Raw genomic sequence first — 57,671 nt, forward strand, 5'->3', positions numbered from 1 at the left:
CGGGGGGCTACAATGGCTAAGGACAGGCTAACTGCGTTTGAGATCGATGACACTCAAACAGTCGATCAAAATATTTCTGCATTCACGAGCGAACTCAAGACAGTCGATGATGCTCTCGCAAGAGTTTTGTCTGCGTCGCTCTCCAAGATCAGCCTAGAAATCCCATTCGATCAAGGCGAACTGCTTGACGCATTGTATGCGGCGACCGCGCCCGTCGAGCCCGAACAACCTTTCTCCAGCGAAGGCGCCGCACAATGAGCGGTTGGTATCTTCAAAGGGTCTCCGTCGAAGGGTTTCGCGGCATCAACAACGAGGGCGCACCGCTCGTACTCAAACTCAAACCGGATTGCGTCAACTCGATTTCCGCGCCCAACGGGGTCGGAAAGACATCAATCTTCGACGCCATCGTTTATGCGATTACCGGTCGAATTCCGAAGTTGGAGGATCTACCGGCAGCCGAAAAGGGACCATCCTACTATCTTAACCGCTTCCATACTGGTGGCGTCGGGACCGTCGCTCTGACCTTGGAGCCGGCCGCCGGTGGCGCGGAGGTCACCATAACCGTCCAGCGCGATGCCGCAGGCGCCCGGACTGTCTCGGCGAGCAACGGCGCAGATGGAGACGCCATTCTCGCTGATATCAATCGCGAGTTCGTCCTCCTTGACGGAAAGACCTTTCAGGACTTCATCGACTTTTCACCGCAGAAGCGCGGTCGATCGTTTGCCGGACTGCTCGGTCTGAAGCGTTACTCCGCCTTGCGACAGGGCCTTGCGTCGCTTGCGAACACGAAGGCATTCAACAACCACTTCGGCGTGGCCGCCAAGGAGGCCACTCAAAACAGCGCGACCGTTACCGCACAGCGCGCCCGGGCCAACATCAAGGAGGCCTACACGGCGCTGGTCGCAGACGAGTATGATCCGGCGGAAGCCGAAACGACGATGCTCGCGAAGGCTCATTCCGCCCTTCATGGCGTTGAGCTGCTTAGGCCGATTTGCGAGGGTCGCACGTTCGAGGAGATCGACCCGTCGGCTTGCGTCGATGCCGCAAAGACCGCCGAGGGTGGTGAGGCAAGGGAACAGCTCGCGAAAATCCTCCGCGATCAAACGAGTTGGATTGACGCGGCGAAAACCGCGCCAAGCGAAGAGGATGCCGGGCGTCTGATCGAGCTAGCAGACGCCCGCGACACTGCGCTGCAGGTCACCCAAGGGGTTCTATTCCATCAGCTCTACGGCCTCAGCGAAACCATCCTTGCCGATGACTCCTGGGCGGATAAGTGCGTCTGCCCGGCATGCGATCGATTGGACACCAATTCGGTTCTCAATCATGTTCGTCGTAAAATCGCCGACTTCGAGGCGGTTGAGGCGGCTTCGGCTAATCTGGTTCAAGAGTGGACCGAAAGGGGCTGGAATCAACTCGAAGACCTGGAGCGGTTGGGTCGCCGACCTGAAGAGGTGGCCCACCTTGCCGAGGCAAAGGACATCGGCGTCAAGGGAACCCTCGACGGCACGCGTGCACGTGCCGTTACTGAATGGCTGAAGACGCTGACCGATCGCGCCGACGCGAAGGTCGCAGAGCTCACGGATAGCAAGACGGCTCTGGAGAAGAGCTTGCCCAACAAACTCACGGCGGTTGTCGAAAAGGCTGAAGCCGCACGTCGTCTTCAGACGAATCTGTCGGACTTGCGCGCCGCCATGAAGGGGCATTCCGACGTCGGCGCGGAACTTGCGCGTATCGCCCGGGTAAAGACCTTTCTCGACGCCGCGAGCTCATCGTTCGCCAGCTCTGAATCCGCTACAAGCGCGCGTCGGCTCATCGCCATAGAACCGGTCACGCGGACCATCTTCGCGGCGATCATGTTCACCGATGTTGTGCCAGCACTGAAGAAGCGTGTCGGTAGCGAGGATCTCTCTATCTCCCTCGCACAATTCTGGACCCTGCCAGACATTTCAGCTCAAGCCGTTCTCTCCGAGAGCTATCGCAACGCCTTTGCGATCAGCGTCTACTTGGCGGCGGCGTCGCTCTACGGGGCGGGGGCCAAGTTTCTCATTCTCGATGATGTAACATCGAGCCTCGATTCCGGGCACCAGTTTCATTTGATGAACGTGATCAAAGGACAATTTGCCCGCCCCGGCGTCCCCAGCGGTCCACAGGTGGTTCTGCTGAGCCATGACACCGTTCTCGAAAAGCTGTTCAACACTAACGCGAATGAGGGAGAGTGGTGGCATCAATGCATCCAGGGCACCGCGCGGACGGCCGTCCTGCCGCAGTCGGGTGCGATCCACAAAGTCCGCGATGCAACCCACGCCTTTCTCGACACCGGTAATACGGACGATGCTGCTCCGCGGATCAGGCAGTATCTGGAGTTCAAACTCGAGGAAGTCATCTCAAAGGTCGGCGTACCCGTACCGATTGCCATTGCTTTTAACGACGACAAACATATGGCAAAGAACCTGATCGACGCCATCAAGGCAGCTGTCGATCTCCACGATGCTGCTCGCCGCCTGGTGTTGGAGCCTGCCCAGATCACCGGTCTCGGCACCGCTGTAGCGACCATCGTGAGCAACTATCTGTCCCACTGGTCCACTGGTCAGACCCACGCCTTCACTGCCCCTTCCTTGAAAGGGGTGATGCAGGCGATTGAGAGTTTCGCAAGCTGCTTTCAGTTCGAGCACCCAGCCGGCTCGGGTCAGTACCGCTACTATCGCTCGCTTAGCCAAAAGTTTTGAACATCGGTGGTGAGGTCCTCTTGCCGGCACCGATGAGCCCGGCCTGATTAGCGGTCAACGTCATCGAAAATAGATCGCCTCGCAGGAGCCGCAGGTGCAACCGGCTTCGGTTCTTGTTCTCGCGGAACTGGAGACATGTAGTTCCACTCAGCCTAATGGTCAGGTTTGTCCTCGGCCTCCTTGCGGAGTTTCACTATCCCGAGCGGCCTGCGAACCTGCCAGCGCTGAAGCCACTCGCGAACTGGCCGAAATCCAATCCGCGAGATTTGCGGTAGCTAGAAGGTCATTGGAATGCGTCGAACCTCTGTCGCATTGATTATCGCCATTCTGTCGAGCGTAGCGTTGGCCGACGATTTTGTCGGCCAGGCCAGTGTTATCGACGGCGACACATTGGAAATACATGGAGTGCGCATCCGGCTCTGGGGCATCGATGCACCGGAGAGCAGCCAGCTGTGCCGTGGCGACGACAGCTTACAATATCGGTGTGGTGCTCAGGCATCCGTCACGTCTCAACCGCGACTTGTCGGGCAGCTTTGGTACCAAGAAGTATGCCTTTGAGGAGTTGGTCGCGGAAATTGCCTCTGCGTTCGGTTGCGCGTCGCTCGGTATCGTACCGACGGTGCGGCACGCCGATTATATCGGCTCGTGGCTCGATGTGTTGCGCGAGGACAATCGTGCAATTGTCCGGGCCGCTTCACAGGCCAGCAAGGTCGCGGACTATCTCCTTGGATTCTTGCCAGCACCCGCTGCCGACATGAAGGCGGAAAAAGCGAACCAGGAAGCGGCGTGAGGCTCCGCCCGGTCACCGCGGGCACGAGAGTGAGAGGGCGGGTCGTTTTCCGCGACGGGTTGGAGGTCGAGAGAGAGGCTCTCGGCCGCCCGTCGTGGAGAATCGGCATGACGAAGGCTGTCCAAAAGATCACCTTGTCGCCCTCGCGTGATATTCCGTTCAACAAGCTGGTGCTGAGCCAGTCCAACGTCCGGCATCTGACGGCGGGCATTTCCATCGAGCAACTCGCCGAAAGTATCGCGCAGCGTACGCTCCTGCAAAGTCTCAACGTGCGGGCGGTCGTGGACACTGAAGGCAATGAGACCGGCATGTTCGAGGTGCCGGCAAGTGGCCGGCGCTATCGCGCGCTGGAACTTCTCGTAAGGCAGAAGCGCATGGCGAAGACGCAGGCGGTTCCCTGTGTCGTGCGCGAGGGCGGCATTGCTGAAGACGACTCGCTTGCAGAAAATGACGAGCGGGTAGGGCTTCATCCGCTCGATCGGTTCCGAGCCTTCCAGACCTTGAGTGCCGCCGGCATGTCCGAGGAGGATATCGCGGCTCGGCACTTCGTGACGCCGGCTGTCGTTAAGCAACGACTCCGGCTGGCGTCCGTGTCGGCAAAGCTCCACGACGTCTATGCCGAAGACGGTATGACTCTCGAGCAACTCATGGCCTTCTCTGTTACAGCCGAGCACGCCAGGCAGGAGCAGGTCTGGGAGAACGTCAGCCGATCCGGATATGATGAGCCCTATCAGATCCGGCGGATGCTCACGGAAAATACCGCGCGCGCGACCGATCGCCGCGTTCAGTTCATTGGGCTGGATGCTTACGAGCAGGCTGGTGGCGGCGTTTTGCGGGATCTGTTCGAGCGCGATGATGGCGGCTGGCTCCAGGACACTGCCTTGCTCGACCGTCTCGTGACAGAAAAACTCAAAGCCGAAGCCGAGTCGATTGCAGCCGAAGGCTGGAAGTGGATTTCGCTCGCGGTCGAATTCCACTACGGCCACACGGATGGCCTGCGAGAGCTGGAGGGCAAACCTGTCGATCTCTCCCCGGAGGAGCAGGCCACCATCGACGCCCTCAACGCGGAGCGGGCCAAGCTTGAATCCGATTATCAGGATGCCGACGAGTTGCCCGATGGGGTCGATGAGCGTCTCGGCGAAATCGAGGCGGCACTGGTCGCGTTCGAAGACCGGCCAATGATTTACGATCCGGCCGAGATCGTCCGCGCTGGCGTCTTCGTCTGCATCGATTCCGAAGGCCGCCTCTCGGTGGATCGGGGTTACGTCCGGCCGGAGGACGACATGTCGGCAGACGATCCTGATATCGGGCAGGGCGCCGACACACAGTCAAACGAGGGGAAGGCGGCTGGTACTTCCGTCCAGCACACGGCCATCGCCATCGCGGGTGGCGCTCCTGAGGTGGAAGAAGATGATGAGGACGCCACGAAACCTCTGCCGGATCGGCTGATCACCGAGCTGACGGCGCATCGCACGTTGGCGTTGCGGGATGCGCTGGCAGAAAATCCTGCGATCGCGTTTCAGGCGGTGCTGCACAACTTCGTGCTGACGGCCTTTTACCGCTTCGCATCGTCCGGCGGCTGCCTTGAGATCGGCCTTCGCACGCCGACCTTTCCGGCTCAAGCGCCTGGCTTGAGGGAAAGCGCGTCCGCGAAGGCCGTTGAGGCGCGGCATGAGTCCTGGAAAGCACGATTGCCGAACAGCGAGAACGATCTTTGGGATGCGCTCGCAGCTCTCGATTGCGGCGCACAGGCGTCCCTGTTCGCTCACTGTGCGTCATTTGCGGTCAACGCTCCCTACGAGCCGGCCAGCCGCTACAATCAGGGCCGCGTCTCCGCCCGCGGCGTCCGCACCCGGCTCGACCAGGCGGATGTGCTCGCGCGCGCCGTCCGCCTCGACATGGTCCGAGCGGGCTGGAAGCCCTCCGTCGACAACTATCTCGGCCGGGTCACCAAACCTCGCATCCTGGAGGCGGTGCGCGAAGCAAGAGGCGAATCGTCCGCGCAATTGATCGACCCCCTGAAGAAGGCCGACATGGCCAAGGAGGCTGAGCGCCTTCTCGATGGTTCGGGCTGGTTGCCGGAGCCGCTGCGTGTCGTCGAGTCCGGCGTATCGTCACTGGAGCAGGAGAGTGAAGCGGGCCCGCTGCCTGAATTCCTCGGAGAGGACGAGGATCGGGAGAACGCGAACGAGGATGAGGATCCGCAACAACTCGACGCCGCTGAGTGAGATCATGGAGTTGGACGGCTCTGGCCGTCCGTAGGTGCTTGGGGACCGGTGTGCAGCGCCGGTCCCCATTTTTCTGGGCGAGCGCTGAGAGGGAGAGCCGGGCCGGGAAGGGTTTTGAGCCGTCGGGGTCAAAGGAGAGCGCCTGATGGTTCGATCCTTTCCTGCTCTCCGAAAGAAACCCTCTCATGACCGAATCTCTCGCCGGCGGCGCTGCCGCCGCGCCGCTCTCGGTGCGCGCCGCTGCAAGTCTCACCTCCGCCGCCGTCAGGGCCGCGCGACAGCTCGTGATTGATCTCGAGCGCGGCCGTCGCATCGATGCCGCTGTCCTGCGTAGCGCCATGGAAGCTGCCTTCGGCGCTTCCGACGCCACTGGCGTCTGGAACTGGAAAACCGCCTATGATGTCTGCGAGGCGGCAACTGTTCTGTTCCTTCGCAAGTTTGGTCCCGCAATTCGTGTCGAGGCCGGCTCGACGGCCGCGATGTTGCTGATGCTCGCGAGAATCGCGCGCCGTCTGCCGACCCACACGCGGCGCTCCGAGGACAGTCAGGCCCTTCAACAATTCTCGACGCCGATCCCGCTTGGGCTCGCCGCATGCACCGCGGCCGGCATCACGCCGTCCGATCGGGTTTTGGAGCCCTCCGCGGGGACCGGCTTGCTCGCCATTTTTGCCGAGCTCGCCGGCGGCGCCTTGGCATTGAACGAGCTGGCCGAGGCCCGCGCCGCATTGCTCGAGCAACTGTTCGCCAAGGTTAAGGTCACGCGATTCGACGCCACCCAGATCGATGATCACCTCGATGCGGGTGTCGTACCGAGCGTCGTCCTGATGAACCCGCCGTTCTCGGCATTGGCGAACGTCGATCGACGGATGGCGGACGCGGCTTTCCGGCACATCGCCTCAGCCCTCGCGCGTCTTTGCGACGGCGGTCGTCTGGTCGCCATTACCGGCGCGAGCCTTACGCCCGATAATCCGGCATGGCGAGATGCCTTCGTTCGACTCCAGGAGCGCGGGCGAGTGGTGTTTTCTGCGGCCATCGATGGCGCGGTCTATGCGAAACACGGAACGCAGACCGACACAAGGCTGCTTGTGATCGACAAGCAGCCTGCCGCAGATCCGAAGGTCTTTCCGGAGTCGCTGGGCATGGCGGGCGATGTCGCCACATTGCTCGGCTGGGTGAGCCAGCATGTGCCTCCAAGGCTGCCGGTCGCCACCCCCGTCGTGGTCAACGTCATCAAGCGCCCCGCGACGCCGCGGCCGGTCGGCGCCTTTGCACCGCGACCATGGTCGACTTCGGGAAATGTAGCGACCGAGGGCGTCGAGCTCACTTACGAGACTGTCGAGTGGACGCCTCCGGAAGGCGCTCGACTGACCGACGCGCTTTATGAGGAATACGCGCTGCATGCGATCCGTATTCCGGACGCGCATGCGCATCCGACCAAGCTCGTGCAGTCCGCCGCGATGGCCTCGGTCGCGCCGCCGAAGCCGTCTTACCGCGGCCAATGTCGTGGCGGATGGCTTCCTCTCCGACGCCCAGCTTGAGAGCGTCATCTATGCCGGAGAAGCGCATTCCGAATTTCTTGCGGGCTCCTGGACGATAGATCCAACCTTTGATGTTGTGGCGGCCGCACGCGACGATGCAGAAAATGCCGTCCGCTTTCGCCGCGGCTGGTTCTTGGGCGACGGCACCGGGGCGGGCAAGGGACGGCAGGTCGCCGGTATCCTGCTCGACAACTGGCTCAAGGGTCGCCGCCGCGCGGTCTGGATCAGTAAATCCGACAAGCTGATCGAAGACGCGCAGCGCGACTGGTCCGCGCTCGGCATGGAGCGGTTGCTCGTGACGCCACTGTCAAGGTTTCGCCAGGGCGCACCGATCCGGCTCGCGGAAGGCGTCCTTTTCACCACCTACGCTACGCTGCGCACCGATGAGCGCGGCGAGAAGCTTTCGCGCGTGCGGCAGATCGTTGAATGGTTGGGCTCCGACTTCGACGGAGTGATCGTCTTCGACGAGAGCCACGCGATGCAGAACGCGGCAGGCCAGAAGGGCGAGCGCGGCGACCAGGCGGCATCCCAGCAGGGGCGTGCCGGGCTCAGGCTCCAGCACGCGTTGCCGAATGCCCGCGTCGTCTATGTTTCGGCGACCGGTGCCACCACGGTCCACAATCTCGCCTACGCCCAGCGGCTGGGCTTATGGGGCGGCGACGATTTCCCGTTCGCCACCCGGGCGGAGTTCGTCGAGGCGATCGACGAGGGCGGCGTCGCGGCCATGGAAGTGCTCGCGCGCGACCTTAAGGCGCTCGGTCTCTACGCGGCCCGCTCGCTCTCTTACGAGGGCGTCGAGTACGAGCTCGTCCAGCACCAGCTCACGCCCGAGCAGGTACGCGTCTACGACGTCTACGCCGGCGCGTTCAGCGTCATCCATAACAATCTCGATGCAGCAATGCGGGCCGCGAATATCACTGGCGAGACCGGCACGTTGAACGGCCAGGCTAAATCGGCCGCGCGATCCGCTTTCGAGAGCGCCAAGCAGCGCTTCTTCGGCCACCTATTGACTTCGATGAAGACGCCGTCGCTGATCCACTCGATCGAACGCGATCTTGACGCCGGCCACGCCGCTGTCATCCAGATCGTCTCGACCGGCGAGGCGCTAATGGAGCGCCGGCTCGCCGAGATGCCGACTGAGGAGTGGGGCGACGTCCAGGTCGACATAACCCCGCGCGAGTATGTCCTCGACTATCTCGCCCACTCCTTTCCGGTGCAGCTCTACGAGCCTTTCACCGACCAGGAGGGCAATCTCTGCTCCCGGCCCGTCTATCGCGACGGCCAACCGGTCGAGAGCCGGGAGGCCGTCGCTCGCCGCGACCGCCTCATCGAGAAGCTCGCGTCGCTGCCTCCGGTCCCGGGCGCGTTGGACCAGGTGATCCAGCGCTTCAGCACCGACATGGTCGCGGAGGTCACAGGCCGCTCACGCCGCATCGTTCGCAAGGGCGACCGGCTTGTGGTCGAAAACCGGGCCGGTTCGGCCAACCTCGCCGAGACCTCGGCCTTCATGGACGACGTCAAGCAGATTCTCGTTTTCTCCGACGCGGGCGGCACGGGAAGGAGCTACCATGCCGAGCTGTCGGCGCGGAATCGCCGCCTGCGGGTCCACTATTTGCTCGAGCCCGGCTGGAAGGCGGACGCCGCGATCCAGGGGCTCGGCCGCACCAACCGGACCAACCAGGCGCAGCCGCCACTGTTTCGTCCCATCGCGACCGATGTGAAGGCCGAAAAGCGTTTTCTCAGCACCATCGCGCGCCGGCTCGATACGTTGGGCGCCATCACGCGTGGCCAACGCCAGACCGGAGGGCAGGGCCTGTTCCGACCCGAGGACAATCTCGAAAGCCATTACGGCCGCGACGCGTTGCGCCAGCTCTATACGCTGCTGGCGCGGGGCAAGGTCGACGGCTGCTCGCTCGAGCGGTTTGAGGATGCGACCGGCCTGAATCTCACGGATGCCAATGGGCTCAAGGATGACCTGCCGCCGATCACGACCTTCCTGAACAGGTTGCTGGCGCTCACGATCGATCTTCAGAACGTTCTGTTCACCGTCTTCGAGCAGCTCTTGACCGCCCGGATCGAGGGCGCGGTCGCCTCGGGCAGCTATGACGTCGGACTGGAAACGCTCAGCGCCGAGAGCTTTGCCGTCACCGACCGGCGGACGATCTATGTCCATCCGGGCACTGGCGCCGAGACCCGGCTTCTCACCATCGCCCAGCGCCAGCGCAATCATCCTGTGAGCCTGGATGGTGCTCTTGCTCATCTTTCTGATCCTCGAGCCATCCTGTTAATCAATGAGCGCTCGGGACGAGCAGCGGTGCAGGTCGCGGCTCCGAGCTTCATGCTTGATGACGGCGAGATCGAGCGGCGCGTCCGCCTGATCCGGCCCGTGGAACAGCAAAGCGTCCCCTTAAGAATGATGGCGGAAAGCCATTGGGTCGAAGTGGACCGCGGACGCTTCGCCGCGGCCTGGCTGGCGGAGCTTACCGAGATCCCAGCGTTCACGGAAAGCACGATCCACATCGTGACCGGCTTGCTGCTGCCGATCTGGAAGCGGCTGCCGAACGAGTCGACCAGGGTTTATCGGCTTCAGACCGACGCAGGCGAGCGGATCGTCGGCCGCAAGGTCTCGGTTACCTGGGTCGCGAATGTCCTTGCGGCTGACGCGCCGGCGCTCGCGCCAGACGCCGCTTTCGCCGCGCTGATGGAGGGGCGGACCGTCCTCGAACTTGCGGAGGGACTCCAGCTTCGCCGTGTCCGGGTGATGGGCGCACACCGCATCGAACTGGCGGGCTTCAACGACACCATGCGCGATCGCTTGCGGGCTTACGGCCTCTTTGGAGAAATCATCTCCTGGAAGCTGCGCATGTTCTTGCCCACGGACGGGAGCGGTGTCGAGATTCTGTCCAAGGTACTCGACCGTTATCCGGTCGAGCGTGCCAGTGAGCGGGAGGCCGCCTGATGCGTCGCGAGCCTTGCGAACTGGCACGCCGCCTCGCGCGCGAGGCCGAGGCGGTGTGCCGACACTATCTCTCCAACGGCAAGCGGCAGGGCCGGTACTGGCTGGTCGGGGATGTCAACAACACCCTGGCCGCTCGTTGTTTGTGCGGCTCAAGGATTTGCCGAAAGGCCCTGCCGGAAAATGGACCGACGCCGCAACCGGCGAGCATGGCGATCTTCTCGACGTCATTCGTGAAACATGCGGCTTGCGCGATTTCCGGGAGGTCGCAGAGGAGGCGAGGCGCTTTCTGAGGCTGGCTCGTAGTGAACCGGAGGTCGCCCCGAAACCCGTTCGTCCATTAGCACCGGCTGGATCGCAAGAGGCGGCGAGACGACTCTTCATGATATCCCAACCGATCGAGGGGACGCTGGTGGAGACATATTTGCAGCGTCGCGGGATCGCCCACCTGCACCATGGTGGCAGCCTGCGCTTCCATCCGCGCTGCTATTATCGGCCCAACGAACACCTGCCAGCCGAGACCTGGCCGGCGATGATCGCCTGCGTCACGGATCTCGAATGCAGGATCACTGGCGTGCATCGCACCTGGCTCGACCCGGACGGCTTTGATCGCATTCGGCTGGGCAAAGCTCCGATCGACACCCCCCGACGCGCGATGGGCGATCTCCTCGGCAACGCGGTTCGCTTCGGCGTGGTGGACGACGTCCTCGCTGCCGGCGAGGGAATCGAAACCATGCTTTCGCTACGTTACGTGCTGCCGAGCATGCCCATGGCGGCTGCGCTCTCGGCCAATCACCTCTCAGCCATGGTGCTTCCCACTGGGCTGCGCCGGCTCTACATCGCCCGCGATCTCGATGCTGCCGGCGATGTGGTGCAGGCGACTCTCAGCCGCCGCGCAGCGGACGCCGGCATTGAAGCAATCGCGCTGTCGCCCCGGCTGGGTGACTTCAACGAAGATCTCCATGTCTTCGGCCTCGATGCCGTCCGAGCAGCGTTGCGGTTCCAGCTCGTGCCAGAGGACGTCCTTCGCTTCCTGCATTCCTCGACGGTGCCCGCGGAATAGCTCTCGGTCTTCGATCGACGTTGATGGGCCAGTCACAGGCGAGGCCAATACCGGAAGAGGACGCGACCTCGGCCTTCTAGAGGGCGATCGGACGGCAAGCGGCCCGGGCCGGCAATGGCTGCGTCCGGCTATTTTCCGCCGCGCGCCGGCGATGTGAAGACACATCATTGGGTTGGCCGCGCCGCGAAGCAAAATAGCCGGCCTCCGCCATCCTCCGCTGCCGCTTCGGCCCTTTCGGGTTCTGGCACGCTTCGCCCGCCGTCAGAGGATCGCCACGAAGCCCGCGATGGTCGCGGCCGATCCGGCAAAGGACCTCTTCCCATGACCGACCATGACGACATCGAACCGCTGCACAACTCTTCTCCGACCGACCAAGTCATCACCGAACTACAGCTCTTCGGCCATCGTCCATTCGACGACCAGCCCGATCCAAGACCGCTCCCCGAGGGCAAGATGATTGGCGGCGCCGTCGCGGATATATTCGACGCCCTGGTCGCGACCCTGAGCGACACGCGGCTTGAGCCGGATCTTGACGATCTGCTCTGGTCGACAGTCAACCTGTTCCATCGTGCCGTCGACCGCATCGAGCGGCAGCTCGATAATAACGAACAGGCGCAGCAGAAGAGCCAACGCGAGCAGAACGGCTCCGAAGTGCGATCGGTCGAGCTTGAGCGCCTAACAGCCGAAGGCATCACGCTGATCGAGCGCCGCAACTGCCTGGAGCTCTTTCGCGACCAGGCCATCGAACGATTTGAGGTCAACACCGGCGCATCCTGGCGGCCGCGATCGGGATCATTGGTCAACCACCGCACGCTCACCGCGGCAATGATCGACTCCCGCGACTTCATTGCCGCCAAACGACGCGCCGAGACTGAGGTCTTGTTGCCACCAGGACCGAAAATCGCACTCACCGGCGGGCTCGACTTCAATGACCACAACCTCATCTGGGATCGCCTCGACAAGGTTCATGCCAAGCACCCCGACATGGTCCTCTTGCATGGCGGCTCTCCGAAGGGTGCCGAACTGATCGCCTCCAAATGGGCAACCAGCCGCAAAGTGCCACAGATCGCCTTCAAGCCCGACTGGACCAGGCACGCCAAGGCGGCGCCGTTCAAGCGCAACGATGCGATGCTCGAACTCCTGCCGATCGGCGTCATGCATTTCCCGGGCACGGGAATTCAGGACAATCTCGCTGACAAGGCGAAGCGGCTCGGTATTCCCGTTTGGAAGTTCGGCGGCGCATGAGCGCCGTCTACTCGCCTCCAAGCCGACCAAGATGGCGTTGCGCGCCGCAACTCCGCCTCGTTTCGATTTTACGTGCAAAGCCGCGCCGTGGTGGTGGTGGAGGCGCGACCAATACGTCTGTGCATTGGAGCCACCGCCATGCTCGCCCTTGGGCTTGCCCTCAACACGCTTGGCATCGGTTTGTTCTGCTGGCTGATCTTTGCGCTCGCGGTCTATGCCTTGCCGTTTGTCGTCGCGGTTACCGTCGGAATGTCCGCATTTCGTGATGGCGCGGGCGTCTTCGGCGCACTGCTTATCGGAATTGTTTCTGGCGCGCTGACGCTTGCCGCTGGTCAGCTCACTCTCGCCGTTAGTCAGTCCTTGACCTTGCGCGTCGCGATCGCAACCGTCTTCGCGGTCCCCGCGGCAATCGCCGGCTATCATGTGGTGTTTGCCCTGTCGCAGATCGAGGTCGCCTCGCTGGTTTGGCGCGAGGCCTTCGCTTGCGTAGGTGCGCTTTGCATCGGCGGCACGGCATGGGCGCGTTTGACCTTTTTCGCGAGGACCCGCCCATCGAACTCGGCCGGGGTGGTGGAGAATACACCTCGACCAGTTCTTACCGCCGCCAAGCACGAGCAATGAGGCGTCGTTGCCATCAGGTCCAGCAAGCTCGCACAGAGACCAGGTTGAACGAGAGGGGGGCGAGATTGAGCGAAAGGTAACCGCGTTTCTCCTCGAACCCTTTAAGCAAGCCCCACCAATCTCTGTCTGGCCCGCATAGCTGCGGTGGGGCGCGCCGCGCTCGATCATTTCTGGGGGGACGATACCGCCCTTTGCGGCAGATTGTTTCTCCTTCTGCGCCGACCCGTACCGACCTATTGCTCAGCACAACCGAGATTCGCCAAATCTTCTCCTTAAGATTGCGGTTCAGCACGCGGACGCACGTGGCCTCTTTGATGGCTCGATCTGGCCCAAAGAGCGGCTGCGCCTCGATCGTCTGAGCCGCAACGCCGTTGGAGCGACTTTCTTCCCCTGGGCTTGCGCCCATTCCTCGCGAGACAAGAAAGTCGCTCCAACGGCGTCCTCCGCTGCGCTCCGGCCCGCCAGCGGGTGCGTCGCCGATCGTCTTCGGCCTTTAGATCGCCATCGAGGCCGCGGTGGTCGCGGGCTCGAAACACAACAGGAGAAGTGACATGGCTAACATCGGTTCTTTCAAGAAAGTCGGTAACGATTTCCAGGGCGAGATCGTCACCCTGAGTTTGCAGGCCAAGGGCGTCCGCATCGTCGCCGAGACCAACCGCTCCAACGATAACGCTCCCAGCCACCGCATCTATGTGGGTCGGGCGGAGATCGGGGCGGCTTGGTCTAAGCGCTCCGAGGAGGGCCGCGATTACCTCTCGCTCAAGCTTGACGATCCCTCGTTCAACGCGCCGATCTACGCGAACCTGTTCGACGACGAAGGCGGCGAGGGCTACACGCTCTTGTGGTCGCGGCCGCGCAAGACCGGGGAGTGAGGCTCGGTCCAAAGCCCCGCCCGAGTTGATCGGGCGGGGTTCCCTTCCTCAGCCCAAAGGAAAAGCATCAACCGTACTGGTCAGACCAACATGCTCGCTACGGCTTCCGACGCCGGGGAGAACGGCGAAAAACATTGTTCGGCCACTTACTTCAATAAGCTATTGATTAGTCATCGTTTTTGTGGCCGCGCCCGACCCTAGCGCCTGCCCCTGCGCCGACAAGCGCTAACTGCCTGTCCAGGAAAAAAACCCTCAACACAGACGTTAATGCCGGTAAACTCTGAAACCATCATTTGCGGATTCGCAGCATGCCCCTTCACGCAACTAGCGGCTCAACGCCCGCCGGCTCTTCCCGGCGAAGGAGAAGTGAATACACGCCTCCTCCCGAACGGCATGCCTATCCATTTCCGGACCTTCTGAAACGCATTGGTCGACCGGCGCTTGACGACCGGCAGATGGATTTTTCCTGCGCGACGCTGCAACGGAGAGAGAGGCAACCGTATTCTATGCTGGCAACCTCGATCTACTCGACGCTCCCACTGTCTCGATTGTAGGCACCCGTGAGGTTTCGGACGCTGGGTGGAAACGTGCGTCTCAGTTGGCACGTGAGCTCGCCAAGCGTGGTGTAACAATCGTGAGCGGCCTAGCCAAAGGCGTTGATACCGCCGCGCTGGGCTCTGCTATCGAACATGGCGGCCATGTTGCTGCCGTCATTGGGACGCCGTTGGACAAGGCATATCCAGCCGAGAACGCCAGCCTTCAACAGCAAATTTACGCTCATCACCTGCTGATGTCGCCCTTCAAAGATGGCGATCGCGTGTTCCGATCCAACTTTCCGGTACGGAATCGAGTTATGGCTGCCGTCAGCGACGCGACCGTGATCATCGAAGCCTCCGATACCTCCGGGACCTTGCATCAAGCTGCCGAGTGCGGACGGCTCGGCCGCTGGTTGTTCATCGCGAAGTCCGTAGTCGACGACCCCGTCCTATCATGGCCAAAGAACTTCATTGGCAAGCCGAAGGTCGGAGTTCTGTCATCGATCGACGACGTGCTCCACGCCATTGCCTGACCTCAAGCATCTGAGCCTCTGTGCATATCTCACCGACACTGATGTAGAGTGGCGGGACGAAGATTATGTAGCCACTAAGATGGTGAAGGCGCTCAAGGGGGATTCCATTGAGGGATATTTTGACTTCAAGATCGGCGAGAAGGTGCGCCGGTTCGATCAGTCCAATGTGTCGGAGTTCGTAGAGCGAATCCCTCGAGCACTCGCCCGGATGATTGCGCGTCATTATCCCGGTGAAGCCTCTCTAGTGCCTATCCCGAATTCGCACGTCATCGCCTCCACGACGCCCGGATTCAAGACACTCGAATTGGCAGAGAAGATCGCTGCAAATGGCAACGGCAAACTGAAGGTTGTGCCGACCCTGGTCTTTGGTGAGGTCCAGCAGAAGTCGCGCGAGGGCGGCCCTCGAGATCCGAAGCATTTCGAGAGCGCGTACCGCATCGTGCGGACGCTGTCAGGTCCTGTGATATTGGTCGATGATGTTTGTACGAGCGGCGGTCACCTCGTCGCAGCGTATTGGCGTCTCAACAAGCAGGCCAGTCCAGTCGTGCTCGCCTGCACGTTTGGCAAGACGACCAAGGCTCAGCTTAAGAATCCCATCGGAATGCGCGCGGAATGCGCGAAGATCAGATCGACGTGACTCGTCGATAGAAGCGCTTGGCACCACGGGCAGTGGGCCCAACTCGGCGGCATCCAAAACCTTGTCGATCCGGCCGCGAAGGCGGAACGCGGTTTCCGGCTTGCCCTGCCAGATCAGCAGATCAGCTTCGGCGCTTCGAGTACGTGTCCACGGTCACCTCCGAGACGCGGGCGGCGGAGGGGACGTGATAGTATCGCAGCGTGATCTCCATTGCGCAGGGTGCTTTATCGTTGCCCCAAGACGGCCGCATGACTCGATCAGCCGATCGGCGGCGAAATGCGACAAGGTATCCACCTCTAGTCTGGCCGCGGATATTTCTTCTTCGTAGGACGTGTCAGCAGGTCCGTGACCTCAACGCCAAGAGCGCGCGCAAGACGCTCGACGACATCTATACCGGCCGCATAAACACTCCGCTCGAGCGAGCTGATGTAGGTCCGGTCAATCTCAGCACGATGTGCCAGCTCCTCCTGTGACAGGCCACGGGCTTGTCTATACTTCCTCAAATTGATCGCCAATATCTCGCGTATATCCATGCGCGACAGGCCATGCTCTTGTAGAGTATTTCACCACGGAGTATTCTCGACAAACCATCAAGCGCGGCATTTTTCGGCTGCTTTCTATGTTGTCGGTTCCAGAATGCGGCTACAGCTGCTGCGTTCAAGAAGCGGGGGTGGAAGTACACAGATGCCGCTCTACTTCTTGGCAGGAACTCCATGAAAACTCCGCCGCTTGACCCAGATGTCGCGACCTCTGCACCCGCAGATCCCGCGATCACGCCCTATGACGAGGAGCATCTGATGACGTATTGGCGGCTTCTCGACGCGGTGGCCGATGGCGCTGATTGGAAGGAAGTGGCTCGCATCGTGCTGCATATCGATCCGGAGGGAGAGGGCCAATCCGTGCGGGCTCGAACCGCGTTCGATAGCCATCTGGCGCGCGCAAGATGGTTGGCAGATCACGGCTACCGTCATATGTTGCGCGGCGGCGCAGGTAGATAGCAGGATTTACCACCTGGCCATCCCAGTTAAGAACTCAATTCTCTCCGTCCATGATGGATCGTCTGTGCATCACGGGAGACGCAAATTGACGCCCTCCACAACAACCCAAGTCTGCACAGCCTTGCGCCTGACTGGCCCGCGGTGGACCCAATCGCCCTTTGCGAGATTCCGATCTCAAGTAGGGGCGACCGAGTAGAATTATGGACGAATCTTGGCGGTCTTCTCCTCAAGCAATTGGGCGGGTCGAACTTCGAGAGCCTGCGAGACTTGCCAGATCGTAAGCAGGGTTACGTTTTGCAACCCTCTTTCCATACTACTGATGAACGCACGATCGACACCCATGCGCTCTGCCACGGCTTCTTGGCTCAGGCGAAGGTCTAAACGAAATCGACGCGTGTTTGCTCCAAAAAGCTTGCGAATGTCCATCCGCAGGATAGGAAGCAATCGCGTATTGTAGCGCTACGTGTTATAATACGCGGCGAGGTCTCGCTCAGCTACGGCTCCACCAGGTTCTGAAGGCGGGCGCTGTTCGCGCAGACGGACGTGGAGAAATGGATCCGGCGTCTTGTGGCTTTATGGCACGGTTGTGGCATGCCATGCAGAAATTGAGTAGGATCGAGCAAGGAAGTTGATGGTACGGCCATGCAGACACCGCCACTCGAGCCCGACCTGGCCGATTCAGCTCCGAACGATCCAGTCCTTACCTCCTATGACGAGAAGCATCTGGTGACCTATTGGCGGCTGCTTGATGCAGCAGCCGCGGGTGCTGATTGGAGGGAGGTCTCGCGAATCGTCCTGCACATCGATCCCGATCGTGAGCCGACACGCGCCCGCACGGCTTTCGATACTCATCTGGCCAGAGCAAATTGGATGGCGGACCGCGGCTATCGCGAGCTGCTTCGCGGCGGCACCGGCAAGTAGCAGAAATCAACTGTCGCAAGTTTCTTCTCGAGAATGGCCCTCTACGGCAATTCTGGTGATGCTCTGCAGGCATCGCGCGATGCCCAATTAATGACTTGTCGAACAACTGAAGGTTACGTAGATCGTTTCCCGCTACGTTCTGGCTTTGGGGTCTCTTAATGTCGACATTCGACTGGCGCTCACCGGAGAGTTATCAGCGCGCAATTACATCAGGTGAAATGGAGGATTTTGCGTGGGAGCTCCTCCGCCGCAATCCTGAATATCAAAGGGACTACCGGGAGGCACGCGCCAAAGGCGGGCACGTAAGCCCCGAGTTCAGAAGGAGATGGGGCGTCTGCTTTCGCCCATGACCCGCAAGGGTCTTTCTACGAGCAGACCATCTTCTGGGCTCCCGAGGCGATGCCAACTGTGGTGCCGATCGTTCGGAGCGCGTCCGGCTCTCAAGGTTCGGACGTAGTACTTCCGCTTGCTGATCTTACGTCGGCCACCATGAGGCAAGCAGCGGACGGCTGGCATGCCCTCTTGCTGGTCCAAGGCACGCAGCATCGGTTATGGCTCAGAGAGGCCCCGCGACTCGGCACCGGATATGTCACCGAAATGCCGCTCGACGAGAATTTCGTCGCGCGCGCCCACGCCGCACATCGCTTATGGCGAGCGTTGAACGGCCGCCCGCCGGGACCTGCCCTTCATCGGCTTTCGGCCCAGCAGCGCAAAAGGCTCGGCCTGGCCCTGCGAGCGCGGGATGGGCATGAGGATGGCGCATCCTATCGAACGATCGCGGAGGTGATCTTCGGCCAGAAGCGGCTCAGCGAGCGCGGCTGGAAGACCCACGACCTGCGCAGCCGTACCATTCGCCTGGTCAAAGCCGGCCGCTTCATCGTGCGTGCCGGCTACCGTGCAATGTTTCGATCGAGATCCCGCAAGAAATAGATCTCATAGCGCAAAACTGATGGAGCCAGGTCAGGTTTGGCGCTTCTAGCCCCTCCCGCTGACTTCACCGGCCGGGCGGCCCGCGGTTGGATCTTACGCGCCATGCATGCCGATCGCCTGCGGCGCATCGGAACGGTTCGAGCTCCGCCGCACCACGCCTTAACAACTGAGACGTCCCGAGCTGCGCAGCAGAATCGTCGGCCGATTGCTGACTACCAAAGCCTGCAGTCCTCTTTTCGCGATCGCAGCGCGAAGCCAAAAGGAGGGGTGCCGAAATCGTCCTAACAATGTTCGGCATCCCCTCAAGTGCCTTCGCTCCTCCATGGTGTCCGTCGACGCGCGATCAAACTCCGTCGCGCTCCATGACATCACGGGAGCGATCCGATGCCCGACCCGAACGCCGGCACGCCGCAGCGCTATCTTCGCACACCAGAAGCGGCACGCTTTCTTGGCCTCTCCGGCCGCACCCTCGAAAAGCATCGCACCTATGGCACAGGTCCGACCTACCGCAAGCTCGGCGGCCGCGTCGTCTACGCGCTCGAAGACCTGAAAGCATGGGTGGACCGCGGCGCCAAAACGTCGACCAGCGATCCCGGGGTTGGCACGGTCTTGCCCGCCAAGCGGCACCCGCCCATCCCTTACGCTGGCAAGGAGCGGCGCTGACCCATGCCGGACAGCAACTCCTTTGCGCGCTCGCGGCGCAACTCAGAACGGGATCAGCTCGATCTGTTTCGCGCTCTTCCCGGTGATCTCGCGCCGCGCGACGCGCAAGACTTAATGGCTTATCCGTTCTTTTCGCTGGCGAAGTCGAAACGGACCGTTCCCATCGATTTTGGGGTCGGGACAATCAAGATCCGTGTCGAAGCTGTGCCGGAACATGGCATGGCGACCATCTGGGATGCGGACGTGCTGATCTGGGCCGCCTCGCAAATTATCCAGGCGCGTGACGCAGGTTTGAAGACGTCGCGGTTGATGGCTGCCACCCCTTACGAGATCCTGACTTTCGTGGGACGCGGCACAAGCGTGCGCGACTACGATCGCCTCAAGGCTGCGCTCGACCGCCTGCAATCGACCACTGTGATGACATCCATTCGCCAGCCGACCGAGCGCCGGCAGCATCGGTTCTCATGGATCAACGAATGGAAAGAGACGGCGGATATGCACGGCCGCGCCCGCGGGCTCGAGCTGATCCTGCCAGACTGGTTCTACACGGGTGTTCTGAACGAAGCGCTCGTGCTGACGATCGACCGCGCATATTTCGATCTGACTGGCGGACTGGAGCGCTGGCTTTATCGCCTCGTACGCAAGCACGGCGGTCGCCAAAAGGGCGGCTGGAGCTTTGATCTTGTGCACCTCCACGCCAAATCGGGCTGCCTATCGCCACTCAAGCACTTCGCATACGACCTGCGCCAGATCGTTCGACAGCAGAGATTGCCAGGATATGAACTGGTCATCTCGCACGACCCAAATGGGACGGAACGGCTGAACTTCGCTCCCACTCCGGTCGACCCGCTTACCCACCGGCTGCGCAAGCGCGGGCTTATCTCCGGCTGGGGGGAAAACCTGTGAATCCCGCCGTGCTATCAGGGACCAGCGCCACCGTGCCATCGGGGACCGAAAACGCGTGCGATCAGGGACCGTTATCGCGGAAAAGCCCTTGCCACAGAGGAGCTTCCGCTTCCTCTAACTTTCCTAACCAGGAATCCTTCGGATTCCTTCTAACGGATCCCCAATCCACGTCCCTGCAGAGTTCGTGGCTGTCCAGCGAGCCTACCGCCTGCGCCAATCTCCGCACGACAGCGGCTGAGCTGCGTCTTGGTTCGTGCAAATGGATCTTCGCAGTCCTGGACCTGCAGGATCGTTGTCTCCTCTTCAGGCGCGCTTCGCGTTCTGACGCGACCGTGCGCGCGCACCAGTCGTGCTTCGCCCCGCTTGTCGTCTGCCTATCACGCCTCCTCGTCCTGGATTCCAGGTCGCCATGTCTCAGCACCGTGCGTGCCATCCTGCGATATGGAATTTCAATATGAATGATCTCACGACGGTTGAGCTCCTCTGGCTCGAGAAACGCATCGAAAACCGCATTCGGTTCGGCCGGCCAACATCGGAAACGATCATCGACCATCACCGGCGTGTTCTTTCATTTGCGCCTGGCAGCATTTTTGCGTTCGTACGCTGGAGCTCCAATGACTTCGGAACTGTACTGTCACGCATCGATATTCTGCGCGCGTCCGCGCCAGGGCAACGCTACTCGACCGTGCCTTGGATCAGTCCGGGCGGCGAGAGCCTGCTGAGATTGTCCGGTTGGCCGAAGGTCGAACGTGTCCTGCAGCTGATCGAGGCGGTGGAAGCACTGGGCATCGATCCTGCCGACGCGGCGCCCGACTACTGGCACCATGCGCACAACCGCCTTTCGGTGAATGAGACTCCGCGAAGCTACACCCGTGCGCGTCACCAGGCGTGGCTCCGGCGCCAAAGGGTGACACTCTGATGGGCCGGCTCATAACAATTCTTGCAATGTGCTTGGGCACGGCTATTGCGCTCTCCGCCGACCGGGGCACAGCGCCATGGTATATTTGGAACGCTTCGCACAGCGTGCCGATCGGTCTTTACCGCTTGCACCCGGTAGAGCGTCTCCGTGTCACCTCGCTCGTAGCCGTTCGCCCGCCTGACCCGCTTGCGTCCTTCCTTGATTTGAACGGCTATCTGCCGCTCGGCATTCCCATGCTCAAGCGGGTCTTGGCGCTCCCTGGGCACACCGTCTGCAGACGAGAACTCACTATCCTCGTCGACGGCATCGAGATGGGCAAGGCCCGCGAGCGTGATGGCCGTGGACGGCCTTTGCCCGCATGGCAAGGATGCCACGTCCTGACGGCCGACCAGATCTTTCTGATGAACTGGCAATCGGCCGATTCTTTTGACGGCCGCTATTTCGGGCCGATCGCGGCCTCCGCCGTCATCGGCCAGGCTTTGCCAGTGTGGACAAAGGACGAATGACCATGCTTGCCTCGCTTCATCGACTTGCAGCTTCATCATGCTTCCGCGGACCACAATCCCTTTGCTCATTCCCGGCCAAGCTCGTCGGCAGATGCGGGCGCGCCGATGATGATCAGCTGCAAAGGCGGCACCTTGACTTCTCTCAGGCTGCGCTCGAGGCGATGCGGGCATGCCGTCCATCCCTGCGTGTCGTCGTGACATTCCTGGCAGCTTTTGCAGCTGTCGAATTGCCGTCGAGCTGTCGAGCCCAATCCGAATTGCAGGCGCCTGCTCCGCCCTCAACATGCCTTGGCAAATTCGTCCCATATGCGGCCTTCATTGCCGAGGCGTCCCGCCGGTTTGCGGTTCCCGTGCAATTGGTTTGTGCCGTGATCCAGGTCGAAAGCAGTGGCAAAGCGCACGCCGTGTCATCTGGAGGTGCCCTGGGCTTGATGCAAATCATGCCAGGGACGTGGGTCGACCTGAGCGCCCGCTACAATCTAGGCATCGACCCCTTTGACCCCCATGACAACATTTTCGCCGGGGCCGCCTACCTGCGAGAGATGCTGGACCGGTTCGGCTCGGACGGATTTCTCGCCGCCTACAACGCAGGCCCCAAGCGCTACGAGGAGCATCTGACGACGGGGCGCGCGCTGCCTGAAGAAACCCTGGCCTACCTGAACAAACTCGAGCCATTGACTGGCATCATACAGCGCGCGCGCGATACTTCGGTCCCCGGTCACGGCACAAATTGGAAGCAAGCCAGGCTGTTCGTTCCGCGATTGTATCGCGCGTTGACTGACCGGGGCTCGTTATCTGCTCTGCATGAAATGCCTTCGTCGAAAGACACGCTGACCCCCAACACAATTGGACTTGTGCCCCATGCGATTGGTCTGTTCGTGCCGCGATCGGACGAGGCGAAGTCTCAATGACGATAATCGCATCTGCTCGCATGCCATCGCAAGGTCTCGCATTTTGGAAAGTGATGAGCACACGGGCGGAAGGAGCGGACCGGGGATGGCAGGATAAAAGCCGCAAGGTGCGGCCGGTCGGTTGTGAGAAATCTTGCTTTAGTTTCAATCAGCCAATGCAACTTGCGAATCTTGAGCACACATTTTCAGTTTTGCCAAATTGCAGCCGCGGCTCAGCTTTTTGCACTCTGCCGGCAAACGATGGCCGGTAACGACGACTTCCGAATCCGCCCTGGCCGCATTCGCTCTACCCGAGCGCCGCGGGCAAAGCCGTTTCTGGCGCAGGCCCTCAGAGCCGCGCAGAAGGCCGGCGGTCTGTCACGCGGGTACCGCCGTGGAACAAACTTCGGACGTGGACGCGCCGCGAGTCTTGCGGCATCCAGACTGCTCAACAACCGGTCTCGCGGCGCCATGGTCAAGGCGCGGGTGGTTCGCCGAATGCGCACGCCCGGGGCGCTGCGGGCCCATCTTGGTTATCTGCAGCGTGACGGGGTCACCCGGGACGGGGCGCCAGGCAAGCTCTTTGACGCTCTCTGAGATGAAGCAGACGGCCGCGCCTTCGCCGAACGCTGCGAGGGTGACCGACATCATTTCCGCTTCATCGTTTCGCCCGATGATGCAGGCGAGCTCACCAGCCTGCGCAGCTTCACCCGTGAGCTCATGGATCAGGCCTCACGCGACCTTGGAACGCGCCTCGAATGGGTCGCGGTCGATCACTGGAATACGGAACACCCGCACATTCATATTCTCGTGCGCGGCCGCGCCGATGATGGAAAAGACCTCGTCATCAGTCGCGACTACATCGCAAGCGGCTTGCGGGCCCGGGCCGGCGATCTGGTCACCCGCGAACTGGGTCCCCGATCCGAGCTCCAGATCCGCGAAGGGCTGGAAGCCGAGGTGACCGCCGAACGATGGACCAGGCTCGACCGGGTGCTCTCGCGGCAAGCGGGATTGGCCGATGGGGTCATCGATTTAAGGCCGGAACGGGATGGTGCCCGGGACCCGTTACGAGACATTCGGATCGGGCGGATGCGGATGCTGGAGCGCCTGGGTGTGGCAGAGCCGGCGGGGCCCGCTCGCTGGGTCTTGGCCGAAGACGCCGAGCCACGCCTGAGGGTGCTTGGCGAGCGCGGCGACATCATCAAGCGGCTGCACAAGGCGATTGCCAAGGATGGTCTCGCACGTTCACCGTCCTCCTTTGCGCTCGAAGGCGAGCATCACGGTGAACCGATCATTGGCCGTCTCGTCGCCCGCGGACACGACGACGAGCTGAGGGGCGATGCCTTTGCCATTGTCGACGGCATAGACGGGCGGGTCCATCACCTCAAACTCCCCGATATCGATGCGGCTGGCGACGGGCCGATTGGCGGCGTCGTGGAACTCCGCCGCTTTGAGGATGCGAGGGGACGGACACGCATCGCACTTGCGGTAAGATCGGAACTCGTCCTCGAAAAGCAGGTCACCGCGGAAGGCGCCACATGGCTCGACCGGCAGCTTGTGGCGCGCGAGCCTGCTGAGTTCTCGCGCGCCGGTTTCGGCGCAGAGGTCCGGGCAGCCCTGGAACAGCGAATTGATGTGCTGGCAGAGTACGGACTTGCCCAGCGGCACGGCGACAAAGTGCGGCTTGGCCGCAATCTGATCGAGACCTTGCGAAGTCGCGAGGTCGATAGCGCCGGTCGGCGCCTTGCTGAGGAGACGGGGCTTACTCATCTACCTGCTCGATCAGGTGAACAGGTTTCGGGGACGTACCGACAGCGGCTTTCTCTCGCCTCGGGGCGATTTGCCATGATTGATAATGGGCTCGGCTTTCAGCTCGTGCCATGGGCTTCTTCACTAGAGCGGGAACTGGGCAAACAGGTGAGCGGGATCGCAGGTCCAGGCAATGTCGATTGGTCCGGGGGCCGCAAACGGGGCCTGTCACTTTGACTGGCAGTCTCTTCGCTGGGCTGCGATGCTCCACTGCGGCTGCGCTCGCCCATGTACAAGCCGAGCGCGCTATCCTTTTGTCGCGAGAAGAAGTTTGCTGTAGTCGCGCTCACGCCAACCACGTCCCGGCGGGTCTTGGGGGCGGGACATTTGCTGGTTCGACCATTCTGCGTGTCGGTTCCGAGCAACTGTCTCCTCCTGGAGATCTTGATGCTGGTGCGAGTTTTGGCTAGATCGCATGTGTTCATTTTGGAGAAGTGACGGTGACGATCGGTACTGTAAAGTGGTTTAACACGACCAAGGGCTACGGTTTCATCAAGCCGGACGACGGCGGCCACGACGTCTTTGTGCACATCAGCGCCGTTGAAAAGGCCGGATACACCGGCTTGGCGGAAGGCGCTCGGATAAGCTTCGAGGCCACGGCTGGTCGTTCCGGCAAAGTATCAGCCGAGAATCTCCGGATCGGATAAGGCCGACATCACCGACGGGGCGCAACGGTTGGATCGGGATCCCTCCTGAAACGGATCCCGATCTCGCCAAGAAGATAGCCTCGGTAGTGGGCGATACGGCCGTGCCATGGCATCGATCTAGACCCGGGCGCACCGTGAGAACCAGTTGGTTAGATTAACCCAATCTACCCGCTGTCATTGCCGCGAACTGCTGCGGCTTGCCGCTAACGGGTGACTTCAGCGTTGCTCTGGATGGGGCCAGCCGGCACCAGATGCACGATCCGATAGCCATTCTCGTGCAGATAGCGCAAGAACGCCGGCATCATGGCGGCCGTTCGGGCCTGGGCATCATGCAGCAGAATGATGCCCTTGCTCGCGACCTCCAATCGCTCGGTAACGGTCCTTAGTTCTTGTTCTGGGGTTAGGTTCTCCCAGTCGCCCGCCGAGAGATCAGCTCCAAACACCACAATCCCGCGCGAATGCAAGAATTCGAGCGTCGCTGGGGTCGAGTCAAAATACGGAAACCGGAAAAAGCGCGATGGCGGGCTTTGGGTGTAGACGCCCTTGACCGCCGTCTCATCAGCGGCAATTCCACGATCAATATCCTTCTTGGCCTGTTCGAAGGTCATCTTCGACATCATCGTATGCGACCAGCTGTGGTGTGCGATGGTGTGGCCCTCGGCAGCAATTCGGCGAACGAGCTCTGGAGACATTGCGGAGGACTTGCCGACCAGAAAGAACGTGGCCCGTACGCATTGATCGGCGAGCGCCGCCAGTACCTTTCGCGTGCTCGGCGGCCGCGGCCCGTCGTCAAAGGTGAGGACGACCTCATGGTCGGCCAAAGGGAGCGTTTCCCGAAAGCTGTTCAATCCGACGCGCGGGTAAGCCTTTGCATCGACCTCGAGGACGCGCGAGGTGCCGAGCACATCCTGCCGCGGGCAGTCGGCCGCATCTGTCGCGACTATCCCGGCAAGCAGCACGGTCACAGCACCAGCAAGCGGCGTGGTCAATCTGCGCAGAAGCATCTTTGAACGCGCCACACCTCCACCCTTACCTGAGCCAGCAGCATTGTCGAAAGACGATAGCCTCATGCGATTCTGGTGGCTCTTAGGGAACGGCGGCTTCGCCGCGGGTTGAGCTCTCTATTGCGCGATGGACAGAACTCCCGGGCCGCATTCAGCGACGCTTCACGAGTGTCGAAGGTGGTCCATCGATCCAGGCTTTGGAACGCTCGAGGAGGGACAATCTTCGGAAACGCTTCACACTAGTTGAGCGCAGTCAGCGTTTTTCTGCCTATCCATGAGCTCTCACGCACATAATCGGCGTTCCGGCGCCGTCTCATGATGCAAACCTCGATCGATCAGTCCCGCTTAGCTTGGATGGGCGTTGGTTACGTATCTCGGCTTTGTCCCCGCCGATCTCTGCGCTGCCACGCGCGCCACTGCGACGCGAGCACCATTGTGGTTGTGTGCGCACGTCGATATGCCGAGATGTCCCGATCATGTCGGCGACAAAAATCATTTGGCACCAGGTCATCCTGGTCTGCCTCATCGTGCTCGCGTTCCTATGGGCGGCGACCGAATGGACAGCTTGGCGGCTTGCATTCCAGCAACAGCTTGGGACTCCCTGGTTCAAGCTCGGGCATTGGCCAATTTATCAGCCGGCAGCTTTCTTTGGCTGGTGGTTCAAGTTCGATGCTTATGCCCCAATGATCTTTCTCGAGGGCGGCGCTATTGCTGCAAGCGGCGGCATCGCGGCCATAGCACTCGCGATGTTGCTCTCGGTCCTGCGGGCCGATGAGGCGAGGGACGTCACCACCTACGGCTCGGCCCGCTGGGCCGATCTACGCGAAGTCAGACGGGCCGGGCTGTTAGGCCCTGACGGCATCGTGCTCGGCCGGTTCGGACGTCATTATCTGCGCCACGACGGGCCCGAGCATGTGCTTTGCTTTGCGCCAACGCGCTCCGGGAAGGGTGTTGGCCTCGTCATTCCGACCCTTCTGACCTGGCCGGCCTCCACCATCGTCCATGACATCAAGGGTGAGAACTTCCAGTTGACCTCCGGCTGGCGCGCGCAATTTGGGCCCGTGCTGTTGTTCGATCCGACCAATCCGGCCAGCGCCGCCTACAATCCACTCCTCGAGATCCGCCGCGGCGATTGCGAGGTGCGAGATGCCCAAAATATCGCCGATATTCTCGTCGATCCCGAGGGTGCGCTCGAGCGCCGCAATCATTGGGAAAAGACCAGCCACTCGCTGCTCGTCGGCGCAATCCTGCATGTCCTCTACGCCGAAGCCGACAAGACCCTCGCCGGGGTCGCAAACTTCCTTTCGGATCCGTCTCGCCCGATCGAGGCTACGCTGAACGCAATGCTGGCAACTCCGCATCTTGGGACAGGCATCCATCCAGTCGTCGCGTCAGCGGCACGTGAGCTTTTGAACAAAAGCGAGAACGAGCGCTCGGGTGTGCTCTCGACGGCGATGAGCTTCCTCGGGCTCTATCGCGATCCGGTAGTTGCCAAGATCACCGCGCGAAGCGATTGGCGCATCCGTGATCTCGTCGACCGCGCTGAATCCGTCTCACTGTACCTCGTGGTGCCGCCATCGGACATCGTCCGCACCAAACCCTTGATGCGGCTCATCCTGAACCAGATCGGACGGCGTTTGACCGAGAGCCTCGATCCCGACCGGCGCCGGCAGAAGCTGCTTCTGATGCTTGACGAGTTTGCAGCCCTCGGCCGGCTCGACTTTTTCGAGAGCCAACTCGCCTTTATGGCAGGTTACGGCATCCGCAGCTTTCTCATCACACAAAGCCTTAACCAGCTCGAACGCGCCTACGGCCCGAACCATGCGATTCTTGACAATTGCCACGTCCGGATCGCTTTTTCGACCAATGACGAGCGCACCGCCAAGCGCGTCTCCGACGCGCTTGGAACTGCGACCGAATTGCGAGCCATGAAGAACTATGCGGGTCACCGCTTGAGCCCCTGGCTTGGGCACTTGATGGTCAGCCGCCAGGAGACCTCCCGTCCGCTGCTGACCCCAGGCGAAATCATGCAACTGTCTCCGAAAGAAGCAGTCGTGATGATTTCCGGTGTGCACCCGGTCCGTGCCAACAAGGTCCGCTACTATGAGGATCCTCAATTTCAGCGACGTGTCTTAAAGCCGCCCCGCTTGGACGCGAACAAGTGGTCCACCGGACCAGATGACTGGTCAGCCCGCGCGCCCATATCGCCGTCGTTCCAGCTGCTGACCAGGCGCAGGGGAAGGGGCGACGAGGCGAACGGCGGCTTGCGCCGCGAGCCGGAATTGCCGCAGCATGAGGAGATCGAGATCAAGACGCCCGCCGGCGAGCACGAGTTCGACCCCGACCTCGACGAGGGTGACGCGGATGCCGTCCAGGCGCAACTGATGAGCCGGTCGATGCAGGGAGTTGCGCGGACCGTGACCCTCGATCCAGACGATGGAATGGATCTGTGAGCGAGGCAGCGTGAAAAAGGTCCAGCTCAGCATCTATCTCGATCCCGAAACGTTCAAAACGCTCGAGGCCTTCGCAAGCCGCGGCGGCCAGTCCAAGTCGCTGGTGGTCGAGGCCGCAATAGGTTCCTTTCTTTCTCCTGACGATTCCGATCGGCGCGAGGCTGTGATCGCAAAACGGCTGGATCGGATTGTGCGGGTGCTCGAGCGTCTTGAACGCAACGATGGCATCACGCTCGAGACCGTCGCGCTCTTCATCCGGTTCTGGCTGACCTCGACTCCGGCATTGCCGGAGCATTCGAGCCCTGCCGCTCGCGCTAAGGGCGGTGAGCGGTACGACCGCTTTGTCGAAGTGCTGGGACGACGACTTGCAAGCGGATCCAGCGTCCTGAAAGAGGTGAGCATCGACATGCAAGCCTCCGAGAAGCCCGAATAGGCAGTTATGCGCGCAGAGTGCCTGTGACGCCCCTTGGCGATCGTCGCAGCGCCGGGCCCAGATGAGCCGAGCCTCAGGCAGACCGACACAGAGTCGTGAAGCGCGGGGGGCCTTCTTAAGGTCCCAGAAAGCCCGTCGCGAGTGGCCGCTAGCTGACGCGCGGGAGGCTGAGAGATCCCGCTCATCTGGAGCCCGCCTTGTCTTTCTTTGGCTACGCCAGACTACGACGGCGATGTCGGCGCGATTGATGTCATGGTCGGATTGACCCTTCTGTCGGCGCATCATCGCTGGGGCGATTCATCTGTTTCGATCGGAAATCCACGTTGCGCGGGAATAGCGTCAGCGGTTTCGTGCGGTCAAAAATTGAGGAGCTAAAGAAACAATGCCCATCGATGGTGAGGCTGACGGTCAGGGCAGCTCGATTGGGAGTCGTTCCGATGGCGAGGTGCAGCCGAACTCGAACGAACGTCCGCGAACAAAGAAAGTTACCATTCAGCTCTCCGAAAGTATGTTCCAGCGCCTTGAAACAGCGACCGAATGCCCGGGACTCGGCAACAGCATGGTCGTCGACAAGGCGCTTCTGCGCTTCCTGAATCCTCCGCAAGGGGCCGAAGGGTGTCATTCGGCCTGCAATAAAATTGGACGCCGATGAGGGGCGCATTGCCTCACGCAGAATGGTTACTGGACAACTTCTCGCCGATGACTGCAGCAGCGCCACCAAATTGTTTCGGTGGCCTCTATGGCGGGAAAGATCAGCATGGGTGCGCGGCGCGAGGTGTTGTCGGCGGTGATGGAGCGTTACCGGTCGGCCAAACGGGCGGAGAAGGGGCGCATCCTCGACGAGCTGTGCGCGATGACGGGCTGGCATCGCAAGCATGCGGTGCGCGCGCTCCGACGACGCGCACCGGTTGGGCCCGGCGCCGTCGAGGCAGCTCGAGAGCGCAAGCGTAGATATGGTGCGCCGATCAAGGACGCGGTGACGGCGCTGTGGGAGGCGTCCGATCGGGTGTGCGGCAAGCGGCTCAAGGTGATGATCCCGACCTTGCTGCCGGCGCTCGAGCAACATGGCCGATTGCGGCTTGGCCAAGCGGACCGTGAGCGTGTTCTGGTCATCAGCGCCGCGACCATCGATCGCCTGCTCGTCGAAGTGAAGATCGCGGCGAGCGGCGGCAGGCGGCGCCGTGCCGGATTCTATTCGGCAATCCGGCGCGAGGTCGCGATCCGCACGTTCAATGACTGGAACAGCCCGCCGCCCGGTTTCTGCGAGGTTGACATGGTCGCCCATGGCGGCACGTCGGTGGCTGGCTCGTTCATCCAGACCCTGACGATGGTCGATGTCGCCACGGGCTGGACGGAGTGCCTGCCGCTGTTGACGCGGGAAGGTTCACTCGTCGTCGAGGCGATCAACCGGGCACAGAGCCTGTTCCCCTGGTTGTTGCGCGGCGTGGACTTCGACAACGACAGCGCCTTCATGAACGATGTCGTCGTGCCATGGTGTCGCGAACAGAAGCTCGAAGTCACACGCTCGCGCGCGTACAAGAAGAACGATCAGGCGTTCGTTGAGCAGAAGAATGGTGCCGTCGTCCGTCGCCTGATGGGCTACGGCCGCTTCGATGGCGTCGAGACGGCCCGTGTGATGGGCCGCCTCTATGCGGCGGCACGGCTCTACGTCAACTTCTTCCAGCCGTCGTTCAAGCTGAAGGAGAAGCGCCGCGAAGGGGCGAAGGTGATCAAACGCTATCATCTCCCATCGACGCCCTATGAGCGTGCATTGGCGCATCCCAAGGTGACCGCGGCCGTGAAGAAGCGGCTGCGTGATCAGTATCGCTCGCTCGATCCAGTCGCGCTGTTGGCCGAGATTCGCGCGACCCAGGACGAACTCGGCGATCGCGTCGATCGTCGTGCCGGACAGGCGCGCGGCCTGCAACGCGCCAGCACGAGCACCGCGCCAGCGACCGCAGCCTCTTTTGCGAAGACGCTCGGCAAGACGACGACGACCGGCGAGCCGCGTGCCACGCACCGGCGCACCCGTCGACCGTATAAAACCAGGGTTCGCATGCCGTCCAAGCTCGACCCGCATATTGCTGCGATCGAGGGCTGGCTCGCTACGCAACCGCAGTTAACTGCACTCGCCATCGTCGGCCGGCTCAGCGAAAAACACCCCGAGGAGTTCGGGACAAGACAGCATTCGATCGTGCAGCGTCTGCTGAGGGCGCTTAGACGGAAGACGGCCGAGCAGTTGGTCGCGGAGGAGCCGCTCGGCGAGGCCACCACTGCTGCCCCATTGCCCGGGGCTGTGGACGGCTCGGGCTATGTAGGGCCCGACCCGCCCACAGCCCCTCTCGTCGAGCAAGCCGGAAAAGCCACTTGGCGCGGCCGATCAGCCGAGGTCGCATCGACCAGTGCAATGGCGCCGTCAGGGTAACATTCGCAGATGCGGCAATACGAGGGGTCAAAGTTGGGCTCTGACTCACTTTTGATGAAGTTCAAGCGCCGGCTCGCGTTGGTTTCACAAAGGAATCAACATGATGCAGCGGGCCCTACGTCCGTCGGCCCTGGTCCCTCGCGGGTTTGACGTGGAGAGCGCCGTCTGTGACGGCGCCGCGACCGTGATCACCGTCCGTCCCACGAGCGGGACGAGTCTCTGTCCTGGATGCGGAGCCAGTTCTGGGCGGATCCATAGCCGATATCAGCGACGCCTCACCGATCTGCCGCTGGCGGGGCGGTCGGTTCGCCTGGTCGTCGTGGCGCGCCGCTTCCGCTGCGTTACTGTTATGTGCGGTCGACGTATTTTCACCGAGCGTTTCGATAACGGCGCTCTGGCGCCGTGGGCGCGGCGAACGGCCCGGCTCGATCTGGTCGTCCATCACCTTGGGCTTGCCTTGGGTGGCCGCCCGGCGGCGAGTTTTGCCCGCCGACTTATGCTGCCCGTGAGCAACGATACGTTACTTCGGGTGGTTCGAAGGCGCGGGTGTCCGCCTTTTGCTGCGCCGAGCGTGATCGGTATCGACGACTGGGCCTGGCGGCGCAATCAGCGGTACGGAACAATCATCTGCGACCTCGAGCGGCGACGACCAGTCACTCTCTTACCCGACAGAGAGCCGGCCACTGCGCAAGCCTGGCTCGCGGGGCAACCACAGATCGCTGTGGTCGCGCGCGACCGCGGTGGCGGCTACGCCCTTGCTGCGACCAAGGCACTCCCGCAGGCCACCCAGGTCGCCGACCGTTGGCACCTCATGGAGAACGCCAGCCACGCCTTCCTCGATGCGGTTCGCAAATCTATGCGCCAGGTCCGCGTCGCAGTCGGCTCCGCCACCATAAATCCCGACTTGCTGACCGCCGCCGAGCGCATCCAGTATGAGGGCTATCTTCGGCGGGAGGACACCAACGCGGCAATCCTCAAACAGGCCGAGACGGGCGTCTCCATAAAGGAGATCGTACGGCTCACTGGGCATAGTCGGGGTCTCGTCCGCAGGGTACTGAGAGGTCAGCGATCCGATGTGTTCAGGGTGCGCGAGAGCTCGCTCGAGCACCACCTGCCATGGCTCGACGCCCAGTGGGCTGCTGGTCATTGTAACGGCGCCAACCTGTGGCGTTGCCTCAAGGCGCAGGGATTTAGGGGCTCGATGCGGGTCGTCACCGAATGGGCGACACGCCGTCGGCGTGCCGAAACGCCCGATGCTCGGAGCCTACAGCGCGTGCCGTCCGCGAGAACTATCGCCCGCCTGATGACCAACGGCCGCGATACGCTCTCAAAGTCAGAGACGGTGACCATTGCGGCGATCGAACAAGGCGTTCCTCTCCTGGTGGAAGCTCGAGAGGTCATCACCGCTTTCCATACGATGATCCGCAAGAAGGCTCACGTAGATCTTGACCCATGGCTGGAACGAGCATGCGCAAGCCTCGTCGCGTCTTTTGCCAACGGTGTCATCAAGGACAAGGCTGCCGTCAACGCCGCGATCACGACGTCTTGGTCCAACGGACAGACCGAGGGCCAGATCACCAAGCTCAAGCTGGTCAAGCGTCAGATGTACGGACGCGCCAAGCTCGACTTGCTTCAGGCCCGCCTGATCGGCGTGATATGACCACGACTGCACAAAAATTGCGTCAGAGCCAAAGTTGCAAGCCGATTGACACGCATTCGCGAAAACAACATAGGGTCATGCAGACACCCTCGGTTAAACCGATGGTGATTGCGTTAAGGCTGCTGAAAGCGACGGCGCCAAGTGGCTCATCGGGGGATTCGCTTGAAAAATTGATTTCGTGCGTCCAAGCCACTCGTACGCCGGCCAGGCCTCGCTTCTTCCCTGGGTACGCAAGATCCTGCTGTGGCGCTCTGTCAAACAATGCGCTCCCGGCCTTAATGTGCCGGGAGCATGGTTTTGAAGAGCTGGAGAGCCCCGAGTATCAGGCCACGGATCGGCTCAGCCGAGCTTTACTGTCATCTGTCGCAATGACGTCGGCAACCATCTCAGCTGTGATAGCGGATAATGTCCAGCCCAGATGACCATGCCCGGTGTTGTAGAAAATATTCGGCCGTTTGCCTCGGCCGACCCTCGGCATCATGCTAGGTGTCATAGGACGCAGGCCCGCCCATGGCACCACTTGTGCGGTAGACACATCCGGGAACGCTCGCTCTACCCAGCGCACCAGAGGCTTGATGCGGTCCCAGCGGATGTCGCGGTTCTCGCCATTGAACTCGGCGGTCCCTGCGACGCGGAAGCGATCTTCTCCCAACCGACTGGTCACGATCTTGGTGGCCTCGTCGAGCAGGCTGACACGGGGCGCAGCCTTTTGGCTCGGTTTGTCCCGCAGCTCTACGGTGATGGAGTACCCCTTGACGGGATAAATGTTTATCTTGTCCCCCAGCATTGAAGCAATGCGGCGGCTGCCGACCCCAGCGCAGACTACTGCCCTTTCAGCTTTAAGTTCCTCGCTCAGAGGACCTTGTTGCCAGCGTACGACCACACCGTCTTGATCGGCTCGCATATCGCAGATCTCCGCACCAAAGACAAAGCGCACACCCTTTCGTTCGCAAGCCGCAGCGAGACCACGCGTGAACTTGTGAATGTCGCCGGTTGAATCAGAGGGGGTAAAGAAGCCGCCGTAGTACTGGTCGCTCAGCGCTGGCTCTATGGCGAGCATTTCGGAAGGCGTCACGGAGCGGCGATCCAATCCGCCCTGCAGCAGCAACTGATTTACCCGAGAAGCCGCGTCGAAATCTGCCTTACTCGAATAAACGTGCAATATTCCTCGTCGCTCCAAGTCGAAGTCGATGCTCTCCCGGTCGGCAAGCTCAAACAAATGTTGCCGCGCGGCTATCGCGAGCTTCGTCGTCTCGATCGTATTGCGGCGGTAGTGACGGATCTGACCTACGAACTCGGCGAGCCAAGAATACTTGTGAAAACTGGGGCTGGGGTTCAGCAGCAATGGTGCATCCTTGCGCAGCATCCATTTCACGCCTTTTACGATCGTTGCGAGACAATTCCAGACTTCGGCATTGCTCGCCGACAATTGGCCGCCATTGGCAAACGAAGTGTCCATTGCGGGGTAACGTTGGCGATCAAAGACCGTGACCGAATAGCCGCGGCAGGCCAAGGCATAGGCAGTTGTAACTCCGGTGACACCGGATCCGATAATGATGATCGTGCTCATCGTATGCTCCAAGACAGGGATGAATGAACGGTGAAATGGCTTCCGCCACAACTCCGTCCCCAAATCTGTCCGTGCACCTGAGAGCTTTCTCCGCTATCCTTGATAGATAACGGTCCCCTTCGGTGGGTACCAACCGGCACCTCTCTCCAGATCGTCCTCGGTGTGCAGTCCTGGGCCTGAGAGTTTCCTTGGGGAGTTGCTCCGTCGGCGGCGATGGGCCTGTCGGCCCACCGCACTCTCCCGCACACCATCGTCAGACGTCACCACACTTTCAGACGTGCGGCCTACATGTCAAGAGAGCTCACGAACCACGCGACAATCACACCGCATCGGAGTCGCTGGGAGAACGCTCTTTCGCCACTAAGATCAGCCGGATGAAGCCGCTGATGCCGATTGTAGCCGCGCGGGATGTCGCCGCTTTTCGGCACAATAGCCCGCTGGTCGCAGCAATGCTGCAAGCTCATCCAAAAAAACGCACGACGAGAGCACAAAAGCCGGTCTAATGTCCGGGCAGCGACGATGACGTAGCGCCTCTCAAAGCCGCGCGTCTCATGCAATTTGGTGTCAAGAATTCGCTGTATCTGGGCTTACGATTATCCCGCCGGTCTCACGCGGCGTTGATGGTCCCAGCCAGAACGCCAGCGTTCAGGTAAAGCAGCAGTGAAGTGCCGCCGGGCCCGTCCGCAATTTGAGGACTCTCAGTCTTGCGATTCGAAATGACCTTGAACGCCGAGTTTGCGCTGCTCATCGCATCTGAATGCGTGAACACCGCTATCGAGTGCTCCTCCAAATGTGTCTGGATGATTCCCGGCACGCACCCTGATGATCCGTCCCCGGCCAAGTGTTCAGAACTCTCGTCGAGCTTGATCCCGAACTCGTCGTCCTGCCTGCGAGATCTGCAAACGTGATCCGGTCACTCCGTCCGACGGGTGGTTCTTAGGCCCTATGGAGACGACGATGCTGCTTCCGGTCAGTGGTGCATTTAATTTGCGATCAACGCACTATGAATTCGACCGCGTTATCAATTCGGCAGATAAGTGCAGTCCTTCCCGACTGACGCGGGTTCCGACCGCAGCTCCGTCGAAGGCTTCGGCCGACCACGAACGTCACCTTGTGCCCGGCGCCGTGTTGAAGCGCGCTCAGGCATGCCTAGGTGGGTCTCTCGAGGCTGCTGCTTTGTTACATACGCCCGACTTTCAGGAGTGCGCTGCTCTTGGAAGTCGGGAGCCGCGCTCGGGGGCGACTCCTGCGCTCTCAATCCCGAGTGAAATTCAAGGAGGCAGGCAGTGAGACGTGCCGTCTTCATCTTTTGCGTTGACCGCGAAAAAGATCCGGTGGCGGGTCACGTTCTGAACGCCATCATGACCGGATGCACCCTTGTTTCGACGGGGCTCGAGATTGATGGACATCCGGTGCTCGAGGTCCCGGGCCTGCGCGACACTATCGTTTCGATCGTACGCACTAACGAGGTCGTAAGTAACGACTATGCGCGCTACGCACCCCTCTTCAATGAGCGGTTCGGTGACGCCGAGGTCATCGGCATAGTGAATTGGCACGAGGGTGCCAATGCGCCAAACGCCATTTTCTCGGTTCAAACGACTGGCGACCTGGCTACGGGGACTTTCAGCAAAGTTGACCCCCGAATTACTCGGGGGCTTCTTCTTGCCATTGAGGCCGAGCGCGTAACCTCTGATCTTCTTAACTTTCGCACTTACTTAGAGGCGACCCACTGGTCAGGCGTCAAAGCCGGCTATGCTGGGACCTGTCTCGCGGACTTGAGGCCTTCTGCAATCGACATCGAGATCGGAAGCTCGCCAGACGATTGGGCAAATCCCCTTGCCGCCCGAGTGCTGGCGAGAGCTCTTCTGCATACGTTCGATCGGATGGATGAACCTGTGCGTTCCGTCCTCTGTGTCGGCGGCGTCCACTTTGAACCAAGCTTCACAACCGCGGTGTTGCAGTCATTCGACAACTTCCCGATAGCAGCTAGTCACGTCCTGCCCAATCATTGGCTGGTGTCTGGCGGCTATGATCACGAAAGTCGATTGATCAATCTAAGAGCTTGCGTGGATTCAATCGTGGGCGGCATTCAAGCCATCGTGTACCACGATAAGCTCAAAGCGCCCTGGAACTTGGCGTCCCAATGCTTTCGCACAAACAGCTACGCACGGCTTTGAAGGCCAAGGATGTTGCCGAATGATCACGCGGGAGCGCGAGTCGTCGAAGTCGGCGTGCCGCACAGCGAGATTGTTGAACTTGCCCGTTGGCGCCCGCGCGGTGCATTTTTAGGAGAAACACCATGAATGCTCTAGGTTCTGGTTCTATCAAAACGATTCCTTACGCTCCCTTCCTGCGGGCCGAATACGAACATCGGGTCGAACAAGCCCGGCGTTCGATGAGAGAACATGCCATTGACGCGCTTCTGGTAACCTCCGAACACAATTTACGATATTTTGTCGGCGAGCCTAGCACGACGCCGCAGCAGACAACTCGGCCCCGCTTTCTTCTTATTCTCTCGTCCGATGAGGCTGTTGCAGTCGTTCCAGAGGGGATCGATCAGTTTTATAAGGAGACGACCTGGGTCAAACGCTGCCGGACCTGGCCCAGTCCAAATCCAAAGGATGAAGGGGTGTCGGCCCTCGCCGGAGCATTGCGCGAACTATTGCCGGAGAATGCGAAAATCGGCACAGAGCTTGGCGCCGAAAGCAGACTTGGCTTCCCTACGGGAGATTTCTTACGTGTTGCGGATGCGATCAAACCTCGGATGTTTGTAGATGCATCGGATCCGATTTTCACTCCGTTGCGGATGATCAAATCTCCATTAGAGGTCGACCGAATTCGAACTGTATGTAAGCTTGTCTCGGAAGCTTTTGATAACCTGACGCCGAAGTTGCGTTTGGGTATGACGGAACGGGAGGCGTGTCGCCTCTTCGAGCTCGAATGCTTCAGTCGCGGTGTCGAAAAGACGGCTAAGATAGTGGGTGTTTCTGGCCGCGGGGGTTATACGCGCCCCTACGGTGTTCCGAGCGACAAAGTTCTCTCTGATGGTGACCTGCTGTTTATTGATGCCGGCTGCTTGTTTGACTTTTATTGGAGCGACTTTGATCGACATTTTGCCTTCGGGACCCCTGATCGGAACACCCAAGATGCCTATCAAATCGTTTGGGAGGCGACCGAAGCGGGAATCGCCGCCGTCAAACCAGGCATTCCGATCTGCAATATCTGGGGCGCAATGTCAGATGTACTAAATGGCTCAAACAATCGCGGTAAAGCCACGAACATCGGGCGAATGGGACATTCGATGGGATTATGGATGCCGGAGTTGCCCTCGGTGCAACCTGATGACAAGACGATCCTAAGACCAGGCATGATCATCAACATTGAACCAAGCACCTCATACCCGTCATATTTTGACGGATCGCCGAGGTTGATGCTGCACGAAGAGGTCGTCGTCGTGACCGACTCTGGGTCGCAACTGCTCACTTCTCGAGCTTCTCGAACATTACCGGTTGTCGCGAACTAAGAGAACGCTAGCGCCCTAATGCGCTGGATCGGGCGAAGAGCATGCTGGGTTTTCGCTAACCTTGAGAAGTGTTCCACAATTTTCGAGGGATAGAGGCTGCCTCGCCGTGTCTCGTTCACGTGTTCGGGCGAGACCTCAATGTCCAGTCAGACGCAAAGCTGGGAGGGCATGTGGCTGACAGCAACAGAAGGTGCTCGAAGAGGCCCGAAAGCATGGCGCATCCGCCGGGCTTCTACAGTGCCGTATCGTATTGAACTCACAAATTGAGGTCTGACATGCACGGCGTGGACACTTTCCGAGATCTGCAACGAGAGGCAACCGAGTGGCGTCGCTACCTTCATGAAAATCCTGAGCTGGATTATCGGCTGCATAACACGGCTGGGTTCGTGACCGAGAAGCTGGCTTCCTTCGGTATCAATCATATTGAGACGGAGATAGCTGAAACCGGTATCGTTGCATTGATCCAGGGGAGGGGCGGAGACGGACCCACCATCGCGCTAAGGGCGGACATGGACGCCTTGCCGATCCTCGAGGCCTCAAGCAAGCCCTGGTCGTCGAAAGCACCCGGTAAAATGCACGCGTGCGGTCACGATGGTCATACCGCCATGTTGTTGGGTGCCGCGAAATACCTTGCCAGCACGCGCAACTTTAAAGGCTGCGTTGCTTTGATCTTTCAGCCTGCGGAAGAAGTCGAACTTCCGTCTGGCGGCCTAAGAATGGTTCAGGAAGGAATCATGGATCGTTTCAGCATCTCCAAAATCTTTGGGATGCACAACGCGCCGGGCACCGAGGTTGGCAAATTCAGCATTTGCGGCGGGCCTATCATGGCGTCGCAGGACGATTTCGACATTATCGTAAAGGGCCGGGGTGGCCATGCGGCTAAGCCGCATGAGACCATCGATCCAGTCGTGATTGCCGCACAGATCATTGTCGGCATACAAACTCTCGTTTCACGCAAAATCAATCCAATCGATTCGCTCGTGATCTCCGTGACGAAGTTGAATGCTGCCAATGCTTACAACATCATCGCTGATCAGGTCGAAATGGCTGGCACGGTCAGAACCCACGTCCCTGACTTGAGAGACTTCGCCGAACGCCAGATCATGGCAGCCGCCCAGGGCATCGCGAGCGCATTTGGCGCAGATATCGAGTTCAAGTACCGTCGGTCGGTCCCGGTGACCTTCAACCACATCCAGGAGACTAATTTGGCGATCAGGGCGGCACGCAGTCTCGTCGGGTCCGGTTCCGTTGACGAGAGCATTAAACCCCGCATGGGGGCGGAGGATTTCGCTTACATGCTTGAGGTGCGGCCAGGCGCTCTGATTTTCATTGGAAACGGACCGACCGCTGGTGTGCACAACCCGGCATATGATTTTAACGACGAAGCTTTGCCGTATGGCATCGGCTATTGGGTGAACTTGGTTGAGACATTGTTAGGCGTCTGAAGCGTCGGCGGGAGGAGCACGTACGACCCCAAAGTTCACTCGCTGCACGGCCCAGCCGCTAAGCCGCTCGCGCTGACTTGCGATGGTCGTCGGCATTGCCGCAGGCAATGGGCAAACCGCGGGAGATTGCCAGAAGACCTGTCGCTTCCGCCCCACGAGCTGTCCGATGAGGTGATATGCGCCTGCTGGATCGCGACCATGCGGTCCGAGAAGCGCTCCGGCCGCTGCCCGGTTTAGCTCAGCAGGTACGCAGGCAGGATCAGCATCAGCGTGCTCTGAAGTCTTGGCATTAAATGCCGCAGAGGCCGACGCTTCGAAGGGGTAGAGCTCGCGCACCTTACGAGTTGGACTGCAAGGTCAGTTTGCCATGCCCGTGATGTCTCCGACACGCGGACGATTCGTGCTCTGTCAGGCCTTACATAGTAAGTCCCTTCCACAGGGCACACTCCGACCAGTGATATCACGTGGAGAAGAGAGCTGGTCCCGGTTGTCTGAACAAAATCTCCGCGTCGATAAGTGGAGCGTCTGCCGGGGTTAGGCCGCCATGCGGATTGGCGGCTGGTTGAAGTAGGCTTGATCCGGTGTGCTGCCGTCAAGGCTCGAGTGTGGACGTCGGCCGTTGTAGAAGTCGAGATAGCGGCCAATCGAAGCTCGCGCCTCGCCGACCGTTTCGTAAGCTCGCAGATAGACCTCTTCATATTTGACGCTGCGCCACAGCCGTTCGACGAACACATTGTCCCGCCAAGCCCCTTTGCCGTCCATGCTGATGGCGATGGCTTGGTTGGTGAGCAGGCCCGTGAAGGCCGCGCCAGTGAACTGCGAGCCCTGATCCGTGTTGAAGATTTCGGGCTTGCCGTGACGCGCCAAAGCATCCTCCAGGGTCTCGACGCAGAAGGCCGCCTCCATCGTGATCGACAACCGCCACGAGAGAACCCGGCGGGTTGCCCAATCCAGCACGACAGCGAGATACACGAAGCCGCGCGCCATCGGGATATACGTGATGTCCATCGCCCAGACCTGGTTCGGCCGTGTGATCTCCATGCCGCGCAGCAGATACGGATAGATCTTGTGACCGGGCTCTGACTTGGTCGTGCGCGGACGGCGATAGAGCGCCTCTATCCCCATCCGCCGCATCAGCGTCTTCACATGCCGGCGGCCGACCTTGCACCCCTCGGCAGCCAGCAGGCCGCGCAACATACGCGAACCGGCGAAGGGATACTCCAGATGCAACCGATCGAGCCGTTGCATAATCGCGAGGTCGGCGGAGGGCACCGGACGCGGCAGGTAATAGACGCTGCCACGGCTGATGTTCAGAGCTTCCGCTTGCCTAGTGATCGACAGATCGTGCTCACGGTCGATCATCGCTTTGCGCTCAGCAACCCCGCCTTGGTGAGCGCTCCTTCTAAAAAATCGTTCTCCAGCGTCAGCTCTCCGATCTTGGCGTGCAACGACTTCACGTCGATGGCCGGCCCGGCAGATGCCGCGGGACCTGCCCCGAAAACGTCAGAGGCACCGCCCTCCAGTTGGGCCTTCCACGCCGTGATCTGATTGGGGTGGACATCAAAGTGCTCGGCCAACTGCGCCAGCGTTCGATCGCCCTTGATGGCGGCCAGCGCTACTTTCGCCTTGAAGGCCGGGGAATGGGTTCGGCGGGATCGTCTGCTCATCGTCGCTCCTGTCTGCGGCAACTATCGCCGCATTCAGGCAGAAACTCCACTTATCGCGATGTTCAGATTTCTGAGACCAGCTGTAAGCTCGCCGCCCCGGAGGCCTGTCACATCACGTCGCGAAGGGGATCGGGCCACAACTATCCGCATCGACTCTGTAGGGAATCACGACTCGCTCGAGCGCAAACCCCAAAAAGCACGAAACTAGGCCATCACCTTGCGTTTCTGCAAACACTTCTTCACGGCAAACCATCTCGATCGAAGACTGATGATGTTGGATCTCCCCCGCAAGAACTATGAGACCCTAAACGCCAAGGTCCGTCTTTGCTGTTCGGAATGCAGCGATCACTCTCTCTATGTCGTCTGTACGATGCGCGGCACTTACCTGCATGCGAATCCGCGCAGCACCATCCGGCACGACAGGATATGAGAAGGGAACGACGAGAATGTCGCGCGCACGCAAATACTCAGCAATCTGAACCGCGACTGCGGCATCGCCCGTCATGACGGGCACAATCGGGTGATCGCTGCCCAATACGTGAAACCCCAGATCGGTCATTCCTTGACGCAGCTGGCCAGTGCGAGCAGACAGATTCCGCCTAAGATCGTCTGCCTTCTCCGCCAGATCGATTGCAGCCAATGACGCTTCACAGATCGCCGGCATTAAGGAGTTTGAAAACAGGTATGGGCGCGCACGCTGTCGCAACCAAGAAACGATCTCGCCACGGCCCGAGACGTAGCCGCCAGAGGCGCCGCCGAGTGCTTTGCCGAGCGTGCCGGTAAGAATATCAATCCGATCTTCCAACCTATACCGCGCGGGCGTTCCACGCCCTTCTGGTCCGACAAACCCGACCGCATGAGAGTCATCGACCATAACCAAGGCCCCGTGACGCTTCGCTAGGTCACAGATCCCGGGCAGATTCGCCGCAGCACCATCCATGGAAAACACGCCATCGGTCACGACGAGCACTGTTCGACAGCTGCTTGCCTCTCGTAGAGCCTGCTCTAACTGCCTCATATCATTATTGGCGTAGCGAAAGCGCTTCGCTTTGCAGAGCCGAATCCCATCTATGATGCTCGCATGGTTCAGGCTGTCGCTGATTACCGCATCGTCAGCGTCGAGCAGGGCCTCGAACAATCCCGCGTTCGCATCGAAGCACGAACCGAATAGGATCGTGTCCTCCGTGCGAAGGTAGCTGGAGAGCCTGCTTTCAAGCGCGCGATGAACGGAGTGCGTCCCACAAATAAACCGCACGGACGACATTCCAAAACCATGCCGCTCGAGACCTGCATGCGCGGCTCGCACCAGGGCAGGGTGATTGGACAGACCGAGATAGTTATTGGCGCACATGTTCAGGAGATCGCGCTCGCCAAGTGCACGCAGATAAATATGCGTCGACTGGGGCGAAACGATCTCTTGTTCGATTTTTAGGAGATTACGCGATGATAGCTCATCGAGGTTGCCACGAAGTCGCTGACCAATTTGCGAGCGCATAGTTCGTTTCCGATCAGGGATAAATGATAGCCGTCGACCACGCGGGATCAGCGTGCTTTTGCCAGTACATATCCGTGAGCCGGCGGGTGATGGTTCCGACCTGTCCTTGAGAGATCGTGGTGTCATCGATGCGCGTCACCGGCATAATCCCGCCGGCAGTGGAGGTGATGAACACCTCGTCAGCCTTCTTGATGTCGTCACGACTGATGTCGGCCGCAGTGGCGGCAAGCCCAATCTCTGCACAGAGATCAAAGACGGTCCGACGCGTGATACCCGGCAATACCCCAAAAGCCGGCGTTCTCAAAGATTCATCCTTTACAAGGAACACATTGAAGCCCGGTCCTTCCGCGACATGCCCCTTCGTATCTAGGATCAGCGCTGTCTCGGCACCTTTATCATAGGCGTCGAAAAGGCCTTTCACGAGGTCGAGCCAATGATAATTCTTGATGGTAGGATCGATTGAGTTGGGCGGGATACGGACGGTTTCGCTGATCGCGACATGCAAGCCTCTTTCCAATTGTTCCTTATTGGCAACCGAGCCATAAGGCACAGCAAACGCGATGAAGCGGTTCTCTGCTTGGCGAGGATCGCGGCTGAATGTCGGCGACGAACCTCGCGTGCAAATCATCTCAACGTAAGCCGATTTATGGCCCGACAAGGCGACACACTTCTCGAGGATCGACGCGATTCTCTCGCGGTCGTAAGGCAGCTTCATTCGAAGGCGTTCAACGCCTGCCAGAAAACGGTCAAGATGCAAATGTAACCGGAAAAAACGGCCGTTCCAGACGTGCACCGTGTCGTACGTTGCGTCTGAGTGCAGGAGACCCCAATCGAGCACAGAGATCTTCGCCTCGGACATCGGCAGGTATTGGCCATCCATGAAAGCGACCCCATGAGGGTAGCGCCGTTGGTCGATGTGATGCTTATCGATTGCTGAAAGCACAGTTGAGGGCTCTGTCATCGTAGTCATTTGCAATAGGAGGGGTTGAGACAAGCAACGAATTCTTGCTTCGTGAAGATAAGGATCTCGGACATGGTGCTCCATCAAGATGTCGGGGATCGAAACCGGTCGGCCCACTGGACTTAGTCGCATTAGAGTTTAACAGCTCCAAGGAGCCGCATTCCGCTGATGTGGCACCTCGCCTGGCCTAAATTCTGCGTCTGAACGGAATAGGTGAAGCTTTCACACTCTGGAGACGCGACTTGAAAGGCGCGTCCAATGCTGATGATCGGCATCGCCGCCGGATCAAGATCTGGAGAATTTCGCGGGGCAGAATGTGTGCGGCCGATCGTAAGGCGCGCATGTGGTGACCAGTCAATGGTGCTTCGCACAATTTGAGCCGGATGGATCTGGCGGCCGACAGCGCGCGAAGCGCAAGTTTCGAGCGGCTCCGATCCTCGTGAGGGCCGAGGTGCTACCACAACCAAACGAAAGTGGTGGCCGTAGCCGCTGCGGTCGGGGGCACGTACACGTCGGAATCGAGTTCTGGAGCGTGCCACCAGCGCTGCCGAGCAAGTAAGCATCGCTCGCGCAATTATCCATGGGCAAGGGTGGATGGTTGCTGGTCCGAACTTGTCGCTCAGGGGAAGAGATGCCGTGAGTTTTTGCGGCTCGGCCATCGAATGATGGCTATCCCACGTGTAGGCGCTGATGGCAGCAGGATCCTCCTGAGCAGGAAGTTGGTTCGTCGAATTGCTTAAGCGTAGTAGGGCAGGCACAATGCGCTACCGGTGCGCGCATTCGCCAGATCACGTAGAGATGCGGACGCGATCGGGGCGGCGTCGCATACGCTACACGATCACCCCGCATCTCGCCGAAGACCGGGAGGCGACACTCTGAGCATTCTGCCGCTCATGAATTAAATGAGCGACTGGCTGCATTTCCTTTCGGTATATGAGGTGGTCCCGGTTTTCTGAACAACTCTCCGCGTTGTAAGTAGAGCCTGTGCCGGCGCGGATTGGCAGTGCGGTAGGCACGATCCGACGTCCTGCCGTTAAGGCTCGAATGGGAACGGAGGCGCTTGTAGAACTCGATCTTTTGGCCCATCGGATCGCGCGTGGCTGACGGTCTCTTCGCTCAGATATACTTCCTTGTCTCGACGCTGCGCCACAACCGCTCGGCAGATATGTTGTTGCGCCAGGGACCTTGTCTCCATACTGATGCCGATGCCGTTGCAGGCGAGCATGGCGGTCAAAGCCGCACCGATGACTTGCGAGCCCTGATCGGAGTTGAGGTCGGCATGCCATAACGAGCCGGAGCATCCTCCAGGGTCTAGCCGCAGAGGCTGCTCTCATGGTGATCGACAGCCGCCAGGACATAAACAGGCGTATTGCCCAGGCTAGCTCCACGTCACGGTTGAGAACACTCCATGAAGATGTACGTGATGTCCATTACCTGACGTAGCGGCCGCGAGACCTCTATGCCGCCCGACGATGCAGGTAGTCTGCCAGCCCCGCACGAAACTGACTGGCTCCCATGTTCCTTTGTTTTGCCTCCGCGACCCTCGTTTACAGACGCCGTTACTGACCAATTTCGCTAGGTCCAACAGAAACGCCTCCCGCGGGCATTTCGGCTATCCCACACTTCAGCTAAGCTCAGATGGATCCCTGTGGTTCCGAGGCTCTGAAGTGCACCTCGGCAAATGAATGCTCCATCTTGTGGCGATAAATCGCAGGAAATCTGCTTCGCGACCGGTCATATTACTCAACCTCGGCTTCATGGGCCAGCTACTCTGTACCTAAGCGCATCGCCGGTACGAGGTGAGGATGTTATTAGACGAGGCACCAAGCAGGTGAGCGGAGTGCCGGCCGCCCGCTTGGCGGTGCTCAGCAGCAGATTCCACGAGCTACGGTGGGGAGCCGGTCCCGTAGTGGATGGTAGAGATCTCGATAGAGTTCAGACTGCACGAAGCGTTCGCGCAGATATTTATGGTTGAGAGTGGAACGTCAATGTCAGAGAATTCGAAGTTCAAGTCTGGGAAGCTGCCGCGGACGGTTGGGTTGTTGGGCGGAGGCACGATCGGCGGCGCGTGGGCCGCACGATTTGCTCTCAACGGAGTAGATATCCGGCTCTATGATCCGGCTCCTGGCGCGCTCGAGCACGTTCAAGACACTTTGGACCATGCGCGACGGATATACCAACGACTGACCCGGGTCCCGCTGCCAAAGGAAGGTTCTCTGACGCTTGTAAAGTCGGTCCCGGACGCCGTTCGCGACGTGGATCTCGTGCAGGAGTCTGCGCCGGAGCGCTTGGAACTCAAGCAGGAGCTGCTCGCTACCGCCAGTCGGGCAGCGCGACCTGATGCGCTGTTCTGCTCCTCGACCTCGGGGCTTCGTCCGTCGCTACTGCAGGCGAACATTGAGCATCCCGAGCGTCTCCTTATTGCGCACCCGTTCAACCCGGTTTATTTGCTCCCACTCGTTGAGCTGTGCGCTGGCCAACAGACGGCGCCAGATGCCATTGCGCGCGCGGACGAGATTTACCGTATGATCGGTATGCACCCTCTTCTGGTCCGCAAGGAAGTTGATGGCTTCATTGCCAACCGGCTGCAGGAAGCGATGTGGCGCGAGGCACTGTGGCTGGTGCACGACGGTTCGGCGACCGTGCAGGAAGTCGATGACGCGGTCCGCTACTCTTTTGGTTTGCGCCGAGCGGTGGTCGGTCCTTTCCGAATGAGCGGAGGTGCGGCTGGGATTCGCCGCTACCTGAAGACGTGGGGACCAATGCTAAAATGGCCATGGACGAAGCTCACCGACGTGCCGGAACTCACTGACGGCTTTCTAGACACGCTGGCTGAGCAATCAGACGCCCAGGTGAAATCAGATAACCTTTCGGAATCTGACATCCTAGCGAAACGCGACGAGGCGCTTGTGGCCGTGCTGCAGGGGCTGCGTGATCAGGGATTTGGCGCGGGCGAGACCTTGGCCCGCTGGGAGCAGGGGCTAAGAGACCGCGCTACCAGTTAGATATCCTATGGCCGCCATACCGGGTTAGCAGTGGACACAGCGTTACTCCAGCGAAGGCGCTCTCAGTCCCTGCTAGCTCGAGGCGTAGGTCCACAAGACAATTATCTAGAGTCCGGCCGGCAATACGCCGATTATTCCGTGTCTGAAGCGAGAGAGAAGGGCGTCATGCTAGGGAATGCATTTGCGCAAGGCCGTCGCGGTCGAGCGGAGTGGGTCGTGTAACTATAACTGTCGCGGATGCCGACGCGTTCGCACAAACCGGGTCTTGTGTCTCGTCTTTTCCGACGCGCTCGGACTCGAGACGGTGACTCCGGCGAGCATACGAACAGCAGTTGTCCTGCGTATATCCGCGGCATCGTTGTGACCGCATGACGCCGAACAACCAATGCCTCACGGAAGGACTAGTTATGCGGCCGTCAACCCTTCCCCTCTTCGGTGTCAAGGTCGTTGATTTGGGACAGTACATCGCCGGCCCGGCAGTTGCGATGATCCTCGCCGACTTTGGCGCGACTGTCGTACATATTGATCCCCCATCCGGTCCCCTCTGGGACTGCCCGGCCAATGCGACCCTTAATCGAAACAAGCTGATCGTTTCGATCGATTTGAAGACTCAGGAAGGTTTGGCGCAAGCCCACACGTTGATCGCTGAAGCGGACATCGTCATCGAGAATTTCCGCCCGGGAGTGCTGAGCCGCCTCGGGATCGACTTCAGCGCTTTGCGCAAGGCTCGCCCGGCCCTGACTACCGTTTCCATTCCAGGCTTTGCGTCCAACGATCAACTCCGTCGCGAGTGGCGCGCATTTGAAGCGGTAATCGGGGCATCCTCCGGCTTATTCACCGACATGGGATTGAACCGTGTCTTGAGGGGTATTGACGCGTCCTTTTCGCCGCTACCTCTGGCATCAGCCTACGGCACGATGCTAGCGGTATCGGCCGCAGTGCTTGCGCTTCAAGCGCGGGAACGCAGCGGAGTTGGTGACCACATCGAGGTGCCTCTTGCATGCGCGGTCATGGAGGGACTTGCATATAATTCGATTAGTATTGACCAACTTCCCCTTCGATATAAGTCGCCACGTGAGCGCGAGATAGCTCGGAGACGCGAAGCGGGCCTGCCGATGAACCTCTCTTACCAGGAGACGCAGGAACTCCTCGACCCATTTGCGCGCAACTACAAATGCAAAGACGGGCGCATGTTCTTCGTCCTCTGCTCAGCCCACAGGCATCATACCAGGCGCTGCTTGCAGGTGTTGGGTCTGTACGACGAGCTCCTGGCGGACGGGCTTGTCGAAGAGATGAATACCTATCTTTCGATGCACAACTGGCGATCAGACGTTTCCCTGAGCTCGTCCCCTTTGCCGACATCGTGGGCAGACAAAATCACCGCGCGAATGAAGACCGTCTTTCTCACCCGCACCGCAGCGGAATTGGGAGGACATGTTCGGGAAGAGTCGTGTTCCCGCCGCACCACAGCGCTGCCTGGAGGAGTGGATCAGAGACGATCACGCACAACGCGCGGGCCTGATGATCAAAGTCGATGATCCGGTGTATGGACGGATGATTCAGCCCGGACCTGTAGCTTGGCTGGAGGAAAGCGCGGAGGCGATGCTGAGTCCAGCGGCCCGAAAATGGGTCGCCTTTGATCAGGCCATCGCAGCATTCTCAGGCTTATCCCTCAGGCAATTCTCGGCCCGAAGAGCTGACAAATCGGCAGGGTGGCTCGATGGTTTGCGAGTTCTCGATATGAGCAATGTCATCGCTGGGCCGCACTCGGGGTGCTATCTCGCTCGTTTCGGGGCTGAGGTGATAAAACTCGACCCGGCCAGCCCGCTTTTCGACAGCTCGATAACCGTGATCTACGGCATGACCCATATGCGCGGCAAGCGCTCGGTTCTGCTGGATATCGCGTCAATGAGCGGCCGAAAGGCTTTCGAGAAGCTCGTGAAGTCTGTTGATGTTGTAGTCTGGAATGCGACTGACCGCCAAGTCGAGCGCTTTGGGCTTGACCGCGAGAGCCTCAAAGCCATCAATCCAGACGCGATCTTCTGCCAGCTCGATTGCTTCGGCGGCATCCGTCGCGGCCCACGAAGCGACTATCTCGGCTACGAGAATCACGTTCAGGCAACGACGGGAATCATGCTCAGGGCCGGCGGTTGCGCCGACACGCCCGAGGAATACGCACACGTCGGTACAATCGACGTAATGGGCGGGTTCAGCGCGGCTCTCGGAGTAGCGGCGGCGCTTTATCAGAAGGCCAAGACCGGACAAGCAGGGCGAGCTCGCACGTCCCTATCAGCGCTGGCCGGTCTCTTGCAGATCCCCTTCTGCTACGACTACGCAGGTCGTGGCCCCTTCGACGAACCGGCCGGGATAGATTCCAAGGGCTATGATGCTTTGAATCGGTTCTACACCACGGCCTCAGGCCGCACCCTCTTGCTCAGCGCATCCGAGCGCGATCTGCCGCGAGTTGAAGGAGTAGATAGGCTTCAAGGCGTTGCCGATGTGCCGAAGGAGGAACTAGCCGCCTTCCTAGCCAATGCTATCGCCAAAGATTCTGCAGAGAATTGGATTGCTGCATTCAACAAAGCCGGCGTCGGTGCCGCCATTTGCGAGAGTATCGCGGCCATACGATCGGGGCATTCGAGGCTTGCGGATGGTGCTCCGGGAACCGAACAAGGCAGCTACGCCTTCTCGGCCTTCCGTGACCATCCCAGCGGGCATGTTGTAACGCAGGTTGATCATTACGGTGTCCGCTCGACTATTGGAAAGATTTATGCGCTGCCGCCCGCGGAACAGTATGGCGCTTCGACGCGCCAAGTTCTGCAGCGACTGCAATACTGCGACTCCGAAATTGACGAACTGTCACGCGCGAGAGTTGTAAGCGAGAGCTGGAGCACTGAGTATTTGCCCAGTTGACGAAATGATCATTGCCCGCTGCGCACAAGCCCAGGCTACTCAACACATAATGAGACGCAAGCCGACTTCGCCGGACCCCGAAGCGCTGAAGGACCGAGCGGGCCTTCGAACATCTGCAATGTAGATACATAAACAGGAATTGATGCGACTTGCGCTTGGGCCCAAGAAGAACACTTAGGAAGGAATGATTATCATGATTGCTGAGCAAGCCGAGCGAAAGCTTGAGGCGACACGAGAGGAAGGTGCACAAGACCCCGCTCATCGACCACTCCAAGGAATACGAGTCGTGGACCTCACGCACGTCTTGGCTGGCCCGCTTTGCACGACGATCATGGCGGACTTGGGAGCGGATGTCGTGAAGGTGGAGAGGCTCGGTGCGGGGGATATCACCCGCCAGGAAGAGCCTTTTCGCGAGGAGGAAAGTTGTTACTTTGCGGCTCTCAACCGCAACAAGCGCAGCTTGGCGCTTGATCTGAAGCGTGATGAGGCCAGGCTCGCACTTGAACGATTGGTGGAGCGAGCAGACGTTCTGGTCGAGAACTTTCGTCCAGGTACGCTCGACTCGCTCGGTTTTGGTTACGATCGACTTTTGCAGCTAAACCCTGGTCTCGTTATCTGTTCTATCTCTGGCTTTGGCCAGACAGGTCCTTTGCGAGACTACAAAGCATTCGATCTCGTCGCGCAAGCGATGACGGGATTGATGACTCTGACGAGAGAACCGGGAGGCCCCCCTTTGCGCATTCTCATTGGGGATATTCTTACCGGAGTTTATGGCGCCCTCTCGGTTGCATCGGCTTTAGTCGGGCGCGTCAAATCCGGGAAAGGGTGTGTGATTGACCTCAGCTTATTCGAGTCTCTCCTCACAACATTTCCGTATTTTGCTGTCCGCTACTTGACGGACGGTGAACTCCCCCCGCCGATCGATGCTGGTCAGAACGCGGTGCCTTATGACGTCTTCCCCGCCTCTGACGGCGAGCTGGTTATCGCAATCTATGGCGATCACATGTGGCCATCACTGTGTCGAGTCCTCGATTTGCCCGAGCTCGCCGCAGATGCAGAACTCAAGACAAATGCTGGCCGTGTCAAACGATCGAAGGAGGTTGTAACGGCTCTTATCGGGCGATTAAAAGCGAAGACAGTTGCGCAATGGTGCGAAATATTTGCGGCCGCGGGAATTCCCCACGCCCCAATTCTCAGCATAGGTGCTGCACTGGATCATCCGCACGCGCGCGCGCGGGGCATGATCGTCGGGTTGGAGCATCAAAAGTGCGGGACTGTGAAAGCCGTCGGTAGCCCCATTCACATCAATGGCGCTCCAATTCCGGGATCTGCAACGCCCGGACCAATGCTTGGAGAGCATACCGAACAGATACTCTCTGAACTCGGCTACAACTCAGCTGCGATTGCCAGACTTCGGGGAACGGGTGCAATCGGACCATGATGTTCGAGTGGTCGAGCAACCTTTCAATTCCGAACGCTGGAGAGATGCTCATCTGCGTTCTCCAAACCAATCTTCTCCGCACTTGTGGCTGAATAGCTTATCGGAAACTCTAATGGATCTCACTTTCACAGAAGACGAGCGGGCGTTCCGCGAGCAGGTACGCCAGTCTCTGCACAAGAACGTGCCGCCGGAGACCCGGCACAAACTGGCCGAAGGCCGTCGGCTATCAAAAGAGGAGATGGTCGCCGGAGCGCGTCTCCTCAATAACATGGGCATCCCTTATTGGCCTAAAGAGTACGGCGGAGCAGGATGGTCTCCCGCGCAGCAGTACATCTTCGACGAAGAGGTACAAGCATTTGCCGGGCCGGCCATGTACGACTTTGGTGTGTCTCTAATTGGACCGGTGATCTACACCTTCGGCAATGAAGCGCAGAAGAACTACTACTTGCCACGGATCATCAACGTCGAGGATTGGTGGTGCCAAGGTTTCTCGGAACCAGGAGCAGGCTCCGACCTGGCCTCACTCAGAACTAGGGCCGTGCGCGATGGTGACCACTATGTCGTCAACGGCCAAAAGATTTGGACGACGTTGGCACAACATGCCGATTGGATCTTCTGTCTGGTACGGACCGATCCCGATGTTAAGAAGCAACTAGGGATCTCCTTCCTCCTCGTCGACATGAAGTCACCGGGCGTCAATGTGCGTCCGATACAGCTGATCGACGGCAGTTATGAGGTCAACGAAGTCTTTTTTGACAACGTCCGGGTCCCCACTGAGAATCTCGTGGGAGAGGAGAATAGAGGGTGGGAATACGCCAAGATGCTGCTCGGAAACGAGCGATTCGGGGGAGCCTGGATCGGCGCCTCCAAGGAGCGCGTCCGGCTCATCAAGCACCTTGCCGCGCGGTCTCGCGCTGGGGGGGAGCGGCTAATCGAGCAACCAGCATTTTGTCAAAAGGTGATCGAACTCGAAGTCCAGTTGAAGGCTCTTGAGATGACCCAGCTTCGCGTAGTCGCCAACGCATCAAAGCAGCAAAAAGGTCTACAGGATCCGGCCAGCTCCATCCTCAAACTCAAAGGCGCGGAACTCCAGCAGGCAACTGCTGAGCTTCTTATGGATGTGACCGGACCTTATGCCCTACCCCATCTCTCGGAACAGGAGCTTGGCGATGGTAACAAACCCCCGATCAGTCCTGATTGGCCGCTGAGTATCGCGCCCACTTACTTCTATAGTCGCGCGGCCTCGATCTATTCGGGATCTCGGGAGATTCAAAAGAACATCATTGCCAAAGCGATCCTCGGGCTCTGATCCTTCGAGGGGGTAATCAGAACCGCTGCCATCTCAGGAGAATTTCGAAAGTGGATTTCGATTTATCTGCGGAACAACAACTGCTCAAGGACAGCGTCGAGCGACTGATGCTTGATAGCTATAGCCTGGATAATCGCCGTTTATATCAGGCTAGCCAGCCCGGCTTCAGCGATGCGATGTGGTCGCGCTATGCCGAGCTCGGGCTTCTTGCGTTGCCATTCTCGGAAGAACAAGGCGGCTTCAGCGGCGGCCCGGTTGAAACCATGGTCGTCATGGAGGCATTCGGCAAGGCGTTGATCTTGGAGCCCTATTTAGCGACCGTGGTACTTGCGGGCGGTGTGCTCCGAGTTGGAGCGAATGACGCGCAAAAGGCCGAGCTGATCCCAGCAATCGCGGAAGGCCGGACAAAGATGGCCTTCGCCTATGCCGAGCCGCAGTCTCGGTACGACCTCTTCCACGTTGAGACGCAGGCAAAGAAAGACGGCAGCGGGTGGCTCCTAACCGGCACCAAGGCCCTGGTCCTTCACGGCGATGCTGCCGATAAGATAGTCGTGTCAGCACGTACGGCAGGCGACACGCGGGACAGGAAGGGAATTGGGCTCTTCCTTGTCGATGCCCACGCGCCGGGTCTCAGACGCCGTGGCTATCGGACGCAAGATGGCCTACGTGCCTCCGAGATCATGCTCGAGAAGGTACGAGTTGAGAAAATCGATGTCATCGGGGATCCGGAGAGAGCGCTCCCGATCATTTCCCAAGTGGCGGACGAGGCAGTCGCAGCGCTTTGCGCAGAAGCTGTAGGCTGCTTCGGCGAAATGCTAACCATCACGGTCGACTACCTCAAGACACGTGAGCAGTTCGGCAAGAAGATCGGGAGCTTCCAGGTGTTGCAGCATCGAGCCGCCGACATGTTCGTCGAGTTGGAACAGTCCCGCTCGATGGCTATGCATGCCGCGATGATGACGGGAGAAACCAATGTGAGCGAGCGCGAGCGCGCGATTTCGGCGGCAAAAGTCCAGATCGGTCGTTCGGCAAAGGTGATCGGTCATGAATCCATTCAGCTCCATGGCGGCATCGGCATGACGATGGAGTACAGCATCGGCCACTACTTCAAGCACGTGATCATGCTCGACAAACTATTTGGCGATCCCGATTATCACCTGAGTCGCCTCGCCAAGCTCGGAGGCCTCACCGGCGAGCAGACGAACTGAGGAGAGACCGTTTGCGGCGATCTGGCCGGAGCGTCGGAGGAGTGAGATTGGTTCCAGTTCGACGTGGAAACCTCGTTGCGAGCGCGCATGTTGACTGACTCAAATTGCGCGCTCTGACCGGCCCGAGTTACTTGGGGTCCCTTACTAGGGAGGGGCGAGCTAAGTTGCGCCGGACGCGCAGAGAGAAGAATACCTGATTCAGGAGCGCTTCTCATTTGGGCGCCATCTCGGCGCAGAGGACACGCTCGACGTAATCGAATGTGGTCTCTCGAAAGGGGTGTCGACTTAGACTAGAGCTAGTCCGATCGCGGTCGAGGGACAAGCGCAACGCCCGAGTACCCTTAAATAGACAGCAGGAGAGAAAACAGTGGCTGAAGTTGTAACTACGCGTCGCGAGGGCACTATCCTCGAGGTCACACTCGACCGACCGAAGGCCAACGCCATTGACCGGAGTACATCTGTACTGATGGGGCAGATATTCCAGGCGTTTCGTGATGATCCGGAGCTGCGGGTTGGCATACTGAAGAGCGCCGGCGACAAATTCTTCTGTGCAGGCTGGGACCTCAACATGGCGGCGGACCCCGACGAGGTTAACGCTCACTACGGCGTCGGAGGGTTCGGCGGGCTAGAGAGACTGCGCGATCTCAATAAGCCGGTCATTGCCTGTGTCAATGGCATGGCGGTTGGCGGCGGTTTTGAGCTGGCGCTTTCCTGCGATCTGATCTACGCGTCCGAACATTCTTCGTTCGCGCTGCCAGAGATTCTCGCTGGACAGCTTGCGGCAAGCGCGGCGATCAAGCTGCCCAAGCGTATTCCCCACCATATTGCGAGGGAGCTTCTACTCACTGGGCGCTGGATGGACGCCGCCGAGGCTCATCGTTGGGGGTTGATCAATGAAGTGCTGCCTAAGGAAAAGTTGGAGCAGCGCGTCTGGCAGGTTGCCAGGCTCCTTGCGGCTGGTCCGCCGCTCGTCATTGCAGCCCTAGAGGAGACAATGCGCGTGGCTGAAGCGCTTAACTACCAGGACGCTATTACGCGCGTGAGCAGCCGCCATCTTGCGACCGTCGACAAGCTTTACGGCTCCGAGGACCGTGTAGAAGGCGCTCGGGCATTCTCGGAAAAGCGTGCGCCGGTTTGGAAGGGAAGGTAGACGAGCAGACCGCACGGCAAGAGCGGCTGACACCATGAAGGACTGTCCGCATGCTGCGAGTGACCGACCTGCTGAAAGACTTCGATGCGGAAGGCGGGAGCTGCCTGAACCCTGCTCGGCATTGACCTGGTGCCGAACAGGGGCGCACGTCCTATCACTGGATGCCAATCCTCTCCGAGCAGCGAAGGTGGGCGGAGTTTTTAGAATGGCCGCCTTGGCAAGCTTGGGTGCAGTATCCCTGGAGAGCCGCAACTATCCGCCACTGGCTCGGATCGTATTTCGCCAGGCGGACCATTACGTTCTTTAACCTGATCATTGCCGCTCTCAAAGTTGCTGGGCTTGCTCCCGTGCAGCTAGGATGAGGGTCAGCGGCCGGCGAAAACATGCATTCGGCACGCGCCTCTACAGGTCGGCTGGACCGTTTCCCCGGGACCTGGGCCGAAACAACCATGAGGGGCGAAGCTTCGCATTTTCCCTATGAAACACACAATTACGACCTCTTTTGCACCGAATTCGGCGAAATCCGGCCCGACAGGGACTCTATAAGTGATCCGTCACACCTTACGAATTTGGACGCTCAATGACATCGAAGAACAAGGGCTGTCTTGGCATCCTCGATTTCGATCGTGAGTCGGACTGGGTACGACCCACGCCGCAGCCCGGCTCGCTTATGAGCCCGGATACCTACGGCTTTCCCGTCCTCGTCGAGAGCGTCAAAGGATCCACGGTGGATCGCACAATGAGCGGCGATCTCACGCTCACACCAGCGTACGTCGCCGCGGCGCGCAGGCTCGTCGAACGCGGTGCCGTGGCTATCGGCTCGAACTGTGGTTTTGCGATCCGCTACCAGGCCGCCGTTGCTGATTCAGTAGACGTCCCCGTGATGATGTCGACGCTCGTCCTTTTGCCGTTTCTGCTCCGGCAGTTCGCGTCCGGCACCAAGGTCGGCGTTGTCACATCGGATTCAACGCTTTTTGCCGAGGATCTTCTTGGTCTTACTAACCTGGCGGAGCGCGCAAGAGTTGTCGTTGTCGGCATCGAAGGCGGCAACATGGCGCGGAATTCCTCGATCAACCGACCGACGGAGCCTCCGGAAATCGAGGAGGATGTCGCCTCCTGCGTCACGCGATTGCTTGAGAAGCATCCAAGAGTTGCTGCACTTCTGTTCACGTGCACTCTGTTCCCGGTGATCACACCCGCGATACGTTCCAGGTTCAGGCGGCCAATCTACGATATCTCAACCGCATGCCGACTTGCCCTGGAGTCTGCTGTCTCCACAGGACTCGTACACGCACCACAACCTTAGCTCTAGCTGCACGGAACGAAGACCGAATGACCTTCATTTATCGCTGTCCTGTTCGGACGTCCTGGCTTGATATCAATGGGCATATGAATGTCCTCCCCTACTGCCAGGTGTTTTTCGATGCCTATACTCTCGCCTGTCGAGATCTCGGACTGGGGCCAACCTATCTCGAGCAGGGTCACTCCCTTTTTGCGGGCGATTTTCACATAACCTACGTCCGTGAGGTTCGTGCAGGTGCCACTCTCACTGTCAACACACGAATCATCGATCTGGACGCGAAGCGCTTCGTTTTTCATCAGGAGATGATCGAGGACCACGATGGTGAGCTTGCGGCAACAGCGGAGCACGTGCAGCTCAATGTCGGCGTTGCAAGCCGCAAAGTCGAGCCGTTTCGTGCCGACGTTGTCGAGAGGCTGCAGAAGGCACGGCAAGCTCAAGGCGAAAGTGCTGCGCGAAACGTGGGTCGCAGGTCGAGCCTCAATGCTGGAGCGCCGGCCCGATGAGCAGAGGAATTGTCCTTTTCTAATTTCGTCTTAGGTGCAGCCCCCGCGGCACTAGAGGAGTCCTTGATGTCCCGAAAGGTCGTTCTGACGTGCGCAATCACGGGCGGGGGTGCGGCAGCCGTCGCAAAGCATCCGCACCTGCCCAAAACGCCTTCGCAAATTGCGGCATCGGCGCTCGACGCGGCGAAAGCAGGCGCTGCTATCGTTCACATCCACGTTCGCGAGGAGGACGGCACGCCTTCGAACCGTCTGGAGCTCTATGAGCAGGTCGTAAAGAAGCTGCGCGAGTCGTCGACCGATGTCATCATCAACCTGACATGCGGAATGGATGGAACCATCGCGCTCGATTCCCTCGATCCGCCCAGGCTCGGCAAGGCCACTGTGCTCAAGAGCCCAAGGGACCGCGTCCTTCAAGCGATCACCTTCAAGCCGGAGATCGCCACACTGGATTGCGGCGTGTTGGCGTTCGGCGAGTCGATCTATGTGGCTCGAATGTCCGACCTGCGCGAAATGACAGAACTGATGCAGGACGCCGGCGTCAAACCGGAGATCGAATGCTTCGAACTCGGCCACATCGAGAATGCCAAGAAGCTCATCGCGGAAGGCACTCTCAAGGGCCCGCCGCTGTTCCAATTCTGCCTCGGCACCGGTTACGGCGCCCCTGCGGAGCCGATCGTCATCCAGGCAATGAAAGAGATCCTGCCTGCCGGCGCTATTTGGGGCGGATTCGGCTGCGGTCCGGACGAGATGCCCACGGTCGCGCAAATCGTGAGACTAGGAGGGCATATCCGCGTCGGATTGGAAGACAATATCTACCTGCGGCGTGGGGTGCTGGCATCCAATGCCGAACTCGTCGACAACGCCGTCGGGATCATTGAGCGCATGGGCGCCAGCATCGCCACGCCGGCCGAAGCACGACAAATGCTCGGGCTGGTGAAGCCCGGGTAGCCACTTTTACCCAGGGGCGGCTCTGCGCGGTACATGACGCGCGCAACGGCAGGCTCCACATCTTGAATGCAGGCAGCCTATCCGTAATTGGGAACGGCTGGCCGGTTGGTGCGCAGAACGAGTTGATCCCGCCAGGCTCCGACGCTCCCCCAGCCCTCGCTCAGTCGAGCACAGGTCTGCGGCTCTCGACGATTCGGTGCTAGCCGATCGATTGCCAACCGAGTTGCCGGGGGCCTAGTTGACTTGCTGTCCTATCGCGAGAGGAACGTTTGTCGGCTCGTCGCGAGGCACTCAACACCCTGTCTTCCCATGATTGAATGA

The 57,671-nt window shown here is 60.0% G+C and carries 43 protein-coding genes, 5 pseudogenes and 2 riboswitches; of the genes and pseudogenes, 40 read left to right on the top strand and 8 right to left on the bottom strand.

Features of this window, described 5'->3' with window-relative positions:
- The 11 genes and pseudogenes from ACVWW3_RS00005 to ACVWW3_RS00055 form a co-directional block, all read left to right on the top strand.
- Window positions 1-258, top strand: a 258-nt coding sequence (locus ACVWW3_RS00005) for a hypothetical protein (RefSeq protein WP_456671792.1), incomplete at its 5' end; no start/stop codon positions are given.
- Window positions 255-2,726 carry an AAA family ATPase gene (locus tag ACVWW3_RS00010; protein ID WP_456647359.1) on the top strand — a complete coding sequence of 824 codons (2,472 nt, stop codon included), beginning with the start codon at window positions 255-257 and terminating at the stop codon, window positions 2,724-2,726. The genes ACVWW3_RS00005 and ACVWW3_RS00010, both read left to right, overlap by 4 nt.
- Window positions 2,727-3,222: 496 nt before the next feature.
- Window positions 3,223-3,516 (top strand): annotated as a pseudogene (locus ACVWW3_RS00015) (zincin-like metallopeptidase domain-containing protein); the annotation flags it as partial.
- 107 nt (window positions 3,517-3,623) lie between these two features.
- Window positions 3,624-5,744: a ParB/RepB/Spo0J family partition protein gene (locus tag ACVWW3_RS00020; RefSeq protein ID WP_456647360.1), complete on the top strand. Its 2,121-nt coding sequence runs from the start codon at window positions 3,624-3,626 to the stop codon at window positions 5,742-5,744.
- 185 nt (window positions 5,745-5,929) lie between these two features.
- Window positions 5,930-10,241, top strand: a pseudogene (locus ACVWW3_RS00025) (strawberry notch-like NTP hydrolase domain-containing protein).
- Window positions 10,241-11,301, top strand: a pseudogene (locus tag ACVWW3_RS00030) (DUF7146 domain-containing protein). The pseudogenes ACVWW3_RS00025 and ACVWW3_RS00030 overlap by 1 nt, the downstream one beginning before the upstream one ends.
- 321 nt (window positions 11,302-11,622) lie before the next feature.
- Window positions 11,623-12,546, top strand: coding sequence for a DUF2493 domain-containing protein (locus ACVWW3_RS00035; protein WP_456647361.1), 924 nt, complete (start codon window positions 11,623-11,625; stop codon window positions 12,544-12,546).
- Between the two features lie 138 nt (window positions 12,547-12,684).
- Entirely contained in the window at window positions 12,685-13,167 is a 483-nt protein-coding gene (locus ACVWW3_RS00040; protein ID WP_456647362.1) for a hypothetical protein, read from the top strand.
- Between the two features lie 551 nt (window positions 13,168-13,718).
- Window positions 13,719-14,039, top strand: coding sequence for a DUF736 domain-containing protein (locus ACVWW3_RS00045; RefSeq protein WP_018457399.1), 321 nt, complete (start codon window positions 13,719-13,721; stop codon window positions 14,037-14,039).
- Window positions 14,040-14,586: 547 nt separating this feature from the next.
- Window positions 14,587-15,108, top strand: coding sequence for a DNA-processing protein DprA (locus tag ACVWW3_RS00050; protein WP_456671824.1), 522 nt, complete (start codon window positions 14,587-14,589; stop codon window positions 15,106-15,108).
- A 79-nt stretch (window positions 15,109-15,187) separates the two neighbouring features.
- Window positions 15,188-15,745, top strand: coding sequence for a phosphoribosyltransferase (locus ACVWW3_RS00055; protein WP_456647363.1), 558 nt, complete (start codon window positions 15,188-15,190; stop codon window positions 15,743-15,745).
- A gap of 296 nt (window positions 15,746-16,041) precedes the next feature.
- Here the strand turns inward: ACVWW3_RS00055 and ACVWW3_RS00060 are convergent, their stop codons facing one another.
- Window positions 16,042-16,278 carry a helix-turn-helix domain-containing protein gene (locus tag ACVWW3_RS00060; RefSeq protein WP_018457396.1) on the bottom strand — a complete coding sequence of 79 codons (237 nt, stop codon included), beginning with the start codon at window positions 16,276-16,278 and terminating at the stop codon, window positions 16,042-16,044.
- 180 nt (window positions 16,279-16,458) lie between these two features.
- On the opposite strand from ACVWW3_RS00060, the gene ACVWW3_RS00065 reads away from it, so the two are divergent.
- Window positions 16,459-16,743 (top strand): DNA -binding domain-containing protein, encoded by a 285-nt coding sequence (locus ACVWW3_RS00065; protein WP_083926476.1) that lies wholly within the window; start codon window positions 16,459-16,461, stop codon window positions 16,741-16,743.
- Between the two features lie 198 nt (window positions 16,744-16,941).
- Here the strand turns inward: ACVWW3_RS00065 and ACVWW3_RS00070 are convergent, their stop codons facing one another.
- Entirely contained in the window at window positions 16,942-17,169 is a 228-nt protein-coding gene (locus ACVWW3_RS00070; RefSeq protein WP_247390196.1) for a helix-turn-helix domain-containing protein, read from the bottom strand.
- 216 nt (window positions 17,170-17,385) lie between these two features.
- On the opposite strand from ACVWW3_RS00070, the gene ACVWW3_RS00075 reads away from it, so the two are divergent.
- From ACVWW3_RS00075 to ACVWW3_RS00120, 10 genes and pseudogenes are all read left to right on the top strand, one after another.
- Window positions 17,386-17,664: a DNA -binding domain-containing protein gene (locus tag ACVWW3_RS00075; protein WP_456647364.1), complete on the top strand. Its 279-nt coding sequence runs from the start codon at window positions 17,386-17,388 to the stop codon at window positions 17,662-17,664.
- A gap of 218 nt (window positions 17,665-17,882) precedes the next feature.
- Window positions 17,883-18,014, top strand: coding sequence for a transcriptional regulator domain-containing protein (locus ACVWW3_RS00080; RefSeq protein ID WP_247390226.1), 132 nt, complete (start codon window positions 17,883-17,885; stop codon window positions 18,012-18,014).
- Window positions 18,015-18,261: 247 nt separating this feature from the next.
- Window positions 18,262-18,594, top strand: coding sequence for a DUF2285 domain-containing protein (locus tag ACVWW3_RS00085; RefSeq protein ID WP_456647365.1), 333 nt, complete (start codon window positions 18,262-18,264; stop codon window positions 18,592-18,594).
- Between the two features lie 384 nt (window positions 18,595-18,978).
- On the top strand, window positions 18,979-19,257 hold the full coding sequence (locus ACVWW3_RS00090) for a helix-turn-helix transcriptional regulator (RefSeq protein WP_247282175.1): 279 nt from the start codon (window positions 18,979-18,981) through the stop codon (window positions 19,255-19,257).
- Window positions 19,258-19,260: 3 nt separating this feature from the next.
- Window positions 19,261-20,163 carry a replication initiator protein A gene (locus tag ACVWW3_RS00095; RefSeq protein ID WP_456647366.1) on the top strand — a complete coding sequence of 301 codons (903 nt, stop codon included), beginning with the start codon at window positions 19,261-19,263 and terminating at the stop codon, window positions 20,161-20,163.
- Window positions 20,164-20,617: 454 nt separating this feature from the next.
- Entirely contained in the window at window positions 20,618-21,082 is a 465-nt protein-coding gene (locus ACVWW3_RS00100; RefSeq protein ID WP_456647367.1) for a DUF2840 domain-containing protein, read from the top strand.
- Complete coding sequence (locus ACVWW3_RS00105; RefSeq protein WP_456647368.1) at window positions 21,082-21,588, top strand: S26 family signal peptidase; 507 nt, start codon at window positions 21,082-21,084, stop codon at window positions 21,586-21,588. The genes ACVWW3_RS00100 and ACVWW3_RS00105 overlap by 1 nt, the downstream gene beginning before the upstream one ends.
- A complete protein-coding gene (locus tag ACVWW3_RS00110) occupies window positions 21,585-22,499 on the top strand; it encodes a lytic transglycosylase domain-containing protein (RefSeq protein ID WP_456647369.1) in 915 nt (304 codons plus the stop codon). Before ACVWW3_RS00105 ends, ACVWW3_RS00110 begins: the two co-directional genes overlap by 4 nt.
- A gap of 240 nt (window positions 22,500-22,739) precedes the next feature.
- Window positions 22,740-24,464 (top strand): annotated as a pseudogene (locus tag ACVWW3_RS00115) (relaxase/mobilization nuclease domain-containing protein).
- 263 nt (window positions 24,465-24,727) lie between these two features.
- Window positions 24,728-24,934 carry a cold-shock protein gene (locus ACVWW3_RS00120; RefSeq protein WP_456647370.1) on the top strand — a complete coding sequence of 69 codons (207 nt, stop codon included), beginning with the start codon at window positions 24,728-24,730 and terminating at the stop codon, window positions 24,932-24,934.
- A gap of 203 nt (window positions 24,935-25,137) precedes the next feature.
- On the opposite strand, the gene ACVWW3_RS00125 is transcribed toward ACVWW3_RS00120, so the two are convergent.
- Window positions 25,138-25,938: a polysaccharide deacetylase family protein gene (locus tag ACVWW3_RS00125; RefSeq protein ID WP_456647371.1), complete on the bottom strand. Its 801-nt coding sequence runs from the start codon at window positions 25,936-25,938 to the stop codon at window positions 25,138-25,140.
- Between the two features lie 476 nt (window positions 25,939-26,414).
- Here ACVWW3_RS00125 and ACVWW3_RS00130 point away from each other — a divergent pair, with 476 nt between their 5' ends.
- The 5 genes from ACVWW3_RS00130 to ACVWW3_RS00150 all read left to right on the top strand — a co-directional run bounded on the left by ACVWW3_RS00130 (window position 26,415) and on the right by ACVWW3_RS00150 (window position 32,909).
- The gene (locus ACVWW3_RS00130) at window positions 26,415-28,391 is read left to right on the top strand and encodes a conjugal transfer protein TraG (RefSeq protein WP_456671793.1); all 1,977 of its coding nucleotides are present in this window, start codon (window positions 26,415-26,417) and stop codon (window positions 28,389-28,391) included.
- Window positions 28,392-28,401: 10 nt separating this feature from the next.
- Complete coding sequence (locus tag ACVWW3_RS00135; protein ID WP_456647372.1) at window positions 28,402-28,824, top strand: CopG family transcriptional regulator; 423 nt, start codon at window positions 28,402-28,404, stop codon at window positions 28,822-28,824.
- Window positions 28,825-29,206: 382 nt separating this feature from the next.
- The gene (locus ACVWW3_RS00140; RefSeq protein ID WP_456647373.1) at window positions 29,207-29,476 is read left to right on the top strand and encodes a hypothetical protein; all 270 of its coding nucleotides are present in this window, start codon (window positions 29,207-29,209) and stop codon (window positions 29,474-29,476) included.
- 87 nt (window positions 29,477-29,563) lie between these two features.
- Window positions 29,564-31,249, top strand: a complete 1,686-nt coding sequence (locus tag ACVWW3_RS00145) for a transposase (protein WP_456647374.1) — start codon at window positions 29,564-29,566, stop codon at window positions 31,247-31,249.
- A 103-nt stretch (window positions 31,250-31,352) separates the two neighbouring features.
- The gene (locus ACVWW3_RS00150; protein ID WP_456647546.1) at window positions 31,353-32,909 is read left to right on the top strand and encodes an ISL3 family transposase; all 1,557 of its coding nucleotides are present in this window, start codon (window positions 31,353-31,355) and stop codon (window positions 32,907-32,909) included.
- Between the two features lie 322 nt (window positions 32,910-33,231).
- Here the strand turns inward: ACVWW3_RS00150 and ACVWW3_RS00155 are convergent, their stop codons facing one another.
- Together ACVWW3_RS00155 and ACVWW3_RS00160 are read right to left on the bottom strand one after the other, a co-directional pair.
- The gene (locus ACVWW3_RS00155; RefSeq protein ID WP_456647375.1) at window positions 33,232-34,479 is read right to left on the bottom strand and encodes a D-amino acid dehydrogenase; all 1,248 of its coding nucleotides are present in this window, start codon (window positions 34,477-34,479) and stop codon (window positions 33,232-33,234) included.
- A 63-nt stretch (window positions 34,480-34,542) separates the two neighbouring features.
- Window positions 34,543-34,631, bottom strand: a riboswitch (glycine riboswitch).
- A 3-nt stretch (window positions 34,632-34,634) separates the two neighbouring features.
- Window positions 34,635-34,732, bottom strand: a riboswitch (glycine riboswitch).
- Window positions 34,733-35,086: 354 nt separating this feature from the next.
- Entirely contained in the window at window positions 35,087-35,293 is a 207-nt protein-coding gene (locus ACVWW3_RS00160; protein ID WP_456647376.1) for a hypothetical protein, read from the bottom strand.
- Window positions 35,294-35,765: 472 nt separating this feature from the next.
- Here ACVWW3_RS00160 and ACVWW3_RS00165 point away from each other — a divergent pair, with 472 nt between their 5' ends.
- The 3 genes from ACVWW3_RS00165 (at window position 35,766) to ACVWW3_RS00175 (ending at window position 39,447) form a co-directional block, all read left to right on the top strand.
- Window positions 35,766-36,656, top strand: coding sequence for a D-aminoacyl-tRNA deacylase (locus ACVWW3_RS00165; RefSeq protein WP_456647377.1), 891 nt, complete (start codon window positions 35,766-35,768; stop codon window positions 36,654-36,656).
- Window positions 36,657-36,778: 122 nt separating this feature from the next.
- Complete coding sequence (locus ACVWW3_RS00170) at window positions 36,779-38,002, top strand: M24 family metallopeptidase (protein ID WP_456647378.1); 1,224 nt, start codon at window positions 36,779-36,781, stop codon at window positions 38,000-38,002.
- Window positions 38,003-38,277: 275 nt separating this feature from the next.
- A complete protein-coding gene (locus ACVWW3_RS00175; RefSeq protein WP_456647379.1) occupies window positions 38,278-39,447 on the top strand; it encodes a M20 aminoacylase family protein in 1,170 nt (389 codons plus the stop codon).
- Window positions 39,448-39,981: 534 nt separating this feature from the next.
- Here the strand turns inward: ACVWW3_RS00175 and ACVWW3_RS00180 are convergent.
- The 3 genes from ACVWW3_RS00180 to ACVWW3_RS00190 all read right to left on the bottom strand — a co-directional run bounded on the left by ACVWW3_RS00180 (window position 39,982) and on the right by ACVWW3_RS00190 (window position 43,570).
- Window positions 39,982-41,114, bottom strand: a protein-coding gene (locus ACVWW3_RS00180; protein WP_456647380.1) for an IS3 family transposase whose coding sequence is annotated in 2 segments (ribosomal slippage) — window positions 39,982-40,859 and window positions 40,859-41,114 — 1,134 coding nt in all. Because the reading frame shifts where the segments join, the coding sequence is not laid out codon by codon here.
- Window positions 41,115-41,418: 304 nt separating this feature from the next.
- Window positions 41,419-42,609 carry a glycine C-acetyltransferase gene (locus ACVWW3_RS00185; protein ID WP_456647381.1) on the bottom strand — a complete coding sequence of 397 codons (1,191 nt, stop codon included), beginning with the start codon at window positions 42,607-42,609 and terminating at the stop codon, window positions 41,419-41,421.
- 13 nt (window positions 42,610-42,622) lie between these two features.
- Entirely contained in the window at window positions 42,623-43,570 is a 948-nt protein-coding gene (locus ACVWW3_RS00190; protein ID WP_456671794.1) for an aminotransferase class IV, read from the bottom strand.
- A gap of 1,096 nt (window positions 43,571-44,666) precedes the next feature.
- On the opposite strand from ACVWW3_RS00190, the gene ACVWW3_RS00195 reads away from it, so the two are divergent.
- The 10 genes and pseudogenes from ACVWW3_RS00195 (at window position 44,667) to ACVWW3_RS00240 (ending at window position 57,350) form a co-directional block, all read left to right on the top strand.
- Entirely contained in the window at window positions 44,667-44,858 is a 192-nt protein-coding gene (locus ACVWW3_RS00195) for a hypothetical protein (RefSeq protein ID WP_456647382.1), read from the top strand.
- 625 nt (window positions 44,859-45,483) lie between these two features.
- Window positions 45,484-46,575: a 3-hydroxyacyl-CoA dehydrogenase NAD-binding domain-containing protein gene (locus ACVWW3_RS00200; protein ID WP_456647383.1), complete on the top strand. Its 1,092-nt coding sequence runs from the start codon at window positions 45,484-45,486 to the stop codon at window positions 46,573-46,575.
- A 407-nt stretch (window positions 46,576-46,982) separates the two neighbouring features.
- Window positions 46,983-49,488: pseudogene (locus ACVWW3_RS00205) on the top strand (CoA transferase).
- A gap of 193 nt (window positions 49,489-49,681) precedes the next feature.
- Entirely contained in the window at window positions 49,682-50,929 is a 1,248-nt protein-coding gene (locus tag ACVWW3_RS00210) for a CaiB/BaiF CoA transferase family protein (protein WP_456647385.1), read from the top strand.
- A 112-nt stretch (window positions 50,930-51,041) separates the two neighbouring features.
- Window positions 51,042-52,238: an acyl-CoA dehydrogenase family protein gene (locus ACVWW3_RS00215; protein ID WP_456647386.1), complete on the top strand. Its 1,197-nt coding sequence runs from the start codon at window positions 51,042-51,044 to the stop codon at window positions 52,236-52,238.
- Window positions 52,239-52,288: 50 nt separating this feature from the next.
- Window positions 52,289-53,446, top strand: coding sequence for an acyl-CoA dehydrogenase family protein (locus tag ACVWW3_RS00220; RefSeq protein WP_456647387.1), 1,158 nt, complete (start codon window positions 52,289-52,291; stop codon window positions 53,444-53,446).
- A gap of 367 nt (window positions 53,447-53,813) precedes the next feature.
- Window positions 53,814-54,596, top strand: a complete 783-nt coding sequence (locus ACVWW3_RS00225) for a carnitinyl-CoA dehydratase (protein WP_456647388.1) — start codon at window positions 53,814-53,816, stop codon at window positions 54,594-54,596.
- A gap of 580 nt (window positions 54,597-55,176) precedes the next feature.
- Window positions 55,177-55,902 carry a hypothetical protein gene (locus ACVWW3_RS00230; protein ID WP_456647389.1) on the top strand — a complete coding sequence of 242 codons (726 nt, stop codon included), beginning with the start codon at window positions 55,177-55,179 and terminating at the stop codon, window positions 55,900-55,902.
- Between the two features lie 26 nt (window positions 55,903-55,928).
- Window positions 55,929-56,402: a thioesterase family protein gene (locus ACVWW3_RS00235; RefSeq protein WP_456647390.1), complete on the top strand. Its 474-nt coding sequence runs from the start codon at window positions 55,929-55,931 to the stop codon at window positions 56,400-56,402.
- Between the two features lie 66 nt (window positions 56,403-56,468).
- Window positions 56,469-57,350 carry a 3-keto-5-aminohexanoate cleavage protein gene (locus tag ACVWW3_RS00240; RefSeq protein ID WP_456647391.1) on the top strand — a complete coding sequence of 294 codons (882 nt, stop codon included), beginning with the start codon at window positions 56,469-56,471 and terminating at the stop codon, window positions 57,348-57,350.
- Window positions 57,351-57,671 lie beyond the last annotated feature (321 nt).

Source organism: Bradyrhizobium sp. LM2.9 (assembly GCF_054056555.1).

Excerpts from the sequence above, each read along its gene's own strand:
- ACVWW3_RS00035 (WP_456647361.1), top strand. The coding sequence starts at position 11,623 with ATGACCGACCATGACGACATCGAACCGCTGCACAACTCTTCTCCGACC.
- ACVWW3_RS00100 (WP_456647367.1), top strand. The coding sequence starts at position 20,618 with ATGAATGATCTCACGACGGTTGAGCTCCTCTGGCTCGAGAAACGCATC.
- ACVWW3_RS00240 (WP_456647391.1), top strand. The coding sequence starts at position 56,469 with ATGTCCCGAAAGGTCGTTCTGACGTGCGCAATCACGGGCGGGGGTGCG.
- ACVWW3_RS00060 (WP_018457396.1), bottom strand. The coding sequence starts at position 16,278 with ATGGATATACGCGAGATATTGGCGATCAATTTGAGGAAGTATAGACAA.
- ACVWW3_RS00070 (WP_247390196.1), bottom strand. The coding sequence starts at position 17,169 with ATGGACATTCGCAAGCTTTTTGGAGCAAACACGCGTCGATTTCGTTTA.
- ACVWW3_RS00200 (WP_456647383.1), top strand. The coding sequence starts at position 45,484 with ATGGTAGAGATCTCGATAGAGTTCAGACTGCACGAAGCGTTCGCGCAG.
- ACVWW3_RS00170 (WP_456647378.1), top strand. The coding sequence starts at position 36,779 with ATGAATGCTCTAGGTTCTGGTTCTATCAAAACGATTCCTTACGCTCCC.
- ACVWW3_RS00055 (WP_456647363.1), top strand. The coding sequence starts at position 15,188 with ATGGTGAAGGCGCTCAAGGGGGATTCCATTGAGGGATATTTTGACTTC.
- ACVWW3_RS00105 (WP_456647368.1), top strand. The coding sequence starts at position 21,082 with ATGGGCCGGCTCATAACAATTCTTGCAATGTGCTTGGGCACGGCTATT.
- ACVWW3_RS00075 (WP_456647364.1), top strand. The coding sequence starts at position 17,386 with ATGCAGACACCGCCACTCGAGCCCGACCTGGCCGATTCAGCTCCGAAC.
- ACVWW3_RS00155 (WP_456647375.1), bottom strand. The coding sequence starts at position 34,479 with ATGAGCACGATCATCATTATCGGATCCGGTGTCACCGGAGTTACAACT.
- ACVWW3_RS00110 (WP_456647369.1), top strand. The coding sequence starts at position 21,585 with ATGACCATGCTTGCCTCGCTTCATCGACTTGCAGCTTCATCATGCTTC.
- ACVWW3_RS00090 (WP_247282175.1), top strand. The coding sequence starts at position 18,979 with ATGCCCGACCCGAACGCCGGCACGCCGCAGCGCTATCTTCGCACACCA.
- ACVWW3_RS00140 (WP_456647373.1), top strand. The coding sequence starts at position 29,207 with ATGCCCATCGATGGTGAGGCTGACGGTCAGGGCAGCTCGATTGGGAGT.
- ACVWW3_RS00185 (WP_456647381.1), bottom strand. The coding sequence starts at position 42,609 with ATGCGCTCGCAAATTGGTCAGCGACTTCGTGGCAACCTCGATGAGCTA.
- ACVWW3_RS00080 (WP_247390226.1), top strand. The coding sequence starts at position 17,883 with ATGGAGGATTTTGCGTGGGAGCTCCTCCGCCGCAATCCTGAATATCAA.
- ACVWW3_RS00010 (WP_456647359.1), top strand. The coding sequence starts at position 255 with ATGAGCGGTTGGTATCTTCAAAGGGTCTCCGTCGAAGGGTTTCGCGGC.
- ACVWW3_RS00175 (WP_456647379.1), top strand. The coding sequence starts at position 38,278 with ATGCACGGCGTGGACACTTTCCGAGATCTGCAACGAGAGGCAACCGAG.
- ACVWW3_RS00020 (WP_456647360.1), top strand. The coding sequence starts at position 3,624 with ATGACGAAGGCTGTCCAAAAGATCACCTTGTCGCCCTCGCGTGATATT.
- ACVWW3_RS00125 (WP_456647371.1), bottom strand. The coding sequence starts at position 25,938 with ATGCTTCTGCGCAGATTGACCACGCCGCTTGCTGGTGCTGTGACCGTG.
- ACVWW3_RS00230 (WP_456647389.1), top strand. The coding sequence starts at position 55,177 with ATGACATCGAAGAACAAGGGCTGTCTTGGCATCCTCGATTTCGATCGT.
- ACVWW3_RS00215 (WP_456647386.1), top strand. The coding sequence starts at position 51,042 with ATGGATCTCACTTTCACAGAAGACGAGCGGGCGTTCCGCGAGCAGGTA.
- ACVWW3_RS00065 (WP_083926476.1), top strand. The coding sequence starts at position 16,459 with ATGAAAACTCCGCCGCTTGACCCAGATGTCGCGACCTCTGCACCCGCA.
- ACVWW3_RS00095 (WP_456647366.1), top strand. The coding sequence starts at position 19,261 with ATGCCGGACAGCAACTCCTTTGCGCGCTCGCGGCGCAACTCAGAACGG.
- ACVWW3_RS00040 (WP_456647362.1), top strand. The coding sequence starts at position 12,685 with ATGCTCGCCCTTGGGCTTGCCCTCAACACGCTTGGCATCGGTTTGTTC.
- ACVWW3_RS00085 (WP_456647365.1), top strand. The coding sequence starts at position 18,262 with ATGCCGCTCGACGAGAATTTCGTCGCGCGCGCCCACGCCGCACATCGC.
- ACVWW3_RS00045 (WP_018457399.1), top strand. The coding sequence starts at position 13,719 with ATGGCTAACATCGGTTCTTTCAAGAAAGTCGGTAACGATTTCCAGGGC.
- ACVWW3_RS00130 (WP_456671793.1), top strand. The coding sequence starts at position 26,415 with ATGTCGGCGACAAAAATCATTTGGCACCAGGTCATCCTGGTCTGCCTC.
- ACVWW3_RS00145 (WP_456647374.1), top strand. The coding sequence starts at position 29,564 with ATGGCGGGAAAGATCAGCATGGGTGCGCGGCGCGAGGTGTTGTCGGCG.
- ACVWW3_RS00190 (WP_456671794.1), bottom strand. The coding sequence starts at position 43,570 with ATGACAGAGCCCTCAACTGTGCTTTCAGCAATCGATAAGCATCACATC.
- ACVWW3_RS00150 (WP_456647546.1), top strand. The coding sequence starts at position 31,353 with ATGCAGCGGGCCCTACGTCCGTCGGCCCTGGTCCCTCGCGGGTTTGAC.
- ACVWW3_RS00210 (WP_456647385.1), top strand. The coding sequence starts at position 49,682 with ATGATTGCTGAGCAAGCCGAGCGAAAGCTTGAGGCGACACGAGAGGAA.
- ACVWW3_RS00235 (WP_456647390.1), top strand. The coding sequence starts at position 55,929 with ATGACCTTCATTTATCGCTGTCCTGTTCGGACGTCCTGGCTTGATATC.